Origin of the sequence: Actinoplanes sp. NPDC020271 (assembly GCF_044388125.1) — a bacterium.
Taxonomy (GTDB): domain Bacteria; phylum Actinomycetota; class Actinomycetes; order Mycobacteriales; family Micromonosporaceae; genus Actinoplanes.
The window spans coordinates 167,850-219,604 of the sequence record NZ_JBIRWQ010000008.1 but is presented as its reverse complement, the minus strand read 5'-3'; the positions used below and the strand labels follow the sequence as shown (position 1 = coordinate 219,604).

The 51,755-nt window shown below is 70.8% G+C and carries 51 protein-coding genes; 19 read left to right on the top strand and 32 right to left on the bottom strand.

The features are described from left to right. Positions 1–441: 441 nt before the first annotated feature. The 3 genes from ACH442_RS20290 to ACH442_RS20280 all read left to right on the top strand — a co-directional run bounded on the left by ACH442_RS20290 (position 442) and on the right by ACH442_RS20280 (position 2,431). Positions 442–1,416: an arabinan endo-1,5-alpha-L-arabinosidase gene (locus tag ACH442_RS20290; RefSeq protein WP_396339599.1), complete on the top strand. Its 975-nt coding sequence runs from the start codon at positions 442–444 to the stop codon at positions 1,414–1,416. A gap of 234 nt (positions 1,417–1,650) precedes the next feature. Then, entirely contained in the window at positions 1,651–1,956 is a 306-nt protein-coding gene (locus tag ACH442_RS20285) for a GlsB/YeaQ/YmgE family stress response membrane protein (RefSeq protein ID WP_396339598.1), read from the top strand. 13 nt (positions 1,957–1,969) lie between these two features. Next, entirely contained in the window at positions 1,970–2,431 is a 462-nt protein-coding gene (locus tag ACH442_RS20280) for a YdeI/OmpD-associated family protein (protein ID WP_396339597.1), read from the top strand. Between the two features lie 7 nt (positions 2,432–2,438). Here the strand turns inward: ACH442_RS20280 and ACH442_RS20275 are convergent, their stop codons facing one another. The 7 genes from ACH442_RS20275 to ACH442_RS20245 form a co-directional block, all read right to left on the bottom strand. Beyond that, the gene (locus ACH442_RS20275) at positions 2,439–3,119 is read right to left on the bottom strand and encodes a GPP34 family phosphoprotein (RefSeq protein ID WP_396339596.1); all 681 of its coding nucleotides are present in this window, start codon (positions 3,117–3,119) and stop codon (positions 2,439–2,441) included. A gap of 9 nt (positions 3,120–3,128) precedes the next feature. Beyond that, on the bottom strand, positions 3,129–4,118 hold the full coding sequence (locus tag ACH442_RS20270) for an acetamidase/formamidase family protein (RefSeq protein WP_396339595.1): 990 nt from the start codon (positions 4,116–4,118) through the stop codon (positions 3,129–3,131). After that, positions 4,111–5,517: an APC family permease gene (locus ACH442_RS20265; protein ID WP_396339594.1), complete on the bottom strand. Its 1,407-nt coding sequence runs from the start codon at positions 5,515–5,517 to the stop codon at positions 4,111–4,113. Before ACH442_RS20265 ends, ACH442_RS20270 begins: the two co-directional genes overlap by 8 nt. 149 nt (positions 5,518–5,666) lie before the next feature. Then, the gene (locus ACH442_RS20260) at positions 5,667–6,005 is read right to left on the bottom strand and encodes a hypothetical protein (RefSeq protein ID WP_396339593.1); all 339 of its coding nucleotides are present in this window, start codon (positions 6,003–6,005) and stop codon (positions 5,667–5,669) included. A gap of 39 nt (positions 6,006–6,044) precedes the next feature. After that, a complete protein-coding gene (locus ACH442_RS20255; protein ID WP_396339592.1) occupies positions 6,045–6,863 on the bottom strand; it encodes an endonuclease I family protein in 819 nt (272 codons plus the stop codon). A 65-nt stretch (positions 6,864–6,928) separates the two neighbouring features. Continuing rightward, positions 6,929–8,830, bottom strand: a complete 1,902-nt coding sequence (locus ACH442_RS20250; RefSeq protein WP_396339591.1) for a GDSL-type esterase/lipase family protein — start codon at positions 8,828–8,830, stop codon at positions 6,929–6,931. 1,036 nt (positions 8,831–9,866) lie between these two features. After that, positions 9,867–12,242: an FAD-dependent oxidoreductase gene (locus ACH442_RS20245; RefSeq protein ID WP_396339590.1), complete on the bottom strand. Its 2,376-nt coding sequence runs from the start codon at positions 12,240–12,242 to the stop codon at positions 9,867–9,869. Here ACH442_RS20245 and ACH442_RS20240 point away from each other — a divergent pair. Then, positions 12,237–12,464 carry a hypothetical protein gene (locus ACH442_RS20240; protein WP_396339589.1) on the top strand — a complete coding sequence of 76 codons (228 nt, stop codon included), beginning with the start codon at positions 12,237–12,239 and terminating at the stop codon, positions 12,462–12,464. The two genes, ACH442_RS20245 and ACH442_RS20240, sit on opposite strands and share 6 nt — an antisense overlap. Here ACH442_RS20240 and ACH442_RS20235 read toward each other — a convergent pair. Further along, a complete protein-coding gene (locus ACH442_RS20235; RefSeq protein WP_396339588.1) occupies positions 12,457–12,927 on the bottom strand; it encodes a hypothetical protein in 471 nt (156 codons plus the stop codon). The genes ACH442_RS20240 and ACH442_RS20235 overlap by 8 nt on opposite strands. Then, a complete protein-coding gene (locus tag ACH442_RS20230) occupies positions 12,924–13,607 on the bottom strand; it encodes an NUDIX hydrolase (protein WP_396339587.1) in 684 nt (227 codons plus the stop codon). The genes ACH442_RS20235 and ACH442_RS20230 overlap by 4 nt, the downstream gene beginning before the upstream one ends. A gap of 62 nt (positions 13,608–13,669) precedes the next feature. Here ACH442_RS20230 and ACH442_RS20225 point away from each other — a divergent pair, with 62 nt between their 5' ends. After that, positions 13,670–14,695, top strand: coding sequence for an SPFH domain-containing protein (locus ACH442_RS20225; protein ID WP_396339586.1), 1,026 nt, complete (start codon positions 13,670–13,672; stop codon positions 14,693–14,695). After that, complete coding sequence (locus ACH442_RS20220) at positions 14,692–15,573, top strand: hypothetical protein (RefSeq protein WP_396339585.1); 882 nt, start codon at positions 14,692–14,694, stop codon at positions 15,571–15,573. Before ACH442_RS20225 ends, ACH442_RS20220 begins: the two co-directional genes overlap by 4 nt. On the opposite strand, the gene ACH442_RS20215 is transcribed toward ACH442_RS20220, so the two are convergent. Both ACH442_RS20215 and ACH442_RS20210 read right to left on the bottom strand, forming a co-directional pair. Continuing rightward, entirely contained in the window at positions 15,539–16,711 is a 1,173-nt protein-coding gene (locus tag ACH442_RS20215; RefSeq protein ID WP_396339584.1) for an MFS transporter, read from the bottom strand. The genes ACH442_RS20220 and ACH442_RS20215 overlap by 35 nt on opposite strands. Then, entirely contained in the window at positions 16,708–19,095 is a 2,388-nt protein-coding gene (locus tag ACH442_RS20210) for an FtsX-like permease family protein (protein ID WP_396339690.1), read from the bottom strand. Before ACH442_RS20210 ends, ACH442_RS20215 begins: the two co-directional genes overlap by 4 nt. A gap of 140 nt (positions 19,096–19,235) precedes the next feature. Here ACH442_RS20210 and ACH442_RS20205 point away from each other — a divergent pair, with 140 nt between their 5' ends. The 6 genes from ACH442_RS20205 to ACH442_RS20180 all read left to right on the top strand — a co-directional run bounded on the left by ACH442_RS20205 (position 19,236) and on the right by ACH442_RS20180 (position 26,355). Beyond that, the gene (locus ACH442_RS20205; protein WP_396339583.1) at positions 19,236–20,480 is read left to right on the top strand and encodes a sensor histidine kinase; all 1,245 of its coding nucleotides are present in this window, start codon (positions 19,236–19,238) and stop codon (positions 20,478–20,480) included. Then, positions 20,453–21,112 (top strand): response regulator, encoded by a 660-nt coding sequence (locus ACH442_RS20200; protein WP_396339582.1) that lies wholly within the window; start codon positions 20,453–20,455, stop codon positions 21,110–21,112. Before ACH442_RS20205 ends, ACH442_RS20200 begins: the two co-directional genes overlap by 28 nt. Before the next feature lie 129 nt (positions 21,113–21,241). Beyond that, positions 21,242–21,619: a hypothetical protein gene (locus tag ACH442_RS20195; RefSeq protein ID WP_396339581.1), complete on the top strand. Its 378-nt coding sequence runs from the start codon at positions 21,242–21,244 to the stop codon at positions 21,617–21,619. A 186-nt stretch (positions 21,620–21,805) separates the two neighbouring features. Continuing rightward, on the top strand, positions 21,806–22,867 hold the full coding sequence (locus ACH442_RS20190) for a D-alanyl-D-alanine carboxypeptidase family protein (RefSeq protein ID WP_396339580.1): 1,062 nt from the start codon (positions 21,806–21,808) through the stop codon (positions 22,865–22,867). Between the two features lie 237 nt (positions 22,868–23,104). After that, entirely contained in the window at positions 23,105–24,421 is a 1,317-nt protein-coding gene (locus tag ACH442_RS20185; RefSeq protein ID WP_396339579.1) for a hypothetical protein, read from the top strand. Positions 24,422–24,450: 29 nt separating this feature from the next. Next, on the top strand, positions 24,451–26,355 hold the full coding sequence (locus tag ACH442_RS20180; protein ID WP_396339578.1) for a PAS domain-containing protein: 1,905 nt from the start codon (positions 24,451–24,453) through the stop codon (positions 26,353–26,355). 293 nt (positions 26,356–26,648) lie between these two features. On the opposite strand, the gene ACH442_RS20175 is transcribed toward ACH442_RS20180, so the two are convergent. From ACH442_RS20175 to ACH442_RS20145, 7 genes are all read right to left on the bottom strand, one after another. Next, positions 26,649–27,104, bottom strand: a complete 456-nt coding sequence (locus ACH442_RS20175) for a GNAT family N-acetyltransferase (protein ID WP_396339577.1) — start codon at positions 27,102–27,104, stop codon at positions 26,649–26,651. Between the two features lie 47 nt (positions 27,105–27,151). Then, positions 27,152–28,402: a spermidine/putrescine ABC transporter substrate-binding protein gene (locus ACH442_RS20170; protein WP_396339576.1), complete on the bottom strand. Its 1,251-nt coding sequence runs from the start codon at positions 28,400–28,402 to the stop codon at positions 27,152–27,154. Between the two features lie 521 nt (positions 28,403–28,923). Beyond that, positions 28,924–30,432 carry an MDR family MFS transporter gene (locus tag ACH442_RS20165; protein WP_396339689.1) on the bottom strand — a complete coding sequence of 503 codons (1,509 nt, stop codon included), beginning with the start codon at positions 30,430–30,432 and terminating at the stop codon, positions 28,924–28,926. A 140-nt stretch (positions 30,433–30,572) separates the two neighbouring features. Then, positions 30,573–31,802, bottom strand: a complete 1,230-nt coding sequence (locus ACH442_RS20160) for a cupin domain-containing protein (RefSeq protein WP_396339575.1) — start codon at positions 31,800–31,802, stop codon at positions 30,573–30,575. After that, complete coding sequence (locus ACH442_RS20155) at positions 31,802–32,056, bottom strand: BatC protein (protein ID WP_396339574.1); 255 nt, start codon at positions 32,054–32,056, stop codon at positions 31,802–31,804. Before ACH442_RS20155 ends, ACH442_RS20160 begins: the two co-directional genes overlap by 1 nt. 29 nt (positions 32,057–32,085) lie before the next feature. Continuing rightward, positions 32,086–32,340: a DUF3817 domain-containing protein gene (locus tag ACH442_RS20150; protein ID WP_396339573.1), complete on the bottom strand. Its 255-nt coding sequence runs from the start codon at positions 32,338–32,340 to the stop codon at positions 32,086–32,088. 3 nt (positions 32,341–32,343) lie between these two features. Further along, positions 32,344–32,757, bottom strand: a complete 414-nt coding sequence (locus tag ACH442_RS20145; protein ID WP_396339572.1) for a hypothetical protein — start codon at positions 32,755–32,757, stop codon at positions 32,344–32,346. A 96-nt stretch (positions 32,758–32,853) separates the two neighbouring features. Here ACH442_RS20145 and ACH442_RS20140 point away from each other — a divergent pair, with 96 nt between their 5' ends. Further along, the gene (locus tag ACH442_RS20140) at positions 32,854–33,786 is read left to right on the top strand and encodes a GlxA family transcriptional regulator (protein ID WP_396339571.1); all 933 of its coding nucleotides are present in this window, start codon (positions 32,854–32,856) and stop codon (positions 33,784–33,786) included. Here ACH442_RS20140 and ACH442_RS20135 read toward each other — a convergent pair whose 3' ends face one another. After that, positions 33,787–33,993, bottom strand: a complete 207-nt coding sequence (locus ACH442_RS20135; RefSeq protein ID WP_396339695.1) for a hypothetical protein — start codon at positions 33,991–33,993, stop codon at positions 33,787–33,789. Positions 33,994–34,107: 114 nt separating this feature from the next. Here ACH442_RS20135 and ACH442_RS20130 point away from each other — a divergent pair, with 114 nt between their 5' ends. Beyond that, a complete protein-coding gene (locus ACH442_RS20130) occupies positions 34,108–35,115 on the top strand; it encodes a hypothetical protein (protein WP_396339570.1) in 1,008 nt (335 codons plus the stop codon). Between the two features lie 18 nt (positions 35,116–35,133). On the opposite strand, the gene ACH442_RS20125 is transcribed toward ACH442_RS20130, so the two are convergent. The 3 genes from ACH442_RS20125 to ACH442_RS20115 all read right to left on the bottom strand — a co-directional run bounded on the left by ACH442_RS20125 (position 35,134) and on the right by ACH442_RS20115 (position 36,468). Then, positions 35,134–35,562 (bottom strand): hypothetical protein, encoded by a 429-nt coding sequence (locus tag ACH442_RS20125; RefSeq protein ID WP_396339569.1) that lies wholly within the window; start codon positions 35,560–35,562, stop codon positions 35,134–35,136. A gap of 22 nt (positions 35,563–35,584) precedes the next feature. Continuing rightward, positions 35,585–35,719 carry a hypothetical protein gene (locus ACH442_RS20120; RefSeq protein ID WP_396339568.1) on the bottom strand — a complete coding sequence of 45 codons (135 nt, stop codon included), beginning with the start codon at positions 35,717–35,719 and terminating at the stop codon, positions 35,585–35,587. Between the two features lie 125 nt (positions 35,720–35,844). Then, complete coding sequence (locus ACH442_RS20115) at positions 35,845–36,468, bottom strand: TetR/AcrR family transcriptional regulator (RefSeq protein WP_396339567.1); 624 nt, start codon at positions 36,466–36,468, stop codon at positions 35,845–35,847. A 46-nt stretch (positions 36,469–36,514) separates the two neighbouring features. Here ACH442_RS20115 and ACH442_RS20110 point away from each other — a divergent pair, with 46 nt between their 5' ends. Continuing rightward, on the top strand, positions 36,515–37,729 hold the full coding sequence (locus tag ACH442_RS20110) for an FAD-dependent monooxygenase (protein ID WP_396339566.1): 1,215 nt from the start codon (positions 36,515–36,517) through the stop codon (positions 37,727–37,729). Between the two features lie 12 nt (positions 37,730–37,741). Further along, positions 37,742–38,653 carry an aminoglycoside phosphotransferase family protein gene (locus ACH442_RS20105; protein WP_396339565.1) on the top strand — a complete coding sequence of 304 codons (912 nt, stop codon included), beginning with the start codon at positions 37,742–37,744 and terminating at the stop codon, positions 38,651–38,653. 113 nt (positions 38,654–38,766) lie between these two features. Here the strand turns inward: ACH442_RS20105 and ACH442_RS20100 are convergent, their stop codons facing one another. The 4 genes from ACH442_RS20100 to ACH442_RS20085 form a co-directional block, all read right to left on the bottom strand. Beyond that, positions 38,767–40,017 (bottom strand): hypothetical protein, encoded by a 1,251-nt coding sequence (locus ACH442_RS20100; protein ID WP_396339564.1) that lies wholly within the window; start codon positions 40,015–40,017, stop codon positions 38,767–38,769. Between the two features lie 53 nt (positions 40,018–40,070). Further along, complete coding sequence (locus ACH442_RS20095) at positions 40,071–41,192, bottom strand: SPFH domain-containing protein (protein ID WP_396339563.1); 1,122 nt, start codon at positions 41,190–41,192, stop codon at positions 40,071–40,073. A gap of 19 nt (positions 41,193–41,211) precedes the next feature. Next, on the bottom strand, positions 41,212–41,433 hold the full coding sequence (locus ACH442_RS20090; RefSeq protein WP_396339562.1) for a hypothetical protein: 222 nt from the start codon (positions 41,431–41,433) through the stop codon (positions 41,212–41,214). Between the two features lie 87 nt (positions 41,434–41,520). Then, entirely contained in the window at positions 41,521–42,168 is a 648-nt protein-coding gene (locus ACH442_RS20085) for an alpha/beta hydrolase (protein WP_396339561.1), read from the bottom strand. A gap of 202 nt (positions 42,169–42,370) precedes the next feature. Here ACH442_RS20085 and ACH442_RS20080 point away from each other — a divergent pair, with 202 nt between their 5' ends. Beyond that, positions 42,371–43,411: a VWA domain-containing protein gene (locus ACH442_RS20080; RefSeq protein ID WP_396339560.1), complete on the top strand. Its 1,041-nt coding sequence runs from the start codon at positions 42,371–42,373 to the stop codon at positions 43,409–43,411. Positions 43,412–43,751: 340 nt separating this feature from the next. On the opposite strand, the gene ACH442_RS20075 is transcribed toward ACH442_RS20080, so the two are convergent. The 4 genes from ACH442_RS20075 to ACH442_RS20060 form a co-directional block, all read right to left on the bottom strand. Then, positions 43,752–44,960: an acyltransferase family protein gene (locus tag ACH442_RS20075; protein ID WP_396339559.1), complete on the bottom strand. Its 1,209-nt coding sequence runs from the start codon at positions 44,958–44,960 to the stop codon at positions 43,752–43,754. A 49-nt stretch (positions 44,961–45,009) separates the two neighbouring features. After that, positions 45,010–45,468 carry a hypothetical protein gene (locus tag ACH442_RS20070; RefSeq protein WP_396339558.1) on the bottom strand — a complete coding sequence of 153 codons (459 nt, stop codon included), beginning with the start codon at positions 45,466–45,468 and terminating at the stop codon, positions 45,010–45,012. 122 nt (positions 45,469–45,590) lie between these two features. Continuing rightward, positions 45,591–48,020: a carbohydrate binding domain-containing protein gene (locus ACH442_RS20065; protein ID WP_396339557.1), complete on the bottom strand. Its 2,430-nt coding sequence runs from the start codon at positions 48,018–48,020 to the stop codon at positions 45,591–45,593. Positions 48,021–48,290: 270 nt separating this feature from the next. Further along, positions 48,291–48,818 (bottom strand): hypothetical protein, encoded by a 528-nt coding sequence (locus ACH442_RS20060; RefSeq protein ID WP_396339556.1) that lies wholly within the window; start codon positions 48,816–48,818, stop codon positions 48,291–48,293. Between the two features lie 37 nt (positions 48,819–48,855). Between ACH442_RS20060 and ACH442_RS20055 the strand changes: the two genes are divergently transcribed. Further along, positions 48,856–49,182 (top strand): TraR/DksA family transcriptional regulator, encoded by a 327-nt coding sequence (locus ACH442_RS20055; RefSeq protein ID WP_396339555.1) that lies wholly within the window; start codon positions 48,856–48,858, stop codon positions 49,180–49,182. Positions 49,183–49,395: 213 nt separating this feature from the next. Beyond that, on the top strand, positions 49,396–50,076 hold the full coding sequence (locus ACH442_RS20050; protein WP_396339554.1) for a TetR/AcrR family transcriptional regulator: 681 nt from the start codon (positions 49,396–49,398) through the stop codon (positions 50,074–50,076). Positions 50,077–50,106: 30 nt separating this feature from the next. Here ACH442_RS20050 and ACH442_RS20045 read toward each other — a convergent pair whose 3' ends face one another. Together ACH442_RS20045 and ACH442_RS20040 are read right to left on the bottom strand one after the other, a co-directional pair. Next, positions 50,107–50,751 (bottom strand): dihydrofolate reductase family protein, encoded by a 645-nt coding sequence (locus ACH442_RS20045; RefSeq protein WP_396339553.1) that lies wholly within the window; start codon positions 50,749–50,751, stop codon positions 50,107–50,109. Positions 50,752–50,975: 224 nt separating this feature from the next. Next, a complete protein-coding gene (locus ACH442_RS20040; protein ID WP_396339552.1) occupies positions 50,976–51,692 on the bottom strand; it encodes an HAD family hydrolase in 717 nt (238 codons plus the stop codon). Positions 51,693–51,755 lie beyond the last annotated feature (63 nt).

Sequence of the window (51,755 nt, the reverse complement as noted above, 5' to 3'; positions counted from 1 at the left end):
GGCCACTGCTCACGGCTGCTGCCGCCATTCACGGCCCGGCCACTGCTCACGGCTGCTGCCGCCATTCACGGCCCGGCCACTGCTCACGGCTGCTGCCGCCATTCACGGCCCGGCCACTGCTCACGGCTGCTGCGGCCGTTCACGGCCCGGGCCGGACCTCAGCGGTGCTTCCGCCCGGCCCGGACACCCCTGACGCCAGCTGAGGGCCCGCGGCGCGACTGGGCGTCGGTCACCACGTGGAGATCCAATTTGCAACGCTGCAAAAGAGGGTTGACTTAGCGGATGTGATCGTTAACATGATGGCAATCGAATCGACGTCGATGAGTTCCAGAACCTGTGCGCGGCGCCCACCCCACATACGCGGCGCGTAAGGAGCCCGTCCCCCGGCGGTCGCCCGATTCCCCAGTCGGGCCCGCACTTGATCCGGAAGGCGAATCCCCCATGACGTCTCGCTTCCGCACACTGATCCTGGCCGGCGTCGCCGGCCTGCTGACCGTGACCACGAGCCTGCAACCGGCCGCGGCCGCCACCTATCCGAACCCGGGTGTGGTGACCGGTTCGACCGGCGCGCACGACCCGTCGATCGTCAAGAAGCCCACCGGCGGCTACCTTCTCGCGACGACCGGTGACGGCATCACCTTGAAGACCTCGTCGGACCGCACCGCGTTCGCCGACGCCGGTAAAGCGTTCCCGAACGGCACTTCCTGGGCGAACACGTACACCGGCGGCAGTGCCAACCTGTGGGCGCCGGACATCTCGTACCACGGTGGCAAGTATCTGATGTATTACGCGGCGTCGACGTTCGGCTCCAGCCGGTCGGCGATCTTCCTGGCCCAGTCGACCACCGGCGCAGCCGGGAGCTGGACGAATTCCGGCCTGGTGATCGAGTCGACGTCCAGCAGCAACTGGAATGCCATCGACCCCAATCTGACCGTCACCGCGTCCGGCGAATGGTGGCTGACCTTCGGGTCGTTCTGGTCCGGCATCAAGATGGTGAAGATCAATCCGTCGACCGGCAAGCGGGCCGATTCCACGATGTACAACATCGCCGAGCGGTTCGTGAACAGCAAATCGGTCGAGGCACCGTTCGTGTTCTATCACGGCGGCTACTACTACCTTTTCATGTCGTTCGACTTCTGCTGCCAGGGTGCTTCGAGTACGTACCGCGTGATGGTGGCTCGTTCGACCTCGATCACGGGACCGTACAAGGATCGGGCCGGGACGCTGACGACCGCGGGCGGCGGGACGGAGATCCTCGCCACGCACGGGAGCATCTACGGCCCCGGGCATCCGGCGGTGTTCACCGACAGTGACGCCGACGTTCTCGTCTATCACTACTACACGTCGTCGGGCGCGGCGAAGCTCGGCATCAACCTGATCGGCTGGGACTCCTCGGCCTGGCCTTACGTCTACTGAACCACTTTCACCCTTCAACCCGGCAACGAGCCCGGAGCCGCCGGGCCGCTGATCGCCGCCGGCACCTCACGCCCTGACCACGTCGAAGACTTCACTGATCACCGGGTCCGTCCCCGGGCCCGGCCGGCGGCTCCGAACCCGAATCGGAGCCGCCGGCCCCGGTGCGTCGGTCACGTCGGCGTTTGACTCGCCGCTCACCATGGGCAAGGTCGGGTTGTTGATGGGGAGGAACGTGTGGACACTCAGGATCTGATCGCGGCGATCATTTTCGGCGCGGTCATCGGGGTGGTGGCCCGGATCGTGCTGCCGGGCCGGCAGAACATCGGGCTGATCGCGACGGTACTGGTCGGCATGGGCGCCGCGGTCGCCGGCACGTGGGTGTCGTCCCGCTACGACGTGCACAGCAGCCATTTCTTCACGGTGACCGGGCGGACGTTCGACTGGGCCGTGGTCGGCGTGCAGGTCGGCATCGCGGTGGTCGGTGTCGCCATCGCGGCGGTACTGGCGAAGACTTTTTCCACCGACCGGGACCGTGACTGACTACCGTGTGAGCGTGGCTGAGACCCTGAATCTGACTTTGACGCTGGAATCGCGCGGGCCGGCCGGGGCGTTCCTGCTCTCCGACGAGCAGGTCGCCGCGGTCGGCGACGGCAAGAAGGCGTTCCCGGTGCAGGTCACCGTGAACGACGTGACGTTGCCACTGCGCCTGGCCCGCATGGGCGGGGAGAACATGATCGGCCTGGCCAAGGCGGCGCGGGCCAAGGCCGACATCGAGATCGGTTCGGCGTACGCCGTGACGATCGCCCCGGTGGCCGGCGAGCGCACCGTGGAGACGCCGCCCGAACTGCAGACGGCGCTCGCCGGTGACGAGGAGGCGCGATCCGCCTACGGCGCGCTGGCGTACTCGCATCGCAAGGAGTTCGTCCGCTGGATCACCGAGGCCAAGCGTGAGACGACCAGGGCCGACCGGGTCGCGAAGACGCTGGAGATGCTGCGCGCCGGCGAGCACCGCTGAGAAGCGCTCACATCGCGGCGGTGGCCAGGTCCTGAACGACGGAGAGGACGGCGGCGGCAACCGCTGGGGCCTGGCCGACCGGGTGGCGGGACGGGCGGGCCCGTTCCGGCAGCTCGGCCATCACCTTGAGCAGCAGCGGCTCGACCTCGGCCCGGGTGCCACGCAGCAGCGCGCCGTGCAGGCCGAGCGCCGAGACCAGGCCGCAGAGGCAGTCGGCGTCCGGGGACGGCTGGTCGCGGCCGTCCATCCGGTAGCCGACCTTGGCCCGGACCCGGACGGCCACGCCCTCGTCGGCGATCTCGTACTCCTTCTTGCGCCACCGGCGCGCGGGCAGTTCCACGATCAGTCCGCGGTGGACGAGGGCGGCGGTGGTGCGTTCGTACAGGCCGGGGGCGGCGGACCGGATGAGCGCGGGCAGGGCCGGGCCGGGCGCCTTGGCCATGATGATGGCGAGGACGTCGTCGGTGACCGGGTCGCCGGTGGACTCCCGTCGGTGCCAGTCCGGGACGACGCTCCCGGACTCGATCGTGACCCGTTCGGTGATGAGGAGGTCCATCACCGTCGCGCCGGCCAGGCCTGCGGCGAGCGCCGGCACGTGCAGGCGGGGCTTCATGTGCCGGGTCTCGTCGTGAGCGAGCACGAAGAACTGCTCACGGACGAGGACCGGGTCGAGTCCGGGGCGTAGCACTGTGTCGTTTCAGCCGTTCCGTAGCCGGTCGTGCACGCCGCCGTAGGCGCTCGTGCCGGGGAGGTACTTCTTGTCGATGCCGGCGCTCATCACGTACTGCGGGTCGACGACGTTGCCGGCGCGCGCGCTGGTCGTCTGGGAGACCAGCTGGTACGCGTCGAGCAGGTCCAGCCCGGTCAGCGACGCGACGTGCCGCACGAGGTCGTCCTGGCTGATCCGGAACGCGTCCTCGAGCGGCCGGGCGGCACCGAGCGAGACGAGCTGGTCGTCGGTCTCCAGCCGTGGGGTGCCGGTCGCCACGCCCTTGATCACGTCGACCACGATCGTCACGTCCATGGCGACCTCCACGGCCACGCCGCACACCTCGCCGTCGCCCTGCCGCGCGTGCCCGTCGCCGAGCGCGAGCAGCGCCCCGGGCACGTTGACGCCCAGGTAGAGCGTGGCGCCCGGCCCGAGCAGCGGGGTGTCGAGGTTTCCGCCGTGCACGTCGGGGACGATCGTCTGGCGGACCTCGTTCGCGGCCGGCGCGACCCCGACGGTGCCGAGCATCGGCGCCAGCGGCAGGTCGACGGTGAAGTCGCTGCGGCGGGCCTGGTAGCGCACGGTCCGCGCGGCCAGGTCGATGTCGTAGAGCCACACCCGCTCTTCGAGCGGTTCCTGGAGGGTACGGGTGTAGCCGGTCGACGTGAGTGCGCCGAAGTGCGGGAACGTCGAGGAGATCCCGAAGCTCGACGCCGGCGTCAGCGACACCACGTGCACGGCCAGGGTGTCCCCCGGCTCGGCGCCCTCGACGTGCAGCGGGCCGGTGACCGGGTTGAGGTACGGAAAATCGCACACCTGGCTGGGCAGGTCGTCGACGGTGCGCACCTTGCCGCCGAAGCAGTCGAGCGTGCGCAGCGTGACCGGCGCGCCCGGCTTGACGGCCGCGATCGCCTCCCGCCCGCCGAACGTGTAGCCGTACTGCCCGGGGTCGGCCGGGATGTGGATCGGGTCAGACATTCTCCACCGCTTTCGGGGTCGTGGCCGGCTCGTCGTCGCCGGGCACCTCGGGCAGGCTCGGCTTGCGGCCGGTGGCGAGCAGGACGACCAGGACGACCGCGCCGACGCCGAGCCAGATCAGGCCGACGGTCTGGGCGAGCAGGCTGCCGTTCCAGATGACCGCGATCAGCACGAGCGCGCCGACGGCCGGGACGACCACGTTACGCAGCGCGCCGCCGCGCCGGCCGGTCTTGACCCACTCCCAGATGACACAGACGTGCAGGACCACGAACGCGATCATCGCGCCGAAGTTGACCAGGGCGCTCATCAGCGTGATGCCGTCCTCGCGGTTGGCCATCCACAGCCCGATGGCCAGGGAGACCGCGGCGGTGGTGAGGATCGCGTTGGTCGGCACCGAGCGGGTCAGCGACACCCGGGACAGGAACCTCGGCAGCTGCCCGTCACGCGACATCGCCATCAACAGGCGGCTCGTGGCGACCTGGGCGACCATGTTGTTCGCGACGCCCCAGGCCAGGGCGGTGGCGAGCGCGGTGAGCGTGCCGAGCCAGTGGCCACCGGCGACCTCGGCCGCGTCGTAGAAGGCGGAGCCGGTCGCGTCGCCGTTGGCGATCAGGCCGTCCGGGTCGGGCACGAGCAGCGCCGCGACCCAGGTCTGCGCGACGAACAGGGCGGCGACGACCAGCAGCGACAGGTACATCGCGCGACGCACCGTGCGGGCACCGTCGGCGGCGTCCTCGGCGAGCAGCCCGAGGGCGTCGAAGCCGAGGTAGGAGAGCATGCCGATGGAGACGCCACCGAGGATCAGCGACCAGGTGAAACTGGTGCCGTTGTAGAACGGGTCGAGGCTGAACCCGTGACCCTTGCCGTCGGCGAGCGCCTTCAGCCCGTACGCCAGGAAGATGACGAGGATGACCAGCTCGGCGGCCAGGAAGATCCAGTTGAGCAGCTTGGTGGTCTTGATCCCGAGCACGTTCGTCACCGTGTTGGCCAGGACGAAGATGACGACCCAGGCCCAGACCGGGACGCCGGGGACGATCGAGTTCATCGCGGCGCCGGCGACCAGCGACAGCAGCAGCGGGATGCAGACGTAGTCGAGCAGGATCGCCCAGCCGGTGAGGAAGCCGACGGCCGGGTGGATCGCGCGACCGGCGTAGCCGTAGACCGAGCCGGCCACCGGGTACTTCTCGACCATCACGCCGTACGAGGAAGCGGTCAGGATCATCGCGGCGGCGCCGACGACGTAGGCGAGTGCGATCATGCCACCGCTGGCCTGGAAGACGCTGCCGAAGATGCCGAACGGCGCGATCACGACCATGAAGACGAGACCGTAGGCGATCAAATCACGAATACGCAGCTCACGCCGCAGTTGCTGTGGATAGCCGAATTTGTCGACGGACATGCCGCGGAAACACCTCTTCCCCGCAGAGGTACGGATGCCAAAGATCCAATGTGGACTGTGGCATGACGATTACTCCGCGGAGTAGTCGCGGAGAGCGAGGAAAGTAAATACCTAGATCACCATGGGCCGCAAGCCCGGAAACGCAACTGCTACAAGCTGCGGCGGCGCCACGGCCAGCGGGCCGGACGGCGGTAGAGCTCGTTGAGCCGATCATCCACCACCGTCCGCACCCCGGCGAGCGCGATCACCAGCATCTCCCGCAAACCGGCGCAGGTGCGGCAGCTCTCCTGCTTGCACTCCTGACGGTGTTCCAGCGCCGTCATCACCAGGCGCTGCGCGAGCATGCCGGAGACGTGCGCGCGCTGCGCCCAGGCCGGCCGCTCCTCGATGCCGGCACGCCACGTCTCGACGTCCTGATCGGTCACGCCGTACAGCTCAGCCGCCTTGCTGACCTGCGCCAACGAATTCTGAACATCAGCTTCGGCCACAGCGGACTCCCCTGCTCTCGGAGCAGCCAGACCCGAATCCTAACGCCCCGCGACGGGACGCGGTCCGCCGTAGACGTCGTCGACCCACTCCGGGTGGTCGATGAACGGGTTCCGGTTGTGCTGCCAGTGCTCGAAGATGACGTCGTTGCGGTGGCGCTCGAACGCGTCCGGCGGGTCCTCGTCGTTCCACTTCAGCAACGCCGAGATCCGGCCGTGCCGCGGGCCGTCGTCCCCGGTGGTGCGGTCATCGGGTTCCAGGTCACGCCGGCGTTCGTCCCAGCGCACGGCCATGTAGAAGATCATGCGGGCGACGTCGCCCTTCGCCTCGTCGCGTGGTTCCCACGAGTCGGCGTCCAGATGGTTGTTCGGCGCATAGTGCGAAGGACGGCCGCCCTCGTCGAAGTCCAGATGCCCCCGCTCCTCGTTCACCTCGACGTTCTCCGGCCGAAGATGATGGGCGTCGGTGCCGGGGCCGGGAGCCGTGGCGAAGTTGCCGTGCGACTTGGCCCAGACGTGCTCCCGGTTCCACTGACCCGGCCCGCTGCCGTGGTCGGTCCACGGCATGCTCCACCCGGAGTAGATGCCGATCACGTTCCGCGGGTTCGCCGGATCCCGGTCGGCCTCCTTGATCACGTCCCAGATCTGGCCGTACCGCAGGGTGGTCACCCTGGTCGAGATGATGGTGTGCAGCGCCGCCTTCAACGCCGCCCCGTGCTTGCCCTGCGCCGCCGCGTAGTAGTCCACCGGCGGCGCGGCCGCCGCCGGAGCCTGCGGGGTGATCGAAGCGAACAGCCCCATCAGGACGGTCGTCGCCAGCACCTTCACCTTGTTCCTCCAGTCACCGCGAGTCAGCAGCACAGACGCTATGAAGTGCCGATCGCCGACCGAGCGCCAACAACCGGTATGTCACCTGATCGGGTGGTTTAGCCGCAGGCCGCGTGCACCCGCCGCCGATACGCGAAGAACGCGACCGCCACCATCCACGCTCCACCGGCCGCCCCTGCGATCCACAGGCACAGGGCATCGTGGATCAACCGTTTGCCGACCTGCTGGGCAGCCCAGCGCCGGGCCTCGGTCCTGCAGTTCTTCGTCGACGTGTCGGAGAGATCGCACTGGGGCTTCGCCGGCGCACTGCCGTCGGCCAACCTGACCCGTTCGCCCTTGGCAGCGTCGTCGTGGTCCTCGCGAACGAGTCTGGGCTCCTTGTTGTACTGCAGGAACCACCTCTGGAACACCCGCAGCATGGCGATGTGCCCGCGCTCGTTCGGATGCAGGCTCGTGTGCATCCACTTGGTCGGGTTGAAGCGCTGCGTGGCGACGCCGCGAACGGAACGCAGACCGATGAAGTTGACCCCGGGCCGGCCGTCGTTCCGCGGGTCGCACAGCTGCAGATGCGCCTGCTCCAACGCGCCCGGCATCGCGTCCAGGACGATGAAGCCGAACTCCCGGGCGGTGTCCCGGATCGTGTCGTTCAGCCGCTCGACGAACTGGTGGATGAAGAGCTGCTCGGAGTCGGTGAGCGCCACCTGGTCGCACTGCTTCCCGGTGAGGTGGATGGGGTCCGGGTAGGGAACCACCACGACCGGCGTCCGCTTGAACTCCTGGTCGACCGCGCCGTAGGCGAGGCGGAGCTGCTGCTTGACCACGTCGAAGGAATTCATCCACATGTCCTCGGCCGAACTGCAATCACCCGGCGCCAGGCACATCTCACCGATCGACGCGAACCCGGCGTCGTTGCCACCGAGGCTCACCACCACCATGGCGGGTACGTAGGACTTGACCTCGTCGTGATAGGCCTTGACCTGGTTGATCACGCCGGGTGCACGGGCGCCGGAGCAGGCCATGAACTTCAAGCCGTCGAAGGTCATCCGATCCTGCGTGACCAGCGCGGCCCACGCACTCGGGGCCCGGCGGCACTCACTGCGCCCGCCGTCCTCCGTCCCTTCCTTGAAACCACCGTCGTCGGTGCCGCTGTAGTAGACGGCCGCGCCCTCGCCCGACATGTAGGAATCACCGAACGCGACCAGCACCCTCTGCCCGTCACCCGGATCCGGTGAGTCGCTCGTCAACATCTGAGCCGGGGTCACGCCCATCAACGCGACGGCTGCCATCACCCCGACCACGTCGGCCTGAGTCGTCGAGACGAGCGCGGCCACCAAGAGCCCGAGGACCAGCAGGACGGGCAGCAGCCAGGCGGAGTGCGAGACGCCGGCACTGCCGAGGGCGGCGAGCACGAAGAGCCCCGCCCCGCCCGCACCCAGCCCCCACAGCCACGCCGCGGGCCGCTCCTTCTCGCACACCCACCGGATGGCCTGCTCGGACCAGAGCGCCATGCCCACCGGAAGGAGCCCGAGCACTCCCAGCCCGATCATCGCCGCTCCGGCGCCGATCCAGCCCAGCTCGCCGAGAACGAACGCCCCGGCGACCGCGACGACCAGCCCGGCAACCGTCAGCCGCCGGCCGCAACGCCGCGTGTGGATCTCGCGGTTCAGCATCCGGATCGTGCAACTCTGGCGGGCCTGGGTGAGCGCGGAACCACCGACGAGGTAGACCAGGACCAGCGCGCCGATACCCAGCAGACCCTTGTCGTTCTGTTTCCCGGGCAGGGTGAAGGCCAGCAGCAACAGGACGGCCGCGACGCCACCGAGCAGCCAGCCGATCCGATACGGGATCACCCACTGCCGGCCGTCGAGGCTGTCGGCGTACTGCCCGCGCAGCCAGACGGTGGAAACGCTGATGAAGATCGCGAAGACGACCCAGACCACCATCGCGTTCTGCCCGGATCGCGCGGAGAGGAGCAGCCCGAGGAGCGCGACGACGAACATCAGCGTCCGCCGTAAAGCTCCCCGCGCGTCGACCACGGGGCGTGGTGCGACTACGCCACCGGGGCTCGGCGGTGTCGATGAGGACTTCATAAAAGGTGCCGAGGAAACCACCCACGAACCCGTCGTTCAGCCGGCTGATGTCGGCGCTGACACTGACACCGGCCGCCCGCGATCGAAGACGTTTTCGCCGTTTGTCCCTCCCCCACGACGTACGGGGAACCGGGTTTGATCGTGATGGGGCGCAGTCGAGTTACGGATGCGTGGCGGAGGGGCGGATCGCATGGTCGGGGAATGAAATGATCCTGGCCACCATCAGCGGGCCGATCGTCCTCGTCGGCCTCTCCTACGGCGGATGCACCCAGCGCGACCGGCAACAACGCTCGCGCCGCGGCGAACGCGCCACGATTCGTGACCACCGACGCCGCGACCGGCAACCGGAGCCGATCGTCTATCCGGGGGCGCCGCACGGGATCACGGACACGCATGAAGAGGAGCTTGGGCGGGATCTGCCGGCGTTCCTGACGCCCCACGACCCCTTGGCGGGTTCAGTTCCGCCCGGCGCCGTCGGCGTCCTGGCCGGCTGCGCCGCCCTCGGACATCCGGGGACGGCGTCCGCAGGCGTGCTCCACGGCACCGCTCCCGGCCACCCGCTCGTGCTCCGCTGCTCCCGATCCGGCCGCAGGCGCCGCCACAACGCGATCAGTCGCCGTGTGAGCGCAGCACCGATATCTTGCTCAGCCGTCGTCATCCCGGGCCGGCGAGCCCCGTTCCATCCCGCACATCAGAGGCCGGCTGCCACTGAGCGTGCGACCGCCGGAGCGCCCCGTCGGGGTGCGCGGTGTTCCCGGTTCGCGCTCAACCCTACTCACCCGAAGGCCCGGATCCGGGTTATCCACAGTAGAGGTTTGTCCACAGGCCCTCGGCGCTACCGGCCGTTCGGTGCGAGAATGGAGTGGGAGGTCTGCCCCCTCGGGAGGGTGGGGTCTACGCATTTACGACAAGCTGGTTGACGTTTCCGCGCCCATCCGTAAATCGATCAGCTGACCGCCTGAGAAATATGCTCCGCCGTCCGCGAGGCCAACGCCATTATCGTAATCATCGGATTGGTCCCGGACGACGTCGGAAACGCCGATCCGTCCCCGATCCAAACACCAGGCGTGTCGTGCAGTTCCCCGCGCGGATCCGCCACGCTGATCGCCGGGTCGGCCCCCATCCGGCAACTGCCCATCTGATGCGCGGAGAAAAGCACCGCTCCCCCGGCTCGCAACGGCATCTCCGAAACCCGCCGGATGAACGCGTCCAAGTCGTCACCCGCCGACCACGTCGGAACGCCGTGACCGAGCAGACGAATCCGGCGCGCCCCGGCCGCATGATGCAGACGGATCTGGGCCTCAACGGCGCGCCGGCTGTTCCGTACGTCCAACCCGTCTTCAAGTGAATACCACGCGGCAGTCTCACCGGAGTCATCAACGGTGACCCGCCCGTGGCCACGGTCACGGACCAGTCCGATGAACGAGGCACAGTTCCGATAGTCAGCCATTGCTTGTTTGTGGTCGAACCCCGTGGTGAACGGCATTGCAGAAGCGCCGAGCCCAGTCGTGTACTGCACGCTTTCCATCAGGAATCCGAATCCGTCCTCGACCGCGGCGAATTCGTTGACGAGTGCGGCCTGCGGTGGCCCCCACCACCCTTTCATATCCGTATCGTAATCACCGAGCGTGACCGTGCAAGGGTGCAGCCGCAGGTATTGTCCGACTGCCGGCCCGCCGATCCCGGAACGCAGCAGCACGCCCGGCGTTTCCAGCGCGCCCGCGGCCACGACGACCACCGGCGCACGGACGGTGACGGCCGCCGACGCTGATCCGTCCTCGCGGGTCCACCGCCCGACCACCCCGGCCGCGCGACCGTTGTCGGTCAGAATGCGTTCGACCCGGCATCCGTCGATCACCCGGGCGTCGTGCTCGGTGACGGCCGGTTCCAGGTAGACCTTGAGCGTCGACTGCTTCGCCCCGGACGGATCACCGAACCCGAGACCGCCGGCGACCAGCGTGTCGTGCCGTTTTTCGTCCCAGTTGCGGCACGCCGTGGCGAATGACCACCCCAGCGTCTCCGCCCCACGCTGCATCGCCTCGTGCGCACGGTTGAACTCCGAGCATCGATCGGTCACGGACAATTCGCGCCACACCGCGTCGAGGTGCTTGTCGAACGCGACGGTCGCCACGTCGGTCAGGCCGTGTTCGGCCCACTGGTGGCGGACCCGGTCGGTGGTGCGGATGCAGTTCGTCCAGTTGATCACGGTGCCGCCGCCGAGGCCGGCGCCCGCCATCAGCGTGATGTTCTGGTCCGCGGTCGGCGTCGGCCCACCGCGCCGGTAGGACTGCTGATAGGCGGCGAGTTCCAGATGACGGAAGTCGCCTTCGCTCCGATAACGGCCCGCTTCCAGGACGACGACACTCGCGCCCGTCGCCGCGAACCGCCCCGCGATCAGGCCACCGCCGGCGCCGGAGCCGATCACGACGACGTCGGCGTCGAGTTCGAGGTCAGCGGTGGGGCGTAGCGGGGTGATCGGCCGGTTCTCCGTGATCGGCGGACGGGCGGCCGGGCCGGGATAGCCGAGCCGGCTCCAGTTCGGATTGCTTCCGGTGATGTCCGGAAGGCCGTACGTCAGAAGCAGGATCAAGCTGGTCAGCGGGGCGACGGCAGGCCCGAGGGCAGCCAGGATCCGTTCTCGTTGATCTTGCGAAGCGGAGGGGAAGCCCTGCGCGCCGAGCGCGTCGAGCAGGACGCCGACGGCTTCGCGCCGGTCGGCGGGCATGGCCGCGATGGCCGCGAGCACGCCCAGGTCAGCGCCGACATCAGTGGCGCGGCGCGCCCAGAATCCGTCGGCGTCGTCGGGATGGTCGATCGAGGGAACCACGGTGTCGCAGAGAACCCGCAGCACCTGGGTCTGATCCGGGGTCACGAAACGTCCTCCTTCGTCGATGGAGAAGGGCTTCGCATCAAGGTACGACGATGCAGTCGGCTGTGAACCGGTTGCGCGCCACGGCGGTACACGCGGATGAAGCACGTCGCCGACAAGGGGGAACCGTCCATGCAACCGATCACCGAACAGCCGCCGGAAGACGTCACCGACCTCGCGCTGTCCCGCGGCCTCGGCCATTTCGTCGACAGCCGGAAACTGCCGAATCCGGTCACCCGCGGTCTCGGCCTGCTGCTCGGCGCGGGCGGCTCGATCGGCCTGCTCGTGCTGATCAGCTATCTGGCCCAGGACCAGGACGGCTTCTTCTGGGAAGTGCTGCACTTCGTCGGATTGTTCTTCTGCTTCTGCGCGGTCTTCCTGATCGCCGCATCGATCCGCGTCTTCATCACCGGCGCCCAGTCGTTCCACCTCTTCACGAACGGTTTCGTGCATCGGCGCAACGGCAAGGTCCGCGCGTACGTGTGGCCGGACGTCGCCGAGCTCAAGCCGGTCCTCCAGACGCGCGGCGAGGACAAGGGCAAACTGATGCACTACGCGCTCGTGCCGCGCCACGACAAGCCGATCGCCGTCCCGGTCGCCATCGTCGACGGCCGCGACACGTTCCTCGACAACCTGATGGGCCTGCTCCAGCAGCACGGCATCCCGGTCAGCTAGCCGCCTCCAGCACGTCGGCAGCAGCGTTCACCACGCTGACGAACTCGTCGGGCGCGATGCGCGCGCTGAGGGCCTTGCCGCGCTCCTCCAGGACCGGATGCGTCGGCCGCCAGAAGGAGAACAAGAGCACGAGATCGCCGTCGAGGTAGGCGTAGGTCACGACGTTGTCGACGGTCTCGCCCCAATTCAGGAACCGGAAGCTCTGCTCGTCGTCCTCATGGAGCAACTGGAACGTCTCCTCGGGGCCGTGCTCGGCGACGGTGCGGGCCGGCACCCGGTCGCCCCGCACCTGATCAACGGTCCAGCGCATCAGGCGGCAGAACGCCGGGAGGTACGCGACGTTGTCCTCCACGGTCAGGCGCCGGCCGCCGGCCCACAGGTCGACCACGCGCAGGTGCGGCGCCGACCAGAAGTCGCCGATCTCGACCGCGAAGGTCGCCGGATCACCGAAGAGCTGCGTCATCCGGTCACCTCGGGGCGCAGCAGGGGTGGGTGCAGGAGGGTGGCCGGGCCGCGGCGGAACAGCTGGGCGGGTCGCCCCCGGTCGCGGGTGACGCTGTGGCCGGTCGGCGCGATGAAGCCCTCGGCCGACGTCACCTTGCGGTGGAAGTTGCGCGGGTCCAGGGTGGCCCGCCACACCGTCTCGTAGACGCCGCGCAGGTCGGCCACGGTGAACTCCGGTGCGCAGAACGCCGTCGCCAGCGGCGTGTATTCGAGTTTGGCCCGCGCCCGTTCCAGGCCGTCGGCCAGGATGCGGTCGTGGTCGAAGGCCAGCCCGGTGGCCTCGTCGATCGGGCGCCACTCGGCGCCGGCCGCGTCGCTTCCGGCGGTCGGCGCGGGAAGGTCGGGGAGCATGGCCAGGTACGCCACGGTGACCACCCGCCCGCGCGGGTCGCGCCCCGGCGTGCCGTAGGTGGCCAGCTGTTCGAAGTGGCCGGTGGACGGGTCCACTCCGGTCTCCTCGCGCAGTTCGCGGGCTGCCGCCGCGCCCAGGTCCTCGTCGTCGCGGACGAAGCCGCCGGGCAGTGCCCACCGTCCCCGGAACGGCTCGATGCCACGGCGGATCAGCAGCACGTGCAGCGAACCGTGCCGGATGGTCAGCAGTACGAGATCAACTGTGACGGCCGCCATCTTCAGCGTCATGTTGACGATAATACGCACAAGCTTTATCGTCATCGTGACGAAAAACGATGGAAGGACCCCCGATGGCCGACGTCAAACGCCGCCTGCACCTGCGCCACCTCCGCTCCGCCCCGACCAGCTGGGTCAGCTGGACCGTTCAGGGCAAGGCGAAGCGCTCCGGCACCGGCCTCGCCTTCTGGTACCGGCCGCTGACCGCGGTCCTCTCCGAGGTGCCGGTCGACGACCGGGAGCTGCCGCTGCTGTTCCACGCCCGCACCGAGGACTTCGCCGACGTGACCGTGCAGGCCACGGTGACGTACCGGTTCAGTGACCCGGCGGCGGCCGCGGCCCGGCTGGACTTCTCGATCGACCCGTACAAGGGCGGGTGGCGGGGGCAGCCGCTCGACCAGGTCGCCACGCTGCTCGCCGAGCTGGCCCAGCAGCCGGCGCTCGACGTGCTCGCCCGGCTGCCGCTCGCCGACGCGCTGACCACCGGGATCGCCCCGGTCCGCCAGTCGGTGGCGGACGCGCTGGCCACCGACCCGCGGCTGGCCGAGACCGGCGTGACCGTGGTCAGCGCCCGCGTCGTCGCCCTGCGGCCGGAACCGGAGCTGGAACGCGCGCTGCAGACCCCGACCCGGGAAAAGGTGCAGCAGGACGCGGACCGGGCCACGTACGCCCGGCGCGCCCACGCCGTCCAGCAGGAACGGTCGATCGCCGAGAACGAGCTGCAGAGCAAGATCGAGCTGGCCCGGCAGGAACAGCACCTGGTCGAGCAGCACGGTGCGAACGCCCGGCGCGGCGCCGAGCTGGACGCCGAGTCGCAGCTGGTCACCGCGCAGGGTGAGGCCGAGCGGGCCCGGCTGAGCGCCGCCGCCGAGGCCGACGCCGAGCGCCTGCGCGACGAGGCTCGTGCGGCCGGCACCCGGGTCGTCGGTCTCGCCGAGGCGGAGGCCGAAGCGGCGCGACTGGCGGCCTACCGGGACCTGCCGCCCGAGGTGCTGCAGTCGCTGGCCCTCAAGGAGCTGGCGCAGCACCTCCCGGCGATCGGTGAGCTGACCGTCACGCCCGACCTGCTGAGCAAGTTGATCGGGCGGATCGGCTCATGAGCACGCTGGCTCCCCGGGTGGTGGTCGTGTCGCGGCGCAGCGAGCTCGACGAGCTGCTCGCCCGGCACGGCACCCGCGGCGCCGCCGCCTACTTCCTCAAGCAGCGCGGCCGTGACCTCGACGAGGTGACCGCCCGGCACGAGGCGCTGCGGCAGGCGCTGACCGAGGTGGGCGCGGCCGTCCCGGCCGACTGGCGTCGCGGTCACGTCGAGCGGACCGACCTGCCCCGCTTCCTCTTCGCCCCGGAGGACCGGGTGATCGCCGTCGGGCAGGACGGCCTGGTCGCGAACGTCGCGAAGTATCTCGACGGGCAGCCGGTGATCGGCGTCGACCCGGAGCCCGGCCGCAACGCCGGGGTGCTGGTGCGGTACCCCGCGTCGGCGGTCGGCGGTCTGCTCCGCAGCCGGCCGCGGACCCTGGAACGCACGATGGTGGTCGCCCGGCTCGACGACGGGCAGGAACTCTACGGCCTGAACGAGATCTACATCGGTCACGCCGGTCACCAGTCCGCGCGGTACGTGATCACCGCGCCGGACGGCTCCCGGGAACGGCAGTCGTCGTCCGGCCTGATCGTCGGCACCGGCACCGGCGCGACCGGCTGGTGCGCGTCGATCGCGCGGGACCGGGCGGCCGCCCCGCCGCTGCCCGGCCCGGCCGACCCGGCGCTCAGCTGGTTCGTCCGGGAGGCCTGGCCCTCCCCCGCCACCGGGGTGCAGCAGGTGAGCGGCCTGCTGACCGCGGCCCAGGAGCTGGAGCTGACCAGTGAGAGCGAACGCCTGGTCGTCTTCGCCGACGGGCTGGAGTCCGACGCGCTGGAGCTGTCGTGGGGGCAGCGGGTGACGGTCACGATCGCAGATCGGCGGTTGCATCTCGCCTGACCGCCCCGGCCGGCACGATCGCCGCGGCCACCAGAGGGAACGCGGCGACCACGGCAAAGCTCGGCGCGAACCCGGCGTCGCTGATGGCCACGGCCAGGACCGGCGGGACGGCCGCGGTCAGCACGTTCTGGCCGGTGGTCTGGATGCCGAGTGCGCGCCCGGCCCAGGCCGTGCCCGCGTGCTCGGCGACGGCGGTGAACGACAGGCCGTTGCTGCTCACCGCGACCACGCCGAGGACCAGCAGGACCGGAACGGCCAGGCCCCAGCCGGCGGCGGCGGTGACGGCCAGCACCACCATGCCGGCGCCGGTCGTGACCGCGATGATCCGGATCGGTCGCAGGCGGCTGCCGGTGCGATCCGACCAGTAGCCGGCGCCGAGCCGGCTGAGGGCGCCGAAGACCTGCGCACCGGCCAGCAGGTGCCCGGCCGCGAGGGGCGTCCAGCCTCGGCTGTCGGTGAGGAACACCAGCGCGAACGTGGTGATGGTGAACTGCGGGATCACCAGTAGCGCGCTCGCGGCGTGGATGCGCCAGAGGTGGGGTGTCCGGTACGGCGACGGGCTCGGGGCCGGCGCCGGACCGGTGGACGGCTGTGGGGACGGGTCGCGGACCAGCACGAACGCGGCGGTGGCGGCGATCAGGAACAGCGCGGCGAGGAACAGCAGGGCCGTGCCGATCCCCCGGACGGCGAGCGCGGGCAGGACGGCGGCGGCCAGGGCCAGGCCCATCGGTCCGGCGCTCTGCCGGATGCCCATCGCCAGGGCGCGTTCGTGCCGGGCGAACCAGCCGAGGATCAGCCGGCCACTGGCCAGCACCGAGGCACCGGCCGCGCCGGAGAGCGTGAGGCACACCGCCAGCGTGGCCGGGTCGTGCACCGGCCGGGCGACGAGCAGGATCAGGCCGGCCGCGCCGAGCCCGGTGGAGAGCACGATCCGCTCGCCCCAGCGGTCGGCCGCGGCACCCCAGGCGATCAGCGTGAGGGTCACGCCGACGGTGGGGCAGGCGACCAGCAGGCCGGTCTGTTCCAGACGGTAACCGCGGTCGCGGAACGCCGGGATCAGGTAGGCCAGGCCGAACTGGCACGTACTGCCCGCGATCATCGCGCACGTGCCGACCACCAGCATGGTCCAGCGTCTCACCGTCGGATCATCTCCATCGGACGGGCCCGCAGCGCGCCGGCCGCCGCGAGCAGGGCCGCGATCAGCGCGACGACCGCGCAGGCCGCCGGTGCCGCCACCAGGGCCGGCCAGGGCAGGACGATCCACGACCACACCGACAGCGTCGCCAGGGCGGCCCAGACGCCACCGAGATTGACGAGGGTCACGATCATGCCCAGCACCGTACCGACCGCGACCACGGTCAGCGTCTCCGCCGCCACCACCAGCAGGACCTGGGCCCGGGTGGCGCCGGCCAGCCGCAGGACGGCCAGGTCACGGGTGCGATCGGCGGTGGCCGCCAGCGTCGTGGTGGCCACGGCGATGCCGGTGTAGATCAGCGCCAGCCCGAGCACGACGAAGTAGCCCGCCCGCGTCTGCCGGTTGCCGGCAGGCCGCTGCTCGGCGAGCCACTGGTCGCGGGACGAGACCCTCGCGCCGGAATCCCGCAGGGCGGCCCGGACAGCCGCGGCGTCGCCGGTGACGACCTCCAGCCGATCCACCGGTGCCCGGCCGGAGTTACGCGCCGTCACGTAGACGCCGTTGCTGCCGGTGCCGGTCGCCAGCACGGCCACGATGCGCAGCGACCGCGGCGTGCCGTCGCCGAGCCAGACGTCGACCCGGTCACCGACCGTGTGGACGGCCCACTCCTCGTTCACCACGATGCCGTCGTCGTCGAGATCACCGAGGCGTCCCGCGGTCACCGGCAGGTGCCGGACCGCGGTCAGCGTCGCCGGGTCGACGGCCGTGGCCTGCGACCGGACCAGTGCGACGCCCTCCTCCAGGGTGTAGACCGCCGTGTCCGCGCTGGTCATCACGCGGGTGCCGGGGAGCGCCCGGATCGTCGCGGCGTCCCGGTCGTCGCCGTGCACGATCAGGTCGGCGGCAACCTGCGTACTCAGCTCGCGGGCCTTGGCCCGGTCGATCGTGGCGGTCGTGCCGAGCAGCGAACCGGCGAGCGCGACCGTCACCAGGACCGGCGCGGCGACCGCGGCGGTGCGCCGGACCCCGGTGCTCACGTTCTCCCGCACGAGCACGCCGGTCGCGCCCGGCAGCCGCGCGATCAGGCGGGTCAGCGGCCGGACCAGCATCGGAGCGAGCAGCGCGACCGCGCAGATCAGCAGCATCGGCTGCGTCACATACGTCTTGCGGTGCAGCGCCTCCCCCGGGTCGCTCACCAGCCGCCACCCGAGCAGGCCCAGCCCGGCGATCAGCAGACCCGCGCCGGAGACCCAGCGCCCGGCCGTCATGACGGTGGTGTCGGCGGCCGCCTCGCGCAGCGCCTCCAGCGGACCCACGCGTCCGGCCCGGACCGTCGCGACGGCGACCCCGGTCAGGGCCACTGCCACCCCGGTCCAGAACGCGACGTGGTACGGCCAATGCTGTGTCCCGATCGTGAACCAGCCGGGCGCCAGCCGCTGACTGACCAGCAGCCGGGCCAGCAACGACGCGCCCCGGGTGGCCAGTGCGCACCCGGCCGCCGAGCCCAGGACGCCCACCACCCCGGCCTCGGCGAAGATCATGAGCCGGATCTGCCCCGACGTGGCGCCGGCCGTACGCAGCAGCCCGATCTCCTGGCGCCGCTGGGCGACCGCGAAGGCGAACGTGGAAGCCACCACGAACACCGACACGAACGCGGTGACCCCGCCCGCCGTGCCGAGCAGCGCGTTCATCGCGGTCAGCGCCTCCCGGTCCCGGTCGGGGTCCGGGTCGGCGCGACGCCGCTCGTCCCCGGTGAGCACCTGGACGCCGGAGCCGGCGACGACCGCGCGCACCACGTCCGGCGGCGCCTGCACGACGAGGTTGTCGACGCGCGGCGCGAGTCGCTCGGCCGTACCTTCGGTGAAGAAGACGGCCCGCTCGTAGCCGACCGGGGCGACGACGCCGGCCACCGTGTAGCCGTCCACACCGGCCGGGGTGCGCACCCGCAGGCCGCGGCCGACGAGCGTCGCGTCGCCGGCCACCACGACCTCGGCCGGGCCGTGCGGCTCGTGTCCGGCGAGCAGTCGGTAGCCACCGAAGGCGGCGACGGACCAGGGGTGGCCGACCAGTCCGTCGTCCACGGGAAACGACCGGTCGGCGGTCACCGGGCCGGCTTTCGCCAGCTCGGCGACGAGACCGGCCGGCACCGCCCGGGGGTGGGCCAGCGGCTGGACACGCTCCCCGTCGCGCGCCGGCACGCGCAGCTCGTCGGCGCCGCGGACCAGCACCGGGGCACCGGCGAACCGCTCGGGCGGCTGCGCCGGAGCGTCCAGCGTGGCGGCCAGGCCCAGGCCCGTCGTGGCGATCAGCGCGACCCCGAGACCGAGCGCGACGAACGCGCCGGCCAGGGTCGCCCACCGGGCCCGCAGACTGCTCAGAGTCACCATCAGCACGCCGTCCAGCCTGGCCCGGCGGCCGGCCGATCACAGTCACCCAGGATCGACTCTTCGAGGTAGTGCCAGGGTTACCTCCGGAGGTAGCACGCGGGGGATGGAGGCAATCCCGCCCGGCCTCTACGGTGATTCGCGTGCGAGCCTCCCCGCCGCTGCGCGCGACGACCTATCTCCTCGCGAACGGCGTCACCGGTCTGCTGACCCTGCTCACCACCCTGCTGCTGTTCGCGGTCGGCGGGGTGCTGGCGGTGCTCGTGGCCGGCATCCCGCTGCTGGCCGCACTGACGCTGATCGGCGTCCCGGTGGCCGGGCTCGAACGCCGGTTCCAGCGGCTGGTCGATGACCGGCCGCTGCGCGACGGTCACCGGATCCCGCCGCGGCCCGGGCTGACCTCGTGGCTGCGCACGCGGTGGACCGAGCCGGCCACCTGGCGCGCGCTCGGGTTCGCGACCCTGCTGATGACCGTGCTGTGGCCGATCGACCTGCTGGCGGTGCTACTCGGCGTGACCGTTCCGGTGGCGCTGCTGAGCACACCGTGGCAGTTCGCCGTGCTGGGCGACGGACAGCAGGTGAACGTGCTGAAGACGTACCCGGTGACCTCCTGGTCGCAAGCGGTGCTCACCTGTCTCGTCGGAGTGGTCACCCTGGTCGCCTGCGTCTTCGGGGTGGTGCTGCTGGCACGGGCGCGGGGCTTGCTGGCCCGGGCGATCCTCACCCCGCCGGAGTTCCCGGTGAACGAGAGGGTCGTGGAGCTGGCCCGGTCCCGGGTGCGGCTCGTCGACGCGTTCGAGGCCGAGCGCAGCCGCATCGAGCGGGACCTGCACGACGGCGCTCAGCAACGGCTGATCGCGCTCTCCATGATGCTCGGTCTGGCTCGCCGGGACGCGCCGGCCGGGCCCCTCGCCGACCAGCTGAGCCGCGCCCACGACGAGGCCGGGCAGGTGCTGGTCGAGTTGCGCGACCTGATCCGGGGCATCCATCCGCCGCTGCTGACCGACTTCGGTCTGGAGGCGGCCGTCCTCGATCTGGCAACCCGTTCCGCGGTACGGGTCGACGTGCGCTTCGCCGTCAGCGAGCGGTTCTCCCGCACGGTGGAGTCCACGGCGTACTTCGTCGTCGCCGAGGCCCTCGCCAACCTGGCCAAGCACTCGGGCGCCGACCGTGGTGAGGTCACCGGTGGCTACGCCGGTGGCACGCTGACCGTCGCGGTGTCCGACAACGGGCGCGGAGGCGCCGGCCTCGACGGCGGGACCGGGCTGATCGGGCTCGCCGACCGGGTCTCCGTGGTCGGTGGCAGACTGTCGCTGTCCAGCCCGGCCGGTGGCCCGACCCGCCTGATCGTGGAGATTCCTTGTCAGACACTCCAGGCTTCCGCGTGATCCTCGCCGAGGACAGTGTCCTGCTGCGTGACGGCCTGGTCGGCCTGCTCGGCCGGTTCGGGCACACGGTGGTCGCGGCGGTGTCCGACCCGGACGGTCTGCACGAGGCGGTCGCCGCCCACGAGCCCGACGTGGTGGTGACCGACGTGCGGATGCCGCCCGGTTTCCAGGCCGAGGGTCTGCGCGCGGCCGTGGAGCTGCGGCAGGAGCGGCCGCGGCTGCCGATCCTGGTGCTGAGTCAGTATGTCGAGACGAGGTATGCGACCGAACTGCTCGACGCCGGGGACGGTACGCACGTCGGTTACCTGTTGAAGGACCGGATCGGTGACGTGGACGAGTTCGTCGACGCCCTGCGCCGCGTCGTCGCCGGCGGGACCGTGGTCGACCCGGAAGTGGTCCGGCAGCTGCTGCGGCGGCGCCGCGATCCGGTGGAGTCGCTGACCGGCCGGGAACGTGAGGTGCTGGCACTCGTCGCCGAGGGCCGGTCGAACTCGGCGATCGCCGCCGCCCTGCACGTGGCCGAGGCGTCGGTGGCCAAACACATCCGCAGCATCCTGATCAAACTCGGTCTTCCGCCGGCCGAGGAGACGCATCGGCGGGTCCTCGCCGTCCTGGCCTTCCTGCGCTCCTGACCGGTCCGCGCAGTCCGGCGGGACCGGACGTGACCGGGCAGGGCCGGCCGGAACGGGCGTGACCGGCGCGCGGGCAGCCGCGCGGCTCCTCGGTGGCGGGTTGGAAACGCTCCCAGTACGCTCTCGGCCATGGCGTTCCTGCTCGATCTTGCGAACATCTTCGGTGGCCTGCTGCTGGGCATCCCACTGCTGCGCCGGCTGCCGAACGTCGGCGGCGGCCTGGAGCGCTTCTCCGACCGGGTGTCGCGCTGGTCCTGGCTGATCGGCATCGTCGCGCTGATCGCGGGCGGCTTCTTCTTCATCGTCCACCTGATCGACGGGCACATCTGGCACTTCGAGGTGGTCGCCCTGGTCGTCGGCGCCCTGCTGACCTGGGAGAAGTTCACCGGCCGCCGGATCCTGGACGCACCGGGCCCGGCCGAGCCCGCCGGCCGCGCGCTGGCCGTCGCCGTCTTCGGCGTGATCGCCATCATCGTCGGCATCGAAGGCCTGTTCACCCCGAACTGATCTGCCCAGCCCCAGCCGCCGGCTGGCTCGCACCGTGGTGATCCGGGCCGGATCACCACGGTGCGAACCGGCCGGGGACCGCAACCGGCCGGCGAGGGCGGCGGGGGCGGCTGGTCTGACGGCCTGCAACCGGATGGGGACTCGACGGGAACGGAACGGGGAACCGGCGGCCTTCACATTCTTCGGGTGACGACACGACAGCGAACTCTGCAGAAGTCCGCCGCCGCGGCGATCATCGCGCTGGCCACCGCCGGAACCGCGATCGGCCTGCCGGCGGCGCCGGCCCGGGCAGCGGCCCCGAAGATCGCGGCCAGCTGGTCGACCCTGATGTACCGCAGCCTCACCCACGACACGACTCTCCAGGCGATGAAGACGTCGCTGGCCGACCAGCAGGCCGCGATCACCCGCTGGAACACCGAGCTGGCCACGGCCGGCCGGGCGCAGCGTGGCACCCGGGCCGCGCTGGTCACCGCGACCACGGCGGACACGGTCGCCAGGACTCGCCTGTCCACGGCGCGTACGGCGCTGACCTCCGCGAAGCAGACCCTGAGCAAGGCGCTGAAGCAGAAGTCGCGCAGCCACGCGGCGGTCACCCGGGCGAACAAGGCCGTCGCCGCGGCGTCCAAGACCGTCACGCTGCGTAAGGCGCAGGCGCAGGCGGCCGCGACCAAGCTTGCCGATGCCGGTAAGGCGTCGCGGGGCGCGATCGCGCGCGTGAACAAGGCCGACGCCGGGGTGAAGTACGAGACCTCGGCCGCGGCGAAGACCCGGGCCGCGATTGCCGCGCTGCCGACCGCTGCCTCCTACGCCGCGCAGGCCGCCACGCTGGGCAAGGACGTGGTGAACCAGGTCCGGCCGGCGTTCAAGCTGACCGACACCACCCAGGTGTACGGCGTGACCGTCAACAAGACCGTCGCGTTCGCGTTCAAACGCATGATCGACGACGCGAGGGCCGACGGCGTGCAGATCTCCGGTGGTGGGTTCCGGACCACCCAGCGGCAGATCGAGCTGCGGACGATCAACGGCTGCCCGGACGTCTGGACCGCGCCGTCGTCGTCGTGCCGGGTGCCGACCGCGATTCCGGGGCGTTCGCTGCACGAGATCGGCCTGGCGGTCGACATCTCGTCCGGCGGCAAGACGATCTCGTCGAAGACCGCCGCGTTCAAGTGGCTGTCGCTGCACGGCAAGGAGTACGGGTTCGTCAACTTCCCGGCGGAGGCGTGGCACTGGTCGATCTCCGGGAACTGACCCGGGCGGAGGAACCGGTCGACGCGGTGGCGACCGAACGTAACCGACACCCCGACGGGCTCGGCGATCACTCAGCGACTGATCGCCGAGCCTGCTCCGTTCGTACCCGATAATCGTCTTTGATCCGCGAAAGCCGATCATGCGATAAGCGCCACCCGAGAGTGACCGGCCTCACTTATCACCGCCGCCGTCCCGCCGAAGAGAACGGATGAGACGTCCGCGGAGGTGATGGCCCGGATGGGTCCGGAACAGGTCGGCGAGTGGGTCCTGCGCGAGCTTCCCCGGCTCAACCGGGCGGTCCTGCATGATCACGCGCCACCCGAACTGCTGGTGACCGAGCTCGGCGAGCGGGTGCTCGCGGAGCTGCCGGACGTCACCCGGCTGTCCCCGGAGGAGGCTCAGCGGCTGGTCGTGCACCTCGGGTTCGCCGGCGCTTCGGTGGCCCGGCACTATCAGGAGCACACGCCGGGTGGCATCGAGCATCCGGAGCGGGCGTTCCTCCCGCTCACCGCCGGCGGGGACCGGATCCCGTTCCGGGCCTATTTCGCGGCGCTGGCCGAGCACACCGGAACCGGACACTACGACCGGGACAGCTACTCCTCGCTGGTCCGCTGGAACGTCGGCACGATCCGGGTGTCACTGCACGGCGAGGCGCTGGCCGAGCTGCCGGGCATCTTCGACGACGGGCACATCCGCACCTACACCGGCACGCCCGGCGAGGAACGCTTCTTCGTGCTGGTCAAGACGGGCGAGGCGATCGAGCTCGCGGTCAACTGTGTGCTGCTGCCGCTCACGGTCGCGCACGCCGACCTGATCGGGGAGAGTGCGCGCCGGCGGGTCCGGGGCGCGACCGTCCTGCTCGCCGCCCTGCGCCGGCTGTTCCTCGACTTCGCGTCGCTGCCGGCCGAGCAGACCATGGCGGCCGAGGTGTTCATGGACGTGTTCCGGCAGTTCGCGGCGCACTGGACGCCGGGTGACATCCCGCCCAGCGGCGCGCTGGACCCGGAGGCGCTCAAGCGGGACTTCCTGCTGGGGATCGCCGAGCCCGGGTACGACCAGCAGGCGCGGCGGCTGTTCCCGGCGCTGCTCGAGGCCGAACGGGCCGAGATCGACGCGCTGATGAGCGAGCCGACACTGCCGCGCCGGCTGCTCGCCGAGATCGGGTCGGACGAGTCCGCGCTGGCCGAGGCCGACGAGGGTGACCTGCGGCGGCTCGTGGCCCAGCATCCGGCCCTGGTCGACTGGTACCGGCTGCTGGCCATGCACGCCCGGGTCTCCGGGGCGCACCTGATGCTGAGCAAGAAGTTCCTGTTCAAGCCGCAACGGGAACGCGACCGGGCCGGGATGGGCGACCGGCTGCTGATCTCCAACCGGGCCGGCACCACCGGGATGACCGAGACCTACCTGGATCGCCTCACCCGGGCGCGGCAGAACCATACGCTGGCGAGACTGCGCCCCGTCCTGATCGGCGGAAACCCGGAGAACGCGCCCGATCAGGCGATAGATTCCGGTCAGGAGACGGGCCCGGCGGTCGTGACGGAACTGGCCGGATGAGCCGGACCGACGACGGAGCCGGGGGCGGCGTGGGAGCACGGGCGGGTGTGCGCCGGCCGGTGTTGACGGTCGACCGCGACCAGTTGATGGCGCTCATCGACTACACCTCCTCGGTCATCTACATGCGCGACGCCGACGGGCGGTACCTGCTGGTCAACCGTGAGTACGAGCGGCTGTTCGGGCTGCGCCGCGAGGACATCGTCGGGCTCACCGACCACGACCTGTTCCCGCTCGCGGTCGCCGACGCGTTCCGCGAGAACGATCGGCAGGCGCTGGCCGGCGGTGTTCCGATCCAGTTGGAGGAGCACGCGCCGGACGACAACGGCGGGGTGCGCACCTACCTGACCGTGAAGTGGCCGCTGATCGACGAGGCCGGGAAGCCGTACGCGGTCGCCGGGATCTCCACCGACATCACGGAACGCAGCCGGGCCGAAGCCGCTCTGCGCGACAGCGAGGAACGGTTCCGCCTGCTCGCCGAGCACGCGCAGGACATCATCTTCCGCTACCGCCTCGGCCCCGACCCGGCCATGGAGTACCTGAGCCGGGCCGTCGAGGCGATCACCGGGTTCCCGGCCGAGGCCTTCTACGCCGACCCGCGGCTGATCCTGAGCCGGATCGTGCCCGAGGACCGGCCCGCGTTCGAGCAGTCGTGGCGGGAGTCTCGCTCCGCCACCATCACGTACCGCCTGCGCCGGCGCGACGACAAGGTGGTCTGGATCGAGCAGCGGGCCAGCGCGGTCACCGGCGACGACGGGGAACTCACCGCCGTCGAGGGCATCCTGCGCGACGTCACCGAACGGATGGAACTCGAACAGCAGCTGCGCCAGTCGGAACGGCTCGACTCGCTCGGCCAGCTCGCCGGCGGGATCGCCCACGACTTCAACAACATCCTCGCGGTGATCTCCGGATACGCCGACATGATGACCGAGGAACTCGGGCCGGACCATCCGAGCCGCCCCGACGCGGCCGGGATCAAACAGGCCGCCGCCCGGGGCGCCGCGCTGACCCGGCAGCTGCTGCTGTTCAGCCGGTCCGAACCGTCACAGGCCGAACTGCTCGACCTCAACGCGATCGCCTCCGAGATGGTGCGGTTGCTCGGCCGGACCCTCGGCGAGGACATCGAGCTCGGCACCGTGCTGCACCCCGGCCTGCCGCCGGTCGTCATGGACCGCAGCAAACTCGAACAGGTCGTGATGAACGCGGTGCTCAACGCGCGGGCCGCGATGCCGTCCGGCGGCCGGTTGACGATCAGCACCGGCCTCGAACACGACGGCGGCGGCAGCGACCAGGTCTGTCTCGCGGTCACCGACACCGGCTGCGGCATGACGCCGGACGTCATGGCACGCGCGTTCGAGCCGTTCTTCACCACCAAGGGGCGGGGCAGCGGCACCGGGCTGGGGCTGGCCACGGCGTACGGGGTGGTCACCGACGCCGGCGGCACGATCACGCTGGAATCCGAGCCGGGCCGGGGCACCACCCTGCGCGTGCGCCTGCCGGCCGGGGCCGAGGACGCGTCCGGGGTGATCCCGGCCGCGCCGGTCGCCGCGGTCCAGGGCGGCGACGGCTGCCGGGTTCTCGTCGTCGAGGACGAGGAACAGGTCCGCGACATCGTCTGCCGGCTGCTGCGCCGGGCCGGCTACCGGGTGTTCGCGGCGCCGCACCCGGCCGAGGCGTTGCGGATGTGCCGGGACGACCGCCTCGAGTTCGACGTGCTGCTCACCGACGTGATCATGCCCGGCATGTCGGGCACGCAGCTCTGCGCCGAACTGCGCGGCGACCGGCCTGACCTGCCGGTGCTGTTCATGTCCGGCTACACCAGCGGTCCCGCGCCCGGTGGGCAGGAGATGCCGGCCGACGCGCCGCTGATCCGCAAGCCGTTCGAGGCGCAGACGCTGCTCAACGAGGTCCATCGCGTCGCCACCGAGCGCGTTTGACCCCGTTTCCCGCGTACGTCGTGAGCCGCGGCCCGCCACGTCACCGACCGCCCAGCAGCCGGCTGGCCGGCGCCCCGTCGTGTTGCCGCCCTGGTCCGGGTGCCGGCCGCCGCTTCCGCTCCCGGCCGGTGGCCGGCGTGGTCATCGGCGCCTCGTAACGACGAGGAAGCGCCGGCCCGACCGGCTCGACTGGTGGCCGGCGTGGTCGTCGGCGGTCGATGATCACGGCCGGAACCGGCTGAGGGCGGACGGCTTCCGGCCGGGGCGGATTGATCGCGGCGGGACCAGGTGGGTCAGGGGATGCGGCGCAGGTAGTGGCGGACCGGGAAGCCGGTCAGGTAGGACTCCGACTCGTACAGGGCCTGGGCCTGCTGGTTCGTCTCGTCGGTCGACAGCTCGATCCGGACCACGCCCTCCTGCTCGGCACGGGCGGCCGCGGCCCGGAGCAGGGCCCGGCCGATGCCGTGGCGACGGAACTCCGGCGCGACGAACAGGTCGTTGAGGACCCAGATCGGGGCACGGCGCACCGAACTGAACGACGGGAAGATCTGCGTGAACCCGGCCGCGTCGTCCCCGACCCGGGCCAGCAGGATCCGGGACTGGCCGCGGGTGATCCGTGCTTCGAGGAAGGACCGCGCTTCGGCCCGCTCGGCGGGCGCCTCGTAGAACTCCAGGTAGCCGAGGAACAGCGTGGTCACGGTCTCGAGATCGGACAGGTCCGCCTCGTCGATACGTACGTCAGGATGCATTTGTCGTCCTCATCGAGCTCCGGCTCCCCGGGACGTTATCATGATCATCAGCCGAGGACGATCTGCTCGAACAGGGACGCGAACGTCTGCTGCTGCTGAGCGGTGTTGAAGTTGACGTAATAGTGCAGCTTGGCGTAATCCGCCTCGCTCGGGAAGACCAGCGCGCTCTCCGCGACCTGCTCCATGCCGGTGCGCTCACTTCCGGTCAGCGCGGCCGCGTCGGTCTTGATCTGCGCCTGCGCGCCGGGCACCGGGCACACGTAGTTGATGTACTCGGCCAGCGACGCCGCGTTCTCGATCTCGTAGAAGAAGTCGACGAGCATCAGGGCGTCGACCGGGTTCGCGGCGGTCACCGGGATGGCGAAGTTGTCGGTCCAGATCGTGCCGCCCTCCTCCGGGATCACGAACTTGAGGTTCGTGCCGTCGGAGAGGTTCTTCTGGAAGACGTCGCCGGACCACGCCTGGGTGATCCACACCTCGCCCTTGCCGAGCGCGTCGACGTAGTCCTGCTCATAGTACTTGCGGACGATGCCGGCGTCCTTCTGCTGCTTGAGCTTGGCCACCGCCTTCTTCCAGTCCGCCTCGGTCGAGTTCTCCGGCTTGAGACCAGCCGCGAGAAGGCCGAAGTTGGCCAGCTCGGTGGCGTCGGACATCATCCCGACCTTGCCCTTGAACTCGGGGTCCCAGAGGTCGGCGAGGCTGGTGATCTCCCGGCCGGTCTTCTCCGGGTCGTACGCGATACCGGTGATCCCGGACGCCCACGGCACACTGAACACGTTCGCCGGGTCGAACGTCTCCTCGCGGTACTTCTTCGCCGCGTTCGCCGTGAAGTTCGGCAGCTGGGCGTGGTCGAGCGGGGCCAGGAAACCGGCCGAGCGGAACTGACCGAACTGGATGCCGTTGGTGATCACCATCAGGTCGTAGCCGATCGACTGCTTCGCCGACAGCTGCGGCTGCACCTTGGCGAACCAGGGGCCCATCTCCTGGATGACCTCCTGGTAGTTCACCTGGATGCCGGTCTTGGCGGTGAACTTCTTCAGCTCCGGGTGGGCCGGGTCCATGTACAGCGGCCAGTTCGCGAAGTCGACCTTGCCGTTCCGCTTCTTGCCCTGCCAGAACGACGCCAGCGCGCCCGCGTCGACGCTGGTCGCCGGAGTGCCCTTGCCCTGCACCCCGCACGCGGCGAGCGTCGCGCCGAGCGCGGAGAGTCCGCCGAGCCGCAGGGCGTCGCGACGGCCGAGCCGCCGCTGCGTGACGCCGCGCAGGAGGGACCGGTCGGGAGTGGTGCGGGGAAACATCGGGCTCCGATCACGTACGGGTGCAACGGCTCGCCGGAATGCGTTTCCGCTGCGTCGGCGACGTGAGACAGGCTATCGACCCGTCGTCACTTCCATGATCAAACCGTACGTTCGGTTTCTGACGTTCAAGATCAACAATCCGGTTCCTATCGGCTGACCGATCGCCGCACCGGCCTGACCTGACGGTCACGCCGGCCGTCACTTCGGTGGAGCCCGGCCGGCCCTGGGCCCTTTCGAGCACAGGCACCCCTCAGCTGAACCCGTCGTCGGGTCTTGTGATCCGACCGCGCCCACCCACGGAGGCCGCCCTTCCGGGCTGAGCGTTCTGGGCGCCCCGCGCCCTGCTCGGCCCGGAAGGGTCCCCGCGGGAGCGGCGGAGAAGGACCACCGCGGAGAGAGGACATGAAGAATCTGGTCTTCGGTTCCGCTCGGGAGAAGACGCAAGCCCGGAGATCAAGCGGGTCGGAGGCGGCGAAGGGCCGCCGGAGCAGGTCCGGCGGGCTCTCACGCGTTCGTGCGGCTCAGGCCGCGACGGGCTCGGGCGCGGCCGGAGTGACGACCGGTTCCGGTCTGGTGGCGGGCTTGCTGCCGCGCAGCGGGACGTGGCGGACGAAGAGCGCCACCACCACGCCGATCACCGCGACCGCGCTGCCCCAGACGAACAGCGAACCGATGCCGTCGGTGACCGCCTTCCGGAACATCTCGCGGGCCGCCGCGGGCATGGCGCGCAGCGTCGCCGGCGTCATCGACGAGATCTCGCCCTGCGCGCCGCCGGCCGAGGTCAGCGAGCTGGTCAAATGGTTCGCGTAGATCGCGCCGAGGATCGACACGCCGAGGGAGCTGCCCATGTTGCGCAGGAACGTGGAGACGCCGGTGCCGGCGCCCATGTCGCGCATCTCCAGACTGTTCTGAGCGATCAGCGTGCTGGTCTGCATGATCCCGCCCATCCCGGCGCCGAGGACGACCATGTAGAGGGCCGCCACCGTCTTGGAGGTGTGCACGCCGACCGTGCTGAAGAGGAACATTCCCGTGACCACGAGGGCGGAGCCGATGATCGGGAAGACGCGGTAACGGCCGGTGCGGCTGATCACGTTGCCGACCAGGATGCTGACGACCATGACGGCGGCCATCATCGGCATCAGCAGCAGGCCGCTGTTGGTCGCCGACGCGCCCTGGACGAACTGCTGGTACTGCGGGAGGTAACCGATCGCGCCAAAAAGGGCGAATCCGGAGATGAAGGCGATCCCGCCGGCGAGGACGAAGTTGCGGTTGCGGAAGACGCGCAGCGGCATGACGGGCTCCGCGACCCGGCTCTCCACCGCGATGAAGGCGGCCAGACCGGCGAGCGTCAGCGCGATCAGGCCGAGGATCTGCGGGGAGGTCCAGTCGTACCGGGTGCCGCCCCACGTGGTGATCAGGACGAGCGAGGTGATCCAGACCGCGAGCAGGATCGTGCCGAGCCAGTCGATCCTGGCCCTGCCCGTGCCCTCCGGCAGGCGCGCCAGGGTGATCCAGGAGACGACGAGTGTGACGATGCCCAGTGGCAGATTGACGTAGAACGCCCACCGCCACGACAGGTGGTCGGTGATGAAGCCGCCGATCAGCGGGCCACCGATCATGGCGACCGGCATGACCGTCATCATGACGCCCTGGTAACGGCTGCGGTCGCGGGGCGGGATCATCACGCCGATGATCGAGAGCACGCCGACGATCAGGCCACCGGCGCCGAGACCCTGCACGGCGCGGAAGCCGACGAGTTCGGCCATGTTCTGGGCCATGCCGCACAGCATCGAGCCGACCAGGAACAACGCGACCGCGGCGACGAAGGTGACCCGCCGGCCGAAGAGATCGCCGAGCTTGCCCCAGATCGGCGTCGCGATCGTGGTCGCCAGGATGTAACCGGTGGTCACCCAGGACAGGTGCTCGAGACCGCCGAGGTCACCGACGATCGTCGGCAGCGCCGGCGCGACGATCATGTTGTCCAGCTGGGCGAGCAGCATGGCGATGACCAGGCCACTCATCGTCACCATGATCTCGCGGTGACTGAATCCCAGCCCCGCCTCGTCCGCCGGTCGTGCCGGCGCCGCGGGTTCCGCCATGAACTGCCCTCTCTCGCTTGCGACGTGACGGCTGTTCCATCGGTCGCGAGAGAGGGCAACTTAGGCGGTGCTCACGTGGGGACGACGAGCCCCTCGGTGAGCAGTCGGCGGGCCAGGACGAGACGGTCGGCGTCGTCGTCGAGTGGCAGGCCGCCGACCGTGCACGGCGCTCCGTCGAGAGCCATACGGACCGCGGCTTCGCAGCTCACGGGCATGGTCAGCGTCCGCCCGCCGGCCAGGCGCACCGTGATCCGGTCGCCGTCGCGGGTGATCTCCCGGCGCAGGCCGGGACGGGCCGTGATCTCGTCGGCCGGGGTGAGCGACTCGGCGAAGTCCAGCTGGGCGAGCGGGCTCAGCGGCGCCGGGCGGGTCACCGTGCGTTCGCGCAGGGCCGCGGCGAGCTGCTCGGGGTCAGCGGTGAGGAGCCACGAGCGCAGCGCGTCGACCGTGGCGGTCAGTTCGGCGCCGACCGCGTCCGGGTCGGTGAGATCGAAGCCGTAAGGAAGCGAGGCCCGTAGCCGTGGATCGGTCACCGCCATGCCGAGGAGTTCCTCGACCAGCGCATACCGGGTGAGTCCACGGATGCCGACCGTCACATGCAAGGACCGGCCATTTTCCGTACGGGCGGAGTGCAGCCACCCGCGGGGAAGGTACAACGCGTCGCCGGGCTGCAGCACCACGTCGAGCGCGGCCCGGCCCTCGGCGGTGGCCGCGACCTCGTCGGCCCGTCCACCCCACGGCTGCCGTTCGAGCGGGTCGGGCAGCACCGGCGGGTGGATGATCCAGCGCTTCGCCCCCTCGACCTGCAGCACGAACACGTCGTGCGTGTCGTAGTGGGTGGCGAAGCCCTGGCTCGACGGCGGCGTCAGGTACGCGTTCACCTGCAACGGCCGGTCCAGTTCGGCGCCGAGCCGCCCGGTGAAGTCGATCAGCGGCTCCCAGATCCGGTGCAGGCCCTGCAACACGAGCGTGGCGCCGTCCGCGAACAGGCGCATCACCTGCTCGTCGTGGACCTGGTCGGTGATCTCGGCGCCCGGTCCCCCGCCGCCGGTGTACCGGCCGCCCGGCAGCACCTTGCCCTGCTGCGCCACCCGCAGGAACGGGGTGCGCAGCCCGCGCCGGCTGAGCAGCTCGTCGACGGCCGCGGAGGAGAGCAGGTCCCGGAAGCCGTCCGGGCCGCCGAGGTCGGCGGCCCGGGACAGCAGCGGTGCCTGACCCCACCAGGAGGCGGCGAACTCGGCCTCGTCGGCCGCGACGATCCGCCGCAGAACGGCGTCACGCCTGGTCAGGGTCGAGGTCATCAGGAAGCGGAACCGTCCGCGCCGCCGTCGTGGCCGTTCACGTCAGCGCCACCGTCGGCCGGGCCCTCGTCGGACGCGCCACCGTCGGCGCCGCCGTCCACCGCACCCGGGTCGGCACCGCCGTCGGCCGGGCCCTCGGTGTTCGCGCCGCCGTCGGCGCCACCGTCGTGGCCGTTCACGTTCGCGCCGCCGTCGGCGGGACCCTCCTGGGCGGTGGGGTCGGCGCTGGAGAAGTCGTCATTGTTGAGTGTCATGATCGTTCGGTACCCGCAGGGATCGACGGCTAATCCCGCTTCCTCCGGTCACTGCGCCGGGCGGCCAGCAGTCCGCCGACGCCGGGGATCCAGGCGAGCAGCTTCGCCCGGCGGTCGGCGACCGGATGCCACGCGGTCAGGATCACGACCATCAGGTACGCGCATCCGTGCACCGGGCCACACAGCGACGCGACCGGTGCGACGTGGACAGTGGCCAGGTTGATCAGGAGCACGAGCAGGGAGAGCAGCTCGACGGCGGCGGCCAGGCGCAGCGGGCGGTTCACCGGTCACGCGCCCGTGGTCGAGCCGGGCCGCACGATCATCAGGACGACGACCACGGCCCAGAGCAGGTTGAAGACCCCGGTGATCGCGCCGAGCCGGGTGTCCTGTCCACCGGCCAGGATCCGCTGCTGGGCGGGGAGGATCCGGAAGCCGAGCAGGGCCGCGGCGACGGCGGTCAGGACGATGGAGATGATCAGCCAGGGATCGGTCAGCACGCCGAGGCTGCCGGCGGTGGCCAGACCGAAGGCCGGGACGGCCACGCCGAGCACGGCGTACACGCGGCAGATCCGGTGCAGCAGCGGCAGCGCCTGCCGGTCGTCGCGGCGGGTCACGGCGGGGAACATGCTGGCGGCCACGGCGACCGGGCCGACCGCGAGGACGGCGGCCAGGACGTGCAGACTGAGCAGGAGCTTTGTCACGTCCCGGGACGTTAGCGACGATCACCGGCGATCAGAACTGGCTGGACTGCCCACCTTCAACGGGATCTGGCCACCCGGCACGTTAGGGTCACGGGCATGCACATCGTGGCCGTTCTCGCGCTCGACTCGGTGATCCCGTTCGACCTGGCGACACCGATCGAGGTGTTCGGCCGGGTGCCGGGCGGGCGCTACGAGGTGCGGGTCTGCGCTCCGGCCGCCACGGTCGACACCGGAACGTTCACGCTGCAGGCCCGGTGGGGGCTGGAGGCGCTGCTCGACGCGGACACGATCATTCTTCCGGGGTGTGCGGACACCGGCATGGTCGTACCGGAAGAGGTTCTTGATCATCTCCGGAAGGCCGCCGCCGGTGGGACCCGGATCGCCTCGATCTGCGCCGGGACGTTCATCTTCGCGGCGACCGGCCTGCTCGACGGCCTGCGGGCCACCACGCACTGGCTCGCCACGGACGCGCTGGCCGCCCGCTATCCGCAGCTCACCGTCGACCCGGATGTGCTCTACGTCGACAACGGCCAGTTCCTGACCTCAGCCGGCGCCGCCGCGGGCCTCGACCTGTGTCTGCACCTGATCAGGCGCGACCACGGCTCGGCGGTGGCCGCCGACGCGGCCCGCCTGTCGGTGATGCCGCTGGAACGCGAGGGTGGCCAGGCGCAGTTCATCGTGCCGTCGCAGCCGCCCACGCCGCGGGGTTCCGCGCTGGAGCCGTTGCTCCGGTGGATGCAGGAGAACACCGACGTCGACGTGACCCTCGACGACCTGGCCGCCCGGGGCGGCATGAGTGTCCGCACGCTGAACCGCCGATTCCGCGAGCAGACCGGCACCACCCCGTTGCAGTGGCTGCTCCGAGCCCGGATCCGCCGGGCGCAGCACCTGCTCGAAGCGGGCGACGAACCCGTCGAGGCCATCGCGGGCCAGGTCGGTTTCGGGTCGCCGACCGCCTTCCGCGACCGCTTCAAGCGCATCGTGGGAACGAGCCCGCAGAGCTACCGCGCCTCCTTCCGCCGACGCTGATCACTTCGCGCTGCCGTCGGCGCCGCCGTCCGCGCCCTGCGGGTCGGCGCCGCCGTCGGCCAGACCCTCGCCGTGCGGCTTCTCCCGCTCCGCTCCCCCGTCGGCGCCGCCGTCGCGGCCCAGGGGGTTCGCCCCGCCGTCTGCCGGACCTTCACCGTCCGTGCCGGCCGGGTCCGAGCTGATGATTTCCTGGTTTTCGAGTCCCATGTTCTCGATATACCCCGACAAATCATCTGAAACCAAGCGGGCCGCTTGGTTTCCTCCGCGGCCCGAAATCGGGATCATTCAGGGAAGGAGTTCGATGCACCATCGGGAGATCACATGAAGCGACGGGACTTCGCGGTCACGGCCCTCTCCTCGCTGACGATCCTGGCCGTGCCCCTCGACCGGCGGCAAACCGGAAGTGCGCAGGTCGCCGCCGTGCGCGAGGTCGTCGAGGCGTTCAGCCGGGCCGACGAACGCTTCGGCGGCGGGCACGCCCGGCCCGCGCTCGAGCGATACCTGGACACGGAGGTCGCCGCTCGGCTGCGCGGTGGCTTCGCACGTGACACCGATCGGCGGGCGATGACGGCCGCGGCCGCCGAACTCACCTACCTCGCGGGGTGGAAGGCCTTCGACTCCGGGGCACACGAGCCGGCCCGGCGGCACTACCTGCACGCGCTGCGGCTCGCCGAGGACGCCGGCGACCGGGCGCTGACCGGCTTCGTCCTGCGGGCGATGGCGCATCAGGCAGTCGATCGCGGGCACGGGCAAGCCGCCCTCGACCTCGCATCCGCAGCGCGCAGCCACGCCCACGGTCACGCGACACCGGCTGCGACCGCGCTGTTCACGATCCTGACCGCCCGGGGCCACGCGGCGACCGGCGATCGCGTACGGGCCCTGGCCGCCATCCGTGCGGCGGAGGCGCTGCTCGGCCGATCACGGCTTGCCGAGGAGCCGGGGTGGATCCGGACCAGTGGGTTCACCGGCACGTCCCTGGCGAGTCAGGCCGGTCAGGCTCTGCGGGATCTCGGGGACCTCGCCGGTGCGGAGGAGCGGTTCCGCACGTCGATCGCCACCCGCGACGGCCGGGCCTATCCGCGGATCCATGCGCTGACCTGCGCCAACCTGGCCGACGTGCAGCACTCCCGGGGCCGCCCCGCCGAGGCGGTCGCCACGTGGCATCTCGCGCTGGACGCGCTGCCCGGCGTGACCTCCGGACGGGCGCGCGCCGCTGTCGCCGCCATCCGGCAACGTCTGCGTGAGGCCGGGCCGCGGCTCCCGGCGTACGCGCAAGATCTTGATCGTCGGGTCGGCCCTTGTCTCGGCGGGGCCTCCATCGCTGCATGAAGGCCCCGCGGCCGGCGGCTACTCCTCGGCCTGATACTCCTCGACCTTCTCGACGGGCCAGCCGATGAACTCGGCGAGCTCCTCCGGGTCGGCGTCGTCGGACAGCACCCAGTCCTCCACCGCGTTGGCGAGCCCGTCCGGGATTCCGGGCGTCGACACGTATTCCAGGTCCTCGTCCTCGAGGATCCGGTCGTGGTGGATGAACTTGTCGTCCGGGTCGAGATCGCCGGCGGCCGCCTCGTAGGCGTCGAGGCCACCGTCGCCGGCCGCCAGGATCTCGTTGGTGCGCCAGTCGATGATGTCCCAGCCGTCCTGGCCGATCTGACCGCCGGTGATGATCCGGTGGCCCTGGGCTTCGAGTTCCTCGATGCGGCGCCGGGTCTGGGTGACGCCGGCGTAGTTGGCCTCGAGCACGTTCTTGACGTGCTCCTTGAGAAGGTCGCTCACGGGCGTGGAGCATATTGCCCCTTTAGCCGTTGCGGGCGACCGCCCCGTACGCGTCGATGAACTCGCCCTGTGCACGGCACCGCGTGGTCGGCCCGAGTCCGGGTTCGATCAGGCGCAGTCCGCCGATTTCGTCCGGAGTGCGCATAATGTACGGCACGCCACCGCTCTCCGCGAGCCGCTTCGCCGCTCGACGCCCGACGGTGTCGTGTTCGTGCCATCCCGGAGCACGAGGTGACTGCCGGGCGCGGCGACCTCGAACGTGCGTTGCACGATCGCACGAACCTACGTGGACGCGTAGGCGCGCAGGAACGCCCTGACCCCCTCGGTCACCAGGTGCCGCACCCGCTCGTCGGCGGCCGGGACGACCGTCGACCCGTGGCGGTTGAGCACCACCGCGAACGTCAGCGCGATCAGATGGTCCGCCGCCAGCCGCGGATCCGGCGCGACGAGCAGCCCGGCCTCGGCCAGCACCGCGAGCCGCGCGGCCACCGCATCCTCGGGCGCGTCCTTGAACGGCGCCTCGCTGAGGTGCCCCTCCCCGCCGAGGAGCTTGATCAGCGTCAGGTATTCGGCGGAGCCGAGCATGTCGGTGACGATCCGCAGCGAGAAGTCGACGAACGCACCCTGCAGCTGATCCGGATCGGTCACCCGGGCGAGGGTCGCGTCGAGCGTGCGCTGCACGGTGCCGACCAGCGAGTCGGAGATGTCGTCGACCACCGCCTGGAGCAGCGTGTTCTTGTCGCCGAAGTAGTCGTAGACGGTCCGCTTGGACACCCCGGCCCGGGCGGAAACCGCGTCCACACTGGTCCGGTCGAAGCCGTCGCTGAGGAACAGGTCGCGGGCGGCGGAGAGGATCGCGGCGCGCTTGGCCGCCGATCCTTCGCGCAGCGTCTTCGTACTCGGCACAGCGGAAGCATACCGCTACTACACTGCACGGTGTAGTGTCGCCGCCATGAAGGCACTCATCTCCGGCGCCGGCATCGCCGGCCCCACGCTGGCCTACTGGTTGCACCGCCACGGATGGCACGTGACCGTGGTCGAGAAAGCCCGTACCGTCCGCGCCGGCGGCTACCCGATCGACGTCCGCGGCGTCGCCCTCGACGTCCTCGACCGGATGGGTGTCCTGCCCCGGGTCCGGGCGGCGCACATCGACACGCGCCGGCTCACGTTCCTCACCCCGGCCGGCAAGATCGCCGGTCAGATCCGGGCCGAGCAGCTCACCGGCGGCACCGAGGGCCGCGACCTGGAGCTGCCGCGCGGCCGGCTGACCACCATCCTGTTCGACGCGGTGCGCGACGACGTCGAGTGGATCTTCAACGACTCGATCGCCACGCTCGACGACCACGGCGACGGCGTCGCGGTGCGGTTCGTCTCCGGCGCGACCGGCGAGTTCGACGTCGTCATCGGCGCCGACGGGCTGCACTCGAACACCCGCCGGCTGGTCTTCGGGCCGGAGGAGCAGTTCAACCGCTACCTCGGCTACTGCTTCGCCGGCTTCACCGTCCCCAACGACCTCGGCCTCGCCCACGAGGGGCTGACCTGGTCAGCGCCGGGGCGGATGGCCGCGATCTACGCACCCGGCTGCACCGACACGCTGCACGGCTTCCTGATGACCAGCCGCCCGCAACCACCGCTCACCGAGCTCGGCGACGCCGACGCGCAGCGCGCGCTGATGGCCTCGGTCTTCGCCGGCGACGGCTGGCTCATCCCGGAACTGCTCGACGGCATGCGCGCCGCCGACGACGTGTTCTTCGACGTCACCAGCCAGATCCACATGCCGTCGTGGTCCCGCGGCCGGGTCGTCCTGACCGGCGACGCCGCGCACGCCCCCTCGTTCTTCTCCGGACAGGGCACCAGCATCGCCCTCGTCGGGGCATACATGCTGGCCGACGAGTTGGCGACCGCGACCGACCCCACGGCGGCGTTCGCCGCTCACGAGCAGAAAACCCGCGATTTCGTACGGCTGAACCAGGCGCTCGCCGACACCGGGGGCAGCACCCTGGCCCCGGCCACGAGCCGCGCCCTGTGGTTCCGCAACCACCTGCTCCTCAAGCTCGCCCCGCTGCTCGCCCCCACCGGGCTGCTCGGCCGAGCGGGCCGCCGGGCCGCGACCGGCCTGACCCTTCCGCCCGTCAGAAAATCGCTGGACGCCCTCCCCCTGCCGTAGCAGTCTGCCGCCGTGGTCCCCAAGCTGCACGACGACGAACTGGACATCGACGCGGCCCTGGTCACGCGTCTGCTGGCCGCCCAGTTCCCGCGCTGGGCCGGCCGCCCGGTCCGGGTGCTCCCGGAGTCCGGCACCGACAACGTGACGTTCCGGGTCGGGGACGATCTGTCGGTACGCCTTCCGCGCACGCCCCGCATGCAGGGTCAGGTCGAGAAGGACATGGCGTGGCTGCCCCGCCTCGCCCCGGCGCTCCCCCTGTCGATCCCGGAAGCCCTGGCGGCCGGCGCGCCGAGCGACGAGTTCCCGTTCACGTGGGGCGTCTACCGCTGGCTGGACGGCACGTCGTTCCGCCCCGAACTCCTGGACGACCCGATCGCCGCCGCGCATGACCTCGCCGGCTTCATCCACCGGCTCCAGTCGGTCGACACGACGGGCGCACCGACCCCACCGGACGACCCGTTCAGCCGCGGCACTCCCCTGGCCCCGCGCGACGAGCTGTTCCGCGCCGCGCTCGACGAACTGCGTGACGACTTCGACACCGCCCTCGCCCTCGAGGCGTGGGAGGCGTCGCTCGCGACCGGGCCGTGGACCGGCCCACCCCGCTGGATCCACGGCGACCTCATGCCCGGCAACGTCCTGGTCTCGGGCGGCCGCCTCACCGCGGTGATCGACTTCGCCACCGCCTGGGCCGCCGACCCCGCCGGTGACCTCCTCGCCGCCTGGCACCTGTTCTCCGGCGAGTCCCGCCGAGCGTTCCGGGACGCGTTGAGGGTCGACGAGCACGCCTGGTCCCGGGCCCGTGGCTGGGCACTGTCCCTGACGATGATCGCCCTGCCGTACTACCGCGCCCGCAACCCCGCCGCCGTCCACAACGCCCGCGTCCTCGTCGACGACCTCCTCGCCGACTACGCGACCGGGCCCTGACCCGTCCCCCAGCCGCGCCCCCTGTCCCCGGCTGGTTTTCACCGCGGTATTCCCGCTCTCGGACAACAATGAGGAGAACCAGCCGGGAACAACGCGCCGAGCCCGCGTGGCGATCAAAAATATCGGCGGTCCCAGGCGGTGGTTACGGCGGTGGCCGTGAGGACGAAGAGGGCGGCGGCCCGGAGCAGTTGCGTTTCCTGGTGGGTGGCGGGGACGGCGAAACCGGCTGCGGCGGCGAGCGCGCCCGCGACCGCCGCGAGCGCGAGGCCCAGCAGCCAGCGGCGGGTCGCGAGGGGGCGGTTGGTGAGCGGCAAGCGGGCGTACACCTGGGAAAGCGCCGCAAGCGTGGCCGCGCTGATCACCAGGAGCCCGGCGGCGGCCGCGAGGAGGCGTGAGCCGAAGCCGAGTTCGTAGCGGATGGCCAGCGCCGGCACCAGGAACAACGCCAGCCACCAGGACAGTCCGCTGGTCAGCGTGTCCAGGCCGATCCCGGGCCGGTCCCGGTCGGCGCGCAGCGGATCCACGGTGGACCGGGCGCGGGCGCGCGACGGCTCCGCGGCGCCCGGCCGGGTTGCGGCGGTCCGGAGCCGGGTTGCGGCGATTCGGGACGACACCAGGACGAGGGCGGCGACTGTGGCACCGGGCAGGTGCTGACCGACTTTGCCCAGGCTGTAGAGGAGGACGCTGTCGTAGAGGGCGAGAATCAAGTACCCGAGCGCGGCGGTCGAGGCGGCGAACGCCAGTAGTTCAGGGGCGGTGCGCGGGGCACCCACCCCGGACGGCGCCGAGGGCCGACGAGTGGCGTGGCGCGCGACGAGCACGGTCAGCACACCACCGACAGCCCGCAGGACAAGATCCTGATTGGTGTACGTCGTCCCCATCGCCCATTCGATCAGCCCGAAAGTGATCGTGTACGAGGCGCTGGCCGACGCGAGCACCGTCGTCGTGCTCAGCCGCCGGTAGAGGCGCGGATCGAGCCAGTTCAGGACGGTCAGATAGGCGAAGATGCCGAGCGGCAGTTCCAGCAGCAGCGACGGCAACCGGAACACGCTGAGCGCCAGCAGTTCCGGGGCCGGCCAGTGGTCGGTGAGCCACCCCAGGTCGGCGAGCCGGAACCAGCCGTCCGGCACATACCCACCGAGGTAGGACATGTCACCGCCGTGCACCCGCACCGCGTACACGGTGAAGAGCACCTGGTTGACGAAGAGCAACCCGACCACGCCGGCCAGCCACCAGCCCGGCCCGATCACACGACCGCCCGGCTCGGGCGGAGCCGGTGAACGCACCGCACGCCACGTCACCGGCACTCCGGCCAGGACCGATGCCGCCACCGTGGCGTGCAGGGCCAACGCCGTACCCGTCAATGTTCTGGTCCCTTCCCCCGTGGCCGCAGCCACGGGGGAAGATAGCCGATCTTCTAGGCGACCGATTTCGGGGTGATCGGAGCGACCGCGGTGCCCGGCTTGGCCGGCTCGGGGCGCATGCCGTTGCGGATCGTGTCGAGCATCGTCATGCCCTGCGCGGCGAGGGACGCGACCACGCTGTTCAGACCCTCGGCGCCGTCGAGAACGGTCACGTTCGCACCCTGCAGGCCTTCGGCAGCGGCCCGCAGCATCTCCGGCAGCTTGTCGATGATGGCCTGGTCGAGGGCGATCCGGTCCTGTGCGGCGGCCGCCTCGGCGGAGAGTTTCGTGGCGTCGGCCTCGGCCCGGGCCAAGGCGCGGATCCGCTCGGCCTCGGCCTCGGCCGGGCGGATCACCTCGGCGATCAGCTGAGCCTGGCGCAGTTCGGCGTTGCGCTGCGCGACGAGGGCCTGCTCGGCGATGACCTCCTGCGCGGCACGGGCCGCGGCGAGCGGGCCGGACTGGGCGGCGGTCTGCTGCGCCTGATCGATCTCGGCCTGGTACTGCGCGCGGGCGATCGCGGTCTGCCGTGCGTACTCCGCCTGGTGGCGCACGCTTTCCTGCTGGGCCATCGCGCTCTCCCGATCGGCGGCGGCCTGCGCGACGTTCGCCTCCTGGTTGACCCGGGCCTGGTGCGGGGCGGCCAGGGCCTTGATGTAGCCGACGCCCTTGTCGTCGATGCTGCTGATCTGCAGCGAGTCGACGGCCAGACCGATCCGGGCCATCTCGGTCTTGCTGGCGTCGACGATCGCGTCGGCCAGGGTCTGCTGCTCCCGGATGATCGACTCGACCGTCATGCTGCCGATGATGCTGCGCAGATGGCCGGAGAAGATCCGCCCGACCAGGGTCGGCATCTGCCCCTGGTCGCCCTGGAAACGCCGGGCGGCCGCGGCGATCGACTCGTGGTCGTCGCCGACCTTGAACGCGATCACGGCCTGGACCGAGAGCGTCAGGCCCTGCTTGGTGTAGCAGTCCTCGTAGACCTCGGCCTCCTGCATGGCCAGGGTCAGCCTGGTCGCCTTGGAGATCACGGGCATGACGAACACGCCGTGCCCGGTGACGATCTTGAACGGCAACGCGTCCGCACCCCGCTGCTTGCGACCACTGATCAGCAAGGCCTCGTTGGGGGCGGGCACCCGATAACCGAACATGTTCCTACAGCCCTTCTTCGATGGGCCATGGCTCGACGTCGATCTGGCGCGATCCACGGTTGTTGATGACGAGCACCTCTGTTCCGGCCGGGACCGGCGCGGGAGCATAGGCGAGGTAGTAGTGCGCGATGCCACCGACCAGCAGCCGCACCTCCCCCGCCCGCTCGCCGCCGCGGATCGGGATGATCACCGTCCCGGTCCGGCCGACCAGCGTCTCACTCGTCACGACAGCATTGTGCTCCCGCAACACCAGCCGCTGCAGACCCGGACGGGCGCGACCGAAGATCCGGCCCGTGGATCCTCCCGGGGCCGCTCACCCTGTCCTGGCCAGCGTGCGGATCGCGGCGGCCACAGCGTCGGGGTCGACCAGTTGGTGCAGGTGAAGGCCGGGTACGTGGGTGACGGGCCAGCCACGGGCCTGGGCCTGGGCAGCCGCACGGCCGTAGGCCTCGCTGAACCAGAGGTAGGCGCAGGGGCGGTGGTCCCAGCCGGGCGGCACCGGGATCTGCTGGTCGTAGTAGGTCACCGGGAGGCGGGGTTGTTCGGCTTCGACGGCGGCGCGCGTCTCCGGGTCCGGGAACAGCGGGCCGGAGTCCGTCCACCAGGTCGTCCAGGGTGGCAGCCGGCCGTCGACCGGCTCGACCGGCAGGGCGCTCTGCCGGGTCGGTGACGGGCCGGTCAGGGACGGCAGACGTGTCTCGACGAAGACGCAGCCGGCGATCGGGCGCGGCGAGGCGGCGACGATCGGCGGGACGAGCAGGCCGGCATTGCTGTGGGCGACCAGGTGGACCGGCTCGGCGGGCGGGAGGCGGTCGAGGGCGGCGCCGACCCGGTCGACGACGGCCGGCCACAGTGGCGGGTCCAGCCCGAGCAGGGACGGCACGACCGCACCGGGGAGGCGGGCCGCGACCGGCGCCCAGGTCCGCGGGCCCAGCAGGAGACTGTGCAGCAGGACGAACATGGTCCTCGGCGATCGGTGTCAGGGGACGGGTCGGCGGGGTGGGGCGGGGATCCGATCGTACGGGGAAATCGGTTGGCCTTTGAACGTCCTGCGCCCATGGTGCCCTTTTTGCCGGAGTCGGCGACTACTGATCGAGCACGGTTGCGTGCATTCTGTAACGGGAAGATAACGACTCCGCTCCGTCGGCACGGAAGGAGCTCCGGTGTCGCTCAGCTGGCCCTGGGCCCTGCTCGCCCTCGTAACCGTCCCGCTGCTGCCCGCCGCCCGATGGTGGTTCGACCGTCGCCGCCGGCGCTCCGCGGTGACCGTTTCCAGCATCGCCCTGATCCGCGCCGCCCTGCCCCGGCACAGCTCCTGGCGGCGCCGCGTCCCGGTGGCGCTGTTCCTCACCGGCCTGCTGACGATCGCGGTCAGCGCGGCCCGGCCGCAGGCGACGATCGCGGTGCCACGCGCCGACACTTCGATTCTGCTGGCCATCGACGTGTCCGGGTCGATGTGCTCGACCGACGTGGCACCGAACCGGCTGGCCGCGGCGATCGAGTCGGCGCGCGACTTCATCCGGCGGGCCGACAGCGGCATCCGGATCGGGTTGATCGCGTTCTCCGGGACAGCCGGGCTCGCCGTCCCGCCGACGACCGATCGTGATCAGTTGCTGGATGCGGTCGGCAAGTTCCGGACCGCGCTGGGCACGGCGATCGGCGAGGCGATCCTGACCTCGATCGACGCGATCGCCGAGTACAACCCGGGTGTGGCCCAGCGCGGGGTGGAACTCGCCGCCGCGCCGACCGGCGGCTACGAGCCGGACACGATCGTCGTGCTGACCGACGGCTCGAACACCACCGGGGTCGACCCGCTGATCGCTGCCGGTCAAGCCGCGGCCCGGCACCTCCGCGTGTTCACGATCGGATTCGGCACGGCCCACCCCGGGCCGATGGTCTGCGATCCCGGTCAGATCACCACCGGCTCGTTCGGCGCCGGACCGGACCCGGGCAGCGGGTACGGGCAGTCGCTGGAGATCGACGAGAAGTCGCTGACCCAGGTGGCGGAGACGACCGGCGGACGCTACTTCCGGGCGCAGGACGCCGGCCAGCTCGACGACGCGCTCTCCGGGTTGCGGCGCGAGATCGGCCTGCACCGCGAGTCGACCGAGACGACCGTCTGGTGGTTGCTCGCCGGTTCGGTCCTGGTCATCACCGCGATCTTCCTGTCCCTGTGGTGGAACCGGCAGCGAGGCCGGCCCTGAATCAGCCGGCCCCGGTCGTGCGCGACGGCGAATGCAGGCAGCCGACGAATCGTGACGTAGCCCGCGCCCGTGAGCTGGGCACTTCACGGCTCCATGGACGGACCTGGCCCGGGCTCGGCCACTGAATCGTGCAGTGAACGGGCTTGACTCTGTTCTGCCGGCCCGCATCGTCGTCGAATAGCCGGGTGCGGCGGCTGTCGACGCCAGAGTCGCCTCGTCTGGCCTTGGTAGCGGAACCAGGAGTGGCGCGGTGACGACGGACAGCAGGGCCGCCCCGACGGCGATCTTGCGGGGCTCTTCTTACTCCCATGCAGGGGGACAGAGCGGATGCGGACCCGTTTCAGGTACGGGTCCGCGACGCGACCGACGCGATGAGCGTGTCCGCGATGCGGCGCACCCGATCGGTGTGCCGTTCGGTGGCGTGTGCGAAGGCCCAGCCGATCGCGGTCAGCACCGCGCAGATCCCGGCCAAGGCCAGCCAGTGTGTCGCAGTGGGCGCCCAACGGGCGGCCACGTGGGGGGTGAGCAGCGCAGCCGTCATCGCGGCGACCGGAAGATGGATGGCATAGAGGGAGTAGGACGAGTCCGCGTAATCGGACAGGCCGCCGAGCACCCGGCCGGGCACTCCGGTCCAGCCGACGTCCTCGACGAGCAGCACCAGCAGCACGGTCGTCGCGGCGGCCAGCAGCAACACGTTCACGCTGCTGTAGCTGGCCTGCGCCAGCCACAGACCGGCCGTCAGCCCGGCCGACGCGCCGGCCCGCGACCAGCCCAGCCACCGTGCCGAGCGGGCCTGCAACCAGGTCCGGACCGGCTCGCGGTAGAGGGCGGCGACCGCTCCCATCAACCACACCGGGAGATACTTGAGGACGGCCGGCCCGGCGAGGGCACAGAGTCCGAGCAGCAGCACCAGGCTGAGCGCCCGTTTGCCGATGCCGCCGCGGCCACGCCAGGCATACAACGCGAGCGGCAGCACGGCGTAGAAGACCGCCTCATAGGCCAACGACCACAGCGAGGCGTTGGTGCCGTAGGTGGGCACCGCCATCGTCTGGAGGAAGAACACGTTGCCCAGCGCGGTGCCGGCGGTCAGCCGTCCGGCGAGTCCATCGGCGGGAACCGTGTGGTGATAGGCCGGGTCGCCGAGGTAGATCGAGGTCCCGGAGAGCAGGGCGAGGCCCACCCGGTCCAGGATCGTGGTGAGGGCGACGGCCGGGATCAGCACGATCCACAGTCGGCTGAGCCGGGCGGTCGCGTAGGACGCCCACCGGAAGCGGTCGCGCCGGAACCCGGAGAAGACGCTGCCGCCCACCCAGTAACCGCTGAGCACGAAGAAGACCACGACAGCCGCGGGACCCATGTTCGTGACGGCGTACAGCAGCCGGGTGGACAGGCCGTCACCCGCGTCGGCCGCGTCGACGAACAGCAGCTGGCGCAGGTGGTAGACGACCACGAGAACCGCCGCGACGGCGCGGAGCGCGTTGAGCGCCCGGTTCGGCCCGGGCCGCGCCGGGGCACGGACCGGGTCGGGGGCCGTGACGGCGTGGGTCATCAGGTTTCCTCCGGGTAGGGACTCACGGCCGGCGGCCGGATCGGTCGGCTCATCGGATGCGACTCGCAGGACGTCCCCAACGAGGACTCTCGTCGTCCTCGGTTTCGTCGTCGCCGGCCCGCAGGCCGATCATGCCGAGCGGCACGGCGAACGCGCTCAGCGCGAGCCCGACCAGCACGGCGTTGAACACCAGATCGGTGTTACCGAGCGCGTGCGCCGGCCCGCAGGCCGCGAAGATCACGGCGGCCAGCCCGAGCAACGGCCGCCAGAGACGGTCCGCGATCCGGGACGGGGTGCTGCGGGGGCGGCGGTGCCGGCGCAGGGTGTGCCGGCGCAGGGTGTGCCGGCGCAGGGTGTGCCGGCGCAGGGTGTGCCGGTGCGGTTGCTCCGGCGGACCGGCCTCGGCGGGCCGGGCCGGCGCGGCCGGCAGCACGGCAGGGGCCGCCATGACCGGCGGAGCCGTCAGTGCCGGAGTAGCGGGCGGAGCCTCGAGCACGTCAAGTGACATCGAATCTTCCCCTCCTCCGCGATGCCGGCTGTTCCCTCCATCGGCGGGGCGGCGGCCACCCTGAGAAAAACCCCCCGGGAGACAGGCTCCCGGGGGGTGGGGTCATAGCGCCAGGCGGCTGGTCAGGGGACGACCACCGACTGCGGCATGGAGTTGTCGTCCGCGGTGTACGAGACGACGTGGTAGACCGCGTTGGCCGGCCCGTTGGCCTCGGTGAACTGCTCGGTGCGGGTGCCCGCGACCAGGCCGAGACGGTCGACCAGGTGGGCGTCGCCGGCGACCGTGCCCTCGATCAGGTACCAGGGTTCCACCGACACCGCGTCGGCCGGCACGGTGAACGTGTAGTAGCTGGTGATCCAGTTGGCGTAGGAGTCGATGGCGGTCTTGTTGCTGGTCGCCCACTTCTGGGTCGTGCCGTTCGCGAAGGTGATTCTCACACCGGCGCGGACCTGCTTGCCGGCGGCCGCGGTGGACATCGCCCGGGCCGACAGGACCGAGGTGTAGACCTGACCGGGCGTCACGTTGATCTTGCGGCCGGAGAAGCTGACCTCACCTGTGCCGCTGGAGGTCAGCGCCATCGAGGCGTTGCCGCGCGAGCCGTTGCCGGCGACCCGGGTGAGCGTCGTGCGGGTGCCGGCGACCCAGCCGGCCGTGCCGGCGGACGCGTTCTCGAAGTTGGACTCGTCGGCGGTCATGATGTTGTTCGGGATGGAGACGCTGCCGATCGGCAGGTCACCGACGACGTTGCCGTCCCGGTAGATCCGGTAACCCCGGATCGGGCGCCCGTCCAGCGGGTACGCCTCATCCCAGTTGAGGACCTTGCCGCCGGCCGCCAGGTTGGTGACCGGCTCCGAGATCTTGGTCTGGTCGTGGTACGCGGTGCCGATGACGTTGTTGACGGTGTTGACCTCGCCGGCCGGCCCCGTCAGGACGGTGCCGGTCGGGCTGGTCGACGCGCGGCGGGCGCCGAGGTCGATCCCGTACCACGTGGTCTTCTTGGCGGGGTCGTCCTCGATCGTGTTGCCGTAGACCTGGTCGCCGACACCGATCGACAGGCCGATGCCCGCGGTGTCGAAGTAGCCCGCGCCGCTGTCGTAGACGGTGGAGCCGCCCCAGCCGGCGTTGTGGACGACGTTGCCGGCGATGGTGTCGGCCGCGTTCTTGGCGCTGGCATACGAGCCGTTGACCATGATGCCGGACCGGCCCGTGTACTCGATCACGTTGTCGCGGACGACGTTGTTACCGCCCAGGCGCACGACATGGAACGCGTCCGTGGGCGTGCTCTTGTCGGTCCAGGAGCCGGGCTGTCCGAGGTTGGACGCGTTCGGGCCGTCCTTGTAGTCGTCGTAGGTGACGCTGATGCCGGTCTCGCCGGAGTAGCTGATCCGGTTGCCCGAGACGATAGAGTCACGCGGGTTGGTGATGTCCTTGTTCTCGCCGCTGTGCGCGTACAGGCTGTTGGATTTGAGGGCGATCTGCGCGCCCCACAGCACGTTGTCGGTGACGGCGGCCTGCTGGATGCCCTCGAAGTACATGTTGCCGTAGAGCGACTTGTCCTTACGCGCCGTGGCGATCGTGCCGTCCGAGCGGACCACATTGTTGCGCACGGTCGTACGGATGGCGTTGGTGAAGTCGAAGCTATTGCCGCGGATCGTCTTGTCGAATTGGTTGTACTCGACGATCACGCCGTCGTTCCGGCTGCCGCCGCCGACGTTGTCCTCGTCGCCCGACTCGGCGCCGCCCCAGTTGTCGAACCGGTTGTCGACGATGCGCACGTTCGTAACGCCGTTACCGACCCAGACCTTGAAGTACTCGAGGTTGGTGAACCGCACCTGGCGGACGGTCCAGTTGTCGCCGGCCGAGACACCGCCGCCCGAGTTCGTCGAGGCGGCCTTGCCGTCCGCTCCGCGGAAGTCACAGAACTCGCCGGGGCGGCCCGGCATGTCCGACGGCACCGGCTGACCGGCGCCCTCCCGGCAGTTGCCGTTGACGGTCAGGTCGGAGACCAGGTTACTGGTGGCTCCGGCGATCTGGTGGTTGAAGTCCCAGCTGATGATGGACGCGTAGTTGAAGTTGACATTGTTCGCGGTGATCATCGAGACCGTGGTCGCGGTGATGCCCCGGCCGCGCAGGTTGACGTTCGCCGGCAGTTTCAGGACCTTGCCGACGCGATAGGTGCCCTCGCCGAGGAACACGGTGGCGGTCGTCGCCGGCGTCACGACGTTGTTGGCGGCGTCCAGCACGGCGGGGACCGTCCGGCCGGCCGCAAGCAGGATGAGGTTGTTGAGCGTGGGGTAGTCGTCGTTGCCGCTCGGGGCCGGCGCGACGATGCAGGTGGGGTCGTTGCAGTCCGCGAGGGTCATCGGGGCGGGGGCGACGGTGGCGGCCAGCGAGTAGACCGGAGGGGTCGAACCGGCGGCGAACGCCGCCTGGCTCGGGAAGGTTGGCACCGCGACCATCGGAAGCACCGCGGCGGCGACCATGCGCCGGGCGAGCTTGGCGTTGCGACGCCGTTCACGACGGTTCGGACCGGACCGAGAGATGTTGGGCATGCATGCCTTTCGATTGGCTGTGGTTGACCGGCAAGGACCTTCGGCAGCTACTTGACCGGGTTGAGGAGAACCTTCCCCGTCCAGGCCGAGCAGGTGCCCCGGTCATTGGCGGTGGTCAGCTTCAGCACGTAGGCCCGCTTCGGATCCAGTCCGGTGCCGCTGGCGGGTTACCCCTTCGCGCGGCAACCGGCCTCGTCGAGGTGGCGGAGACGCACCAGATCGAGGGGACACTCCTCCACCTCGCCTCGCGCCACGCTGCTGCCCCCCGCTCTAAGATCGGGGCCGACAACTGTGCGTTCTGCCGCACGAAGCACTGAGCAGCTGTTCGCTCGTTCGGGTGCCTACAACGCACCCGGGGACGACCGCCGCGGAGACGATCACGTGGCCGGGCGCCGGATCCCGCGCCGAGGCGTCGCCGCCCGAGCCGTGACCGCGGTAGCGTTCGGCGCCCGGCCGTTCCGGGTCCACCCGCAGCGCGGTCGCCCGGACGCCGCCGTCGGGGTCCCCGGCCAGTTCGGCGGCCCGCTCCGGGGCGACGCCGGCGAGACTGCCCGCGACCTGCCGCCGGACCAGCGGTTCGGGATGCCCTGCGTGCGCCACGAGGCCGTCGCGCATCAACTGGTATGCCCCGTAGTCCGCGGCCCAGCGCATCAGCTCGCCGTCGTCGTGGACGGACCCCCACCATTCGCCGTCGAGCAGGGCGCGCACCCGTGGACCGTGCCCGGCCGCCGCCGCCGCGATCAGAAGCGCGGCGTCGTCCCCGTCCGGCCCGGCCGGATGTACCAGTCGATCGCTCACCCGACCATTGTTCTCCGGCGATGCCTAAGCTGGGTGAATGGTCCGGGACGAGTTGGTGCGGTTGCGCGCGAGCGCCGAGGACGAAGCGGCGACGCTCGCCCGGGATCTGGACGCACTGTTCACGGCGTCGCGGGACTCCAACGCGGACGACGAGCACGACCCGGAAGGCGCGACGATCGGTTTCGAGCGCGCCCAGCTCACGGCGTTGCTCGCCGCGGCCCGGGATCGGATCGCCGAGGTCGGCGACGCGCTGCGCCGCCTCGACGCCGGAACCTACGGCCGTTGCGAGGGTTGCGGGGAGCCGATCGCAGCGGAGAGGCTGGCGGCGCGCCCGTTGGCGCGCCTCTGCATGGCCTGCGCGTGAACCTGTGACGCCCCCGGACTACTCGGCGGCGCTGCGGCACGCGGCCCGCCGGATGAGTCCGGCGCGGATCGCGGAAAGGGCCGGCGTCACCGTAGTGACCGCGTTCTCGAACGTGTGGATCCGGCCCGGTGGCCCCCACCCCGATCAGCGTCCCGCCGAGCGCCGCCGCGGCCATCTCTGGAATGCCGTTCCAGTTCATGTCACGATGTAGCCATGTCGCAGACACGTAGCCGGGGTCGCCGGGCCGAGGCGCTCTCCAAGGACGTCGTCGTCCGCGCCGCCGTCGACCTCCTGGACGAGCACGGCGAGCGGGGGCTCACGTTCAAACTGCTCACCGAACGGCTGCAGACCGGCGCCGGCGCGGTCTACTGGCACGTGGCGAACAAGGACGAGCTGGTCCTCCTCGCCGCCGATCACGTGATCGGCGGCGCCCTCGCCGGCCTCGGCCCTGAGCCGGGCGCCGACGCCGAAACCCGGATGCGCGCGCTCGCCCTGCACGTCTACGACACCCTGGACCGGCACTCGTGGGCGGCGCCGCACGTGATCGCGGCGTCCACGATGCCGAACACGATGTTGCTCCTGGAACGCATCGGTGGTCTGCTCACCGAGACGCGGCTGCCCGCCGAGCGGCACTTCGCGCTGGCCACCGCGATCTTCATCTACCTCACCAGCGTCACCGCGCAGGACACTGCCCGCGCGGCGACCGTCGAGCCCGGCGTCGACCGCGACGCGATGCTCGGCGAGGAGGCCCGGCGGTGGGCCGCGCTCGACCCGGCGCGGTTCCCGTTCGTCACCCGGATCGCGGCCGACCTCGGCCACCACAGCGACCGGGACCAGTTCGTCACCGGGCTCGACCTGCTGCTCGACGGCCTGCGCGCCCAGGAGAGCCGCTGACGCCGAACGTGACCGGATCGATGCGAAGCACTATTTCCGGGTGAAGGTCAGGTGCGTGACGCCGCTCGGGGGCGTCACGGACTCCACCGTGAAACGGTCTTCGAGACTTTCCAGACCGTCCCAGAGACGCACGCCCCGGCCGAGAACGATCGGCACCAGCACGACGTGCAGATGATCGATCAGATCCGCTTCGAGGAACTGCCGGACCGTGGTGGGGCCGCCGCCGATCCGCACGTCCAGCCCGCCGGCCGCCTCCCGCGCCTGCGCGAGCGCTTCTTTCGGGCTCGCGTCGATGAAATGAAAGGTGTTCCCACCCTCCATCTCCAGCGTCGGCCGCGGATGATGGGTCAGCACGAAAACCGGGGTGTGGAACGGCGGATTGTCACCCCACCACCCTTTCCACTCCTCGTCCGTCCACGGCCCGCGCTGCGGCCCGAACTTGTTCCGCCCCATGATCTCGGCGCCGATCCTGGGCCCCCACGCCGAGGCATAGGCATCGTCGACGCCCTCGCTCCCGCCGTCCTTGCCGTTCATCGACCGGAACGTGCGGGTTCCGAGGAACCACTGCATGAGCCGCCCGCCCGCGTGCCCGAACGGCGTTTCCAGGCTCTGGCCCTCCCCCGTGGCGAAACCGTCCAGCGAGACCGCGAAGTTGTGCACCCGTACTTTCGACATTGCCTCACTCTAGGCTCGCGCCCCGCGACTCACCGCCCGACGACTCGCGCGCCAGCGGCTCCTCGTTCCGAGCCAGGCCGGCGGGCACGCGCAGGAGGGCGACTCGACGCCCGCCAGGAGAGCACCGAGGCCGGCGGGGGTCAGCATGTCAGAACCGGTCTCGTAGCCGATCACATGATCGATCCCCGGCCTCCTCAACGGGCGCGACGCCCTCTCGGCGTCCATCATCCGGACCGCTGAGCGAAGCTCCCGGGACACCCGAGCAGCGCGGGCAGACCGCTGAGGTCGTCGATCCGGTCATCGGGCCGGAAGGTGTCCGGGTCGGAGCGAAGATCACCGGCATCCGGGTACGCCGCGTTGGTGACCAATACCGGACGCATACCGGCCCGGCGAGCGCCGTCGTGTTCCCGGCTCCCGCCGTCCCCGACGAACCAGCATTCCGCCGCGGGAACGCCGAGCCGCTCGCTCACCGTCGCATACAGGCGCGGGTCCGGTTTGCGGTATCCCTCCTGCCAGGAGAAGACCGCGGCGGCAATCCGACCGGCGTACGGCGTGCTCGCCCACGCCTCGCACAGTTCACTGGAACAGTCGCTGATCAGCCCCAGGACGTAGCCGTGCCCGCGCAGTTCATCCATGATCCGCAACGCCTCCGGGCGGGGCCGGCGTACCCGCTCGGCACCCACGCGATGAGCCTCGACCGCAGCCGTCAGCCGGGCCTCGTCCGGCTCGACGCCACCGGACCGGGCCATCGCCAGCAGCGTTTCCCGCGTCCCGCCGTAGGCGCCGACCGTGCGCCGCCCGAAACTTTCCACCATCGCGGTCCGGAACCGGTCGACCGGCACCCCGAGAGCCGCCGCGGTGACCGCGAACGTGCCGAGCCGCTCCCTCTCGGCGGCCGGGTCGGTCAGGGTACCGAAGAAGTCGAAAACAACCGCTCGCATCGCATGCAAAGATAACGTCAAAGTCTTTGCGCGTACGGAATGGGTGTCGACGTTTACCACTAT

Bases quoted from the DNA above. Each gene is read 5' to 3' on its own strand.
- ACH442_RS20290 (WP_396339599.1), top strand. From the start codon at position 442: ATGACGTCTCGCTTCCGCACACTGATCCTGGCCGGCGTCGCCGGCCTG.
- ACH442_RS20055 (WP_396339555.1), top strand. From the start codon at position 48,856: ATGGTCCGGGACGAGTTGGTGCGGTTGCGCGCGAGCGCCGAGGACGAA.
- ACH442_RS20210 (WP_396339690.1), bottom strand. From the start codon at position 19,095: ATGGTGACTCTGAGCAGTCTGCGGGCCCGGTGGGCGACCCTGGCCGGC.
- ACH442_RS20130 (WP_396339570.1), top strand. From the start codon at position 34,108: ATGAAGCGACGGGACTTCGCGGTCACGGCCCTCTCCTCGCTGACGATC.
- ACH442_RS20230 (WP_396339587.1), bottom strand. From the start codon at position 13,607: ATGACGCTGAAGATGGCGGCCGTCACAGTTGATCTCGTACTGCTGACC.
- ACH442_RS20040 (WP_396339552.1), bottom strand. From the start codon at position 51,692: ATGCGAGCGGTTGTTTTCGACTTCTTCGGTACCCTGACCGACCCGGCC.
- ACH442_RS20165 (WP_396339689.1), bottom strand. From the start codon at position 30,432: ATGGTGACGATGAGTGGCCTGGTCATCGCCATGCTGCTCGCCCAGCTG.
- ACH442_RS20070 (WP_396339558.1), bottom strand. From the start codon at position 45,468: ATGTCACTTGACGTGCTCGAGGCTCCGCCCGCTACTCCGGCACTGACG.
- ACH442_RS20155 (WP_396339574.1), bottom strand. From the start codon at position 32,056: ATGACACTCAACAATGACGACTTCTCCAGCGCCGACCCCACCGCCCAG.
- ACH442_RS20110 (WP_396339566.1), top strand. From the start codon at position 36,515: ATGAAGGCACTCATCTCCGGCGCCGGCATCGCCGGCCCCACGCTGGCC.
- ACH442_RS20245 (WP_396339590.1), bottom strand. From the start codon at position 12,242: ATGCACGAAACCGTTCGTGAAGAGGTGGAACGACTGGGCGCCGGTGAT.
- ACH442_RS20085 (WP_396339561.1), bottom strand. From the start codon at position 42,168: ATGTTCGTCCTGCTGCACAGTCTCCTGCTGGGCCCGCGGACCTGGGCG.
- ACH442_RS20140 (WP_396339571.1), top strand. From the start codon at position 32,854: ATGCACATCGTGGCCGTTCTCGCGCTCGACTCGGTGATCCCGTTCGAC.
- ACH442_RS20195 (WP_396339581.1), top strand. From the start codon at position 21,242: ATGGCGTTCCTGCTCGATCTTGCGAACATCTTCGGTGGCCTGCTGCTG.
- ACH442_RS20270 (WP_396339595.1), bottom strand. From the start codon at position 4,118: ATGTCTGACCCGATCCACATCCCGGCCGACCCCGGGCAGTACGGCTAC.
- ACH442_RS20075 (WP_396339559.1), bottom strand. From the start codon at position 44,960: ATGACCCACGCCGTCACGGCCCCCGACCCGGTCCGTGCCCCGGCGCGG.
- ACH442_RS20175 (WP_396339577.1), bottom strand. From the start codon at position 27,104: ATGCATCCTGACGTACGTATCGACGAGGCGGACCTGTCCGATCTCGAG.
- ACH442_RS20065 (WP_396339557.1), bottom strand. From the start codon at position 48,020: ATGCCCAACATCTCTCGGTCCGGTCCGAACCGTCGTGAACGGCGTCGC.
- ACH442_RS20225 (WP_396339586.1), top strand. From the start codon at position 13,670: ATGGCCGACGTCAAACGCCGCCTGCACCTGCGCCACCTCCGCTCCGCC.
- ACH442_RS20135 (WP_396339695.1), bottom strand. From the start codon at position 33,993: ATGGGACTCGAAAACCAGGAAATCATCAGCTCGGACCCGGCCGGCACG.
- ACH442_RS20160 (WP_396339575.1), bottom strand. From the start codon at position 31,802: ATGACCTCGACCCTGACCAGGCGTGACGCCGTTCTGCGGCGGATCGTC.
- ACH442_RS20050 (WP_396339554.1), top strand. From the start codon at position 49,396: ATGTCGCAGACACGTAGCCGGGGTCGCCGGGCCGAGGCGCTCTCCAAG.
- ACH442_RS20220 (WP_396339585.1), top strand. From the start codon at position 14,692: ATGAGCACGCTGGCTCCCCGGGTGGTGGTCGTGTCGCGGCGCAGCGAG.
- ACH442_RS20265 (WP_396339594.1), bottom strand. From the start codon at position 5,517: ATGTCCGTCGACAAATTCGGCTATCCACAGCAACTGCGGCGTGAGCTG.
- ACH442_RS20170 (WP_396339576.1), bottom strand. From the start codon at position 28,402: ATGTTTCCCCGCACCACTCCCGACCGGTCCCTCCTGCGCGGCGTCACG.
- ACH442_RS20045 (WP_396339553.1), bottom strand. From the start codon at position 50,751: ATGTCGAAAGTACGGGTGCACAACTTCGCGGTCTCGCTGGACGGTTTC.
- ACH442_RS20235 (WP_396339588.1), bottom strand. From the start codon at position 12,927: ATGACGCAGCTCTTCGGTGATCCGGCGACCTTCGCGGTCGAGATCGGC.
- ACH442_RS20185 (WP_396339579.1), top strand. From the start codon at position 23,105: ATGGGTCCGGAACAGGTCGGCGAGTGGGTCCTGCGCGAGCTTCCCCGG.
- ACH442_RS20250 (WP_396339591.1), bottom strand. From the start codon at position 8,830: ATGTTCGTCGTCGCGCTCCTCGGGCTGCTCCTCTCCGCGCGATCCGGG.